Source organism: Oceanobacillus indicireducens (assembly GCF_014647195.1).
Lineage (GTDB): Bacteria > Bacillota > Bacilli > Bacillales > Amphibacillaceae > Oceanobacillus > Oceanobacillus indicireducens.
Genome location: NZ_BMOS01000015.1, coordinates 15397 through 73067, shown reverse-complemented (window position 1 = coordinate 73067; position 57671 = coordinate 15397). Strand labels below are relative to the sequence as shown.

General features: G+C 37.2%; 54 protein-coding genes and 3 pseudogenes (1 of these 57 running past the window's edge). 20 read left to right on the top strand and 37 right to left on the bottom strand.

The window, feature by feature from the left end:
* From IEX94_RS11740 to IEX94_RS20020, 6 genes are all read right to left on the bottom strand, one after another.
* Nucleotides 1–831, bottom strand: partial view of a Xaa-Pro dipeptidyl-peptidase gene (locus tag IEX94_RS11740; RefSeq protein ID WP_188857656.1) — the beginning only. The gene continues 1206 nt to the left of window position 1, outside the view; 831 of the gene's 2037 nt are visible here — the first part of the coding sequence; it begins with the start codon at nt 829–831; its stop codon lies beyond the left edge, outside the window.
* 602 nt (nt 832–1433) lie between these two features.
* On the bottom strand, nt 1434–2012 hold the full coding sequence (gene sipW, locus IEX94_RS11735; protein WP_308425596.1) for a signal peptidase I SipW: 579 nt from the start codon (nt 2010–2012) through the stop codon (nt 1434–1436).
* Nucleotides 2013–2057: 45 nt separating this feature from the next.
* Nucleotides 2058–2465, bottom strand: coding sequence for a hypothetical protein (locus IEX94_RS11730; RefSeq protein WP_156857880.1), 408 nt, complete (start codon nt 2463–2465; stop codon nt 2058–2060).
* A gap of 104 nt (nt 2466–2569) precedes the next feature.
* Nucleotides 2570–4777: a M6 family metalloprotease domain-containing protein gene (locus tag IEX94_RS11725; RefSeq protein WP_156857879.1), complete on the bottom strand. Its 2208-nt coding sequence runs from the start codon at nt 4775–4777 to the stop codon at nt 2570–2572.
* Between the two features lie 77 nt (nt 4778–4854).
* A complete protein-coding gene (locus IEX94_RS11720; RefSeq protein WP_188857628.1) occupies nt 4855–5442 on the bottom strand; it encodes a CalY family protein in 588 nt (195 codons plus the stop codon).
* A 44-nt stretch (nt 5443–5486) separates the two neighbouring features.
* Nucleotides 5487–5609: a hypothetical protein gene (locus tag IEX94_RS20020; protein ID WP_268239591.1), complete on the bottom strand. Its 123-nt coding sequence runs from the start codon at nt 5607–5609 to the stop codon at nt 5487–5489.
* Between the two features lie 675 nt (nt 5610–6284).
* Here IEX94_RS20020 and IEX94_RS11715 point away from each other — a divergent pair.
* Nucleotides 6285–6857, top strand: coding sequence for a sigma-70 family RNA polymerase sigma factor (locus IEX94_RS11715; protein ID WP_188857626.1), 573 nt, complete (start codon nt 6285–6287; stop codon nt 6855–6857).
* 304 nt (nt 6858–7161) lie between these two features.
* Here the strand turns inward: IEX94_RS11715 and IEX94_RS11710 are convergent, their stop codons facing one another.
* Nucleotides 7162–7320, bottom strand: a complete 159-nt coding sequence (locus IEX94_RS11710; RefSeq protein WP_229782692.1) for a hypothetical protein — start codon at nt 7318–7320, stop codon at nt 7162–7164.
* A gap of 8 nt (nt 7321–7328) precedes the next feature.
* Complete coding sequence (locus tag IEX94_RS11705; protein ID WP_188857624.1) at nt 7329–7649, bottom strand: PTS fructose transporter subunit IIB; 321 nt, start codon at nt 7647–7649, stop codon at nt 7329–7331.
* Nucleotides 7650–7880: 231 nt separating this feature from the next.
* Between IEX94_RS11705 and IEX94_RS11700 the strand changes: the two are divergent.
* The 6 genes and pseudogenes from IEX94_RS11700 to IEX94_RS11675 all read left to right on the top strand — a co-directional run.
* Nucleotides 7881–8078 (top strand): annotated as a pseudogene (locus IEX94_RS11700) (IS30 family transposase); the annotation flags it as partial.
* Between the two features lie 304 nt (nt 8079–8382).
* Nucleotides 8383–9138, top strand: coding sequence for a DeoR/GlpR family DNA-binding transcription regulator (locus IEX94_RS11695; RefSeq protein ID WP_188857619.1), 756 nt, complete (start codon nt 8383–8385; stop codon nt 9136–9138).
* Nucleotides 9139–9319: 181 nt separating this feature from the next.
* Nucleotides 9320–9616, top strand: coding sequence for a PTS sugar transporter subunit IIB (locus tag IEX94_RS11690; protein WP_188857616.1), 297 nt, complete (start codon nt 9320–9322; stop codon nt 9614–9616).
* A gap of 2 nt (nt 9617–9618) precedes the next feature.
* Nucleotides 9619–9930, top strand: a complete 312-nt coding sequence (locus IEX94_RS11685) for a PTS sugar transporter subunit IIA (RefSeq protein ID WP_188857614.1) — start codon at nt 9619–9621, stop codon at nt 9928–9930.
* A 226-nt stretch (nt 9931–10156) separates the two neighbouring features.
* Complete coding sequence (locus IEX94_RS11680; protein ID WP_188857612.1) at nt 10157–11176, top strand: Gfo/Idh/MocA family oxidoreductase; 1020 nt, start codon at nt 10157–10159, stop codon at nt 11174–11176.
* Nucleotides 11177–11209: 33 nt separating this feature from the next.
* Nucleotides 11210–12802 (top strand): solute:sodium symporter family transporter, encoded by a 1593-nt coding sequence (locus IEX94_RS11675; RefSeq protein ID WP_188857610.1) that lies wholly within the window; start codon nt 11210–11212, stop codon nt 12800–12802.
* A 101-nt stretch (nt 12803–12903) separates the two neighbouring features.
* Here IEX94_RS11675 and IEX94_RS11670 read toward each other — a convergent pair whose 3' ends face one another.
* Nucleotides 12904–13113: an MFS transporter gene (locus IEX94_RS11670; RefSeq protein ID WP_194461808.1), complete on the bottom strand. Its 210-nt coding sequence runs from the start codon at nt 13111–13113 to the stop codon at nt 12904–12906.
* Nucleotides 13114–13273: 160 nt separating this feature from the next.
* On the opposite strand from IEX94_RS11670, the gene IEX94_RS11665 reads away from it, so the two are divergent.
* From IEX94_RS11665 to iolG, 9 genes are all read left to right on the top strand, one after another.
* Nucleotides 13274–14083: a DeoR/GlpR family DNA-binding transcription regulator gene (locus IEX94_RS11665; protein WP_229782691.1), complete on the top strand. Its 810-nt coding sequence runs from the start codon at nt 13274–13276 to the stop codon at nt 14081–14083.
* Nucleotides 14084–14085: 2 nt separating this feature from the next.
* A complete protein-coding gene (locus IEX94_RS11660; protein ID WP_188857652.1) occupies nt 14086–14475 on the top strand; it encodes a tautomerase family protein in 390 nt (129 codons plus the stop codon).
* An 83-nt stretch (nt 14476–14558) separates the two neighbouring features.
* Nucleotides 14559–16016, top strand: a complete 1458-nt coding sequence (locus tag IEX94_RS11655; RefSeq protein WP_373290830.1) for a CoA-acylating methylmalonate-semialdehyde dehydrogenase — start codon at nt 14559–14561, stop codon at nt 16014–16016.
* A gap of 89 nt (nt 16017–16105) precedes the next feature.
* On the top strand, nt 16106–16924 hold the full coding sequence (iolB, locus tag IEX94_RS11650) for a 5-deoxy-glucuronate isomerase (protein ID WP_188857604.1): 819 nt from the start codon (nt 16106–16108) through the stop codon (nt 16922–16924).
* 105 nt (nt 16925–17029) lie between these two features.
* The gene (gene iolC / locus IEX94_RS11645) at nt 17030–18010 is read left to right on the top strand and encodes a 5-dehydro-2-deoxygluconokinase (RefSeq protein ID WP_188857648.1); all 981 of its coding nucleotides are present in this window, start codon (nt 17030–17032) and stop codon (nt 18008–18010) included.
* Between the two features lie 47 nt (nt 18011–18057).
* The gene (iolD, locus tag IEX94_RS11640) at nt 18058–19974 is read left to right on the top strand and encodes a 3D-(3,5/4)-trihydroxycyclohexane-1,2-dione acylhydrolase (decyclizing) (protein WP_188857602.1); all 1917 of its coding nucleotides are present in this window, start codon (nt 18058–18060) and stop codon (nt 19972–19974) included.
* A 22-nt stretch (nt 19975–19996) separates the two neighbouring features.
* On the top strand, nt 19997–20884 hold the full coding sequence (iolE, locus tag IEX94_RS11635) for a myo-inosose-2 dehydratase (RefSeq protein ID WP_188857646.1): 888 nt from the start codon (nt 19997–19999) through the stop codon (nt 20882–20884).
* 108 nt (nt 20885–20992) lie between these two features.
* A complete protein-coding gene (gene fba, locus IEX94_RS11630) occupies nt 20993–21850 on the top strand; it encodes a class II fructose-1,6-bisphosphate aldolase (RefSeq protein WP_188857599.1) in 858 nt (285 codons plus the stop codon).
* A 61-nt stretch (nt 21851–21911) separates the two neighbouring features.
* Nucleotides 21912–22922 carry an inositol 2-dehydrogenase gene (gene iolG, locus IEX94_RS11625; protein WP_188857597.1) on the top strand — a complete coding sequence of 337 codons (1011 nt, stop codon included), beginning with the start codon at nt 21912–21914 and terminating at the stop codon, nt 22920–22922.
* Between the two features lie 137 nt (nt 22923–23059).
* Here the strand turns inward: iolG and IEX94_RS20280 are convergent.
* Nucleotides 23060–23251 (bottom strand): annotated as a pseudogene (locus IEX94_RS20280) (aldose 1-epimerase family protein); the annotation flags it as partial.
* Nucleotides 23252–23440: 189 nt separating this feature from the next.
* Nucleotides 23441–23698: a hypothetical protein gene (locus IEX94_RS11615; RefSeq protein WP_188857593.1), complete on the bottom strand. Its 258-nt coding sequence runs from the start codon at nt 23696–23698 to the stop codon at nt 23441–23443.
* A 31-nt stretch (nt 23699–23729) separates the two neighbouring features.
* Between IEX94_RS11615 and IEX94_RS11610 the strand changes: the two are divergent.
* Nucleotides 23730–24053: pseudogene (locus IEX94_RS11610) on the top strand (transposase domain-containing protein); the annotation flags it as partial.
* A 105-nt stretch (nt 24054–24158) separates the two neighbouring features.
* Here IEX94_RS11610 and IEX94_RS11605 read toward each other — a convergent pair.
* The 26 genes from IEX94_RS11605 to IEX94_RS11480 all read right to left on the bottom strand — a co-directional run bounded on the left by IEX94_RS11605 (nt 24159) and on the right by IEX94_RS11480 (nt 55466).
* The gene (locus IEX94_RS11605; protein ID WP_188857591.1) at nt 24159–24842 is read right to left on the bottom strand and encodes an MgtC/SapB family protein; all 684 of its coding nucleotides are present in this window, start codon (nt 24840–24842) and stop codon (nt 24159–24161) included.
* A gap of 98 nt (nt 24843–24940) precedes the next feature.
* Nucleotides 24941–26068, bottom strand: a complete 1128-nt coding sequence (locus tag IEX94_RS11600) for an ABC transporter ATP-binding protein (RefSeq protein ID WP_188857588.1) — start codon at nt 26066–26068, stop codon at nt 24941–24943.
* Nucleotides 26068–27894, bottom strand: a complete 1827-nt coding sequence (locus IEX94_RS11595; protein WP_188857585.1) for an ABC transporter permease — start codon at nt 27892–27894, stop codon at nt 26068–26070. Before IEX94_RS11595 ends, IEX94_RS11600 begins: the two co-directional genes overlap by 1 nt.
* Nucleotides 27895–28022: 128 nt before the next feature.
* Nucleotides 28023–28910 carry a sugar phosphate isomerase/epimerase family protein gene (locus tag IEX94_RS11590; protein WP_188857582.1) on the bottom strand — a complete coding sequence of 296 codons (888 nt, stop codon included), beginning with the start codon at nt 28908–28910 and terminating at the stop codon, nt 28023–28025.
* Between the two features lie 125 nt (nt 28911–29035).
* Nucleotides 29036–30205 carry an ABC transporter substrate-binding protein gene (locus IEX94_RS11585; RefSeq protein ID WP_188857579.1) on the bottom strand — a complete coding sequence of 390 codons (1170 nt, stop codon included), beginning with the start codon at nt 30203–30205 and terminating at the stop codon, nt 29036–29038.
* Nucleotides 30206–30320: 115 nt separating this feature from the next.
* Nucleotides 30321–31133 carry a Cof-type HAD-IIB family hydrolase gene (locus tag IEX94_RS11580; protein WP_188857577.1) on the bottom strand — a complete coding sequence of 271 codons (813 nt, stop codon included), beginning with the start codon at nt 31131–31133 and terminating at the stop codon, nt 30321–30323.
* A gap of 15 nt (nt 31134–31148) precedes the next feature.
* Complete coding sequence (locus IEX94_RS11575; RefSeq protein ID WP_188857575.1) at nt 31149–32192, bottom strand: LacI family DNA-binding transcriptional regulator; 1044 nt, start codon at nt 32190–32192, stop codon at nt 31149–31151.
* Nucleotides 32193–32329: 137 nt separating this feature from the next.
* A complete protein-coding gene (locus IEX94_RS11570) occupies nt 32330–32587 on the bottom strand; it encodes a hypothetical protein (RefSeq protein WP_188857573.1) in 258 nt (85 codons plus the stop codon).
* 161 nt (nt 32588–32748) lie between these two features.
* Nucleotides 32749–32937: a helix-turn-helix domain-containing protein gene (locus IEX94_RS20015; RefSeq protein WP_188857571.1), complete on the bottom strand. Its 189-nt coding sequence runs from the start codon at nt 32935–32937 to the stop codon at nt 32749–32751.
* A 610-nt stretch (nt 32938–33547) separates the two neighbouring features.
* Nucleotides 33548–34873: a family 4 glycosyl hydrolase gene (locus IEX94_RS11560; RefSeq protein ID WP_188857568.1), complete on the bottom strand. Its 1326-nt coding sequence runs from the start codon at nt 34871–34873 to the stop codon at nt 33548–33550.
* A gap of 119 nt (nt 34874–34992) precedes the next feature.
* Nucleotides 34993–36558, bottom strand: coding sequence for an alpha-glucoside-specific PTS transporter subunit IIBC (locus tag IEX94_RS11555; protein ID WP_188857566.1), 1566 nt, complete (start codon nt 36556–36558; stop codon nt 34993–34995).
* A gap of 42 nt (nt 36559–36600) precedes the next feature.
* Nucleotides 36601–37356: a MurR/RpiR family transcriptional regulator gene (locus tag IEX94_RS11550; protein WP_188857564.1), complete on the bottom strand. Its 756-nt coding sequence runs from the start codon at nt 37354–37356 to the stop codon at nt 36601–36603.
* Nucleotides 37357–38252: 896 nt separating this feature from the next.
* Nucleotides 38253–39059, bottom strand: coding sequence for an inositol monophosphatase family protein (locus IEX94_RS11545; RefSeq protein WP_188857562.1), 807 nt, complete (start codon nt 39057–39059; stop codon nt 38253–38255).
* Nucleotides 39060–39108: 49 nt separating this feature from the next.
* Complete coding sequence (locus IEX94_RS11540) at nt 39109–39918, bottom strand: Cof-type HAD-IIB family hydrolase (RefSeq protein ID WP_188857559.1); 810 nt, start codon at nt 39916–39918, stop codon at nt 39109–39111.
* Nucleotides 39919–40087: 169 nt separating this feature from the next.
* Nucleotides 40088–40894 carry a histidinol-phosphatase gene (locus tag IEX94_RS11535; protein WP_188857641.1) on the bottom strand — a complete coding sequence of 269 codons (807 nt, stop codon included), beginning with the start codon at nt 40892–40894 and terminating at the stop codon, nt 40088–40090.
* Nucleotides 40895–40918: 24 nt separating this feature from the next.
* Entirely contained in the window at nt 40919–41920 is a 1002-nt protein-coding gene (locus IEX94_RS11530) for an extracellular solute-binding protein (RefSeq protein ID WP_188857556.1), read from the bottom strand.
* Nucleotides 41921–41948: 28 nt separating this feature from the next.
* Entirely contained in the window at nt 41949–43028 is a 1080-nt protein-coding gene (locus tag IEX94_RS11525; RefSeq protein WP_188857553.1) for an ABC transporter ATP-binding protein, read from the bottom strand.
* A gap of 19 nt (nt 43029–43047) precedes the next feature.
* Nucleotides 43048–44751, bottom strand: a complete 1704-nt coding sequence (locus tag IEX94_RS11520; protein WP_188857551.1) for an ABC transporter permease — start codon at nt 44749–44751, stop codon at nt 43048–43050.
* A 68-nt stretch (nt 44752–44819) separates the two neighbouring features.
* Entirely contained in the window at nt 44820–45857 is a 1038-nt protein-coding gene (locus IEX94_RS11515; RefSeq protein ID WP_188857548.1) for an ABC transporter substrate-binding protein, read from the bottom strand.
* 546 nt (nt 45858–46403) lie between these two features.
* Nucleotides 46404–47663, bottom strand: coding sequence for a PTS ascorbate transporter subunit IIC (gene ulaA / locus IEX94_RS11510; protein WP_188857545.1), 1260 nt, complete (start codon nt 47661–47663; stop codon nt 46404–46406).
* On the bottom strand, nt 47660–47956 hold the full coding sequence (locus tag IEX94_RS11505; RefSeq protein WP_188857543.1) for a PTS sugar transporter subunit IIB: 297 nt from the start codon (nt 47954–47956) through the stop codon (nt 47660–47662). The genes ulaA and IEX94_RS11505 overlap by 4 nt, the downstream gene beginning before the upstream one ends.
* Complete coding sequence (locus tag IEX94_RS11500) at nt 47953–50046, bottom strand: BglG family transcription antiterminator (protein ID WP_188857541.1); 2094 nt, start codon at nt 50044–50046, stop codon at nt 47953–47955. Before IEX94_RS11500 ends, IEX94_RS11505 begins: the two co-directional genes overlap by 4 nt.
* 861 nt (nt 50047–50907) lie before the next feature.
* Complete coding sequence (gene dsdA / locus IEX94_RS11495) at nt 50908–52272, bottom strand: D-serine ammonia-lyase (RefSeq protein WP_188857538.1); 1365 nt, start codon at nt 52270–52272, stop codon at nt 50908–50910.
* Nucleotides 52273–52412: 140 nt separating this feature from the next.
* Nucleotides 52413–53522, bottom strand: coding sequence for an o-succinylbenzoate synthase (gene menC, locus IEX94_RS11490; protein WP_188857535.1), 1110 nt, complete (start codon nt 53520–53522; stop codon nt 52413–52415).
* Complete coding sequence (locus tag IEX94_RS11485) at nt 53519–54334, bottom strand: GNAT family N-acetyltransferase (protein WP_188857532.1); 816 nt, start codon at nt 54332–54334, stop codon at nt 53519–53521. Before IEX94_RS11485 ends, menC begins: the two co-directional genes overlap by 4 nt.
* Entirely contained in the window at nt 54327–55466 is a 1140-nt protein-coding gene (locus IEX94_RS11480; protein WP_188857529.1) for an amidohydrolase, read from the bottom strand. The genes IEX94_RS11485 and IEX94_RS11480 overlap by 8 nt, the downstream gene beginning before the upstream one ends.
* A 330-nt stretch (nt 55467–55796) precedes the next feature.
* On the opposite strand from IEX94_RS11480, the gene IEX94_RS11475 reads away from it, so the two are divergent.
* From IEX94_RS11475 to IEX94_RS20415, 3 genes are all read left to right on the top strand, one after another.
* On the top strand, nt 55797–56639 hold the full coding sequence (locus tag IEX94_RS11475; protein ID WP_188857526.1) for a MurR/RpiR family transcriptional regulator: 843 nt from the start codon (nt 55797–55799) through the stop codon (nt 56637–56639).
* 88 nt (nt 56640–56727) lie between these two features.
* Complete coding sequence (locus tag IEX94_RS11470) at nt 56728–57027, top strand: DUF997 family protein (RefSeq protein ID WP_188857524.1); 300 nt, start codon at nt 56728–56730, stop codon at nt 57025–57027.
* A 32-nt stretch (nt 57028–57059) separates the two neighbouring features.
* On the top strand, nt 57060–57671 hold a 612-nt coding region (locus IEX94_RS20415), incomplete at its 3' end, for a sodium:solute symporter family transporter (protein ID WP_505817626.1).

Genomic DNA, 57671 nt, shown 5'->3' with positions numbered 1-57671 from the left:
ATTCATCAGATCAAGGCAAACCTCAGGATTGTTACGAGTTAGGACCGCTCTCGCAAGTGAATCTGCATCCTCCCCTTGGTAGCCTCCTGGAGCAACAACCGCACCGTTTGAACGGTAGTAGTCATACCAACTACTAATAGCACCAATTGGAACAATCGTTTCTAATCCTTCAACCCCTGTTGTAGCTACCCCATTCGGTAAGGTCCCATTGTAGGAAACTCCTGTCATACCGACTTTCCCCGTCGACCAATCAGCAGTTATTTCTTCGCCGTCTGCATCAAAAGCTGAAGCACGTCCATTCAACCAATCGATTACCGCTCTAGTCGCTAGCACTTCCTGCATATCCCCTGATGTTGGGCAACCATTGGACATACCGCTACCAATACTTTCAGCAAGAATGACAGCATATCCTCTTGGCAAGAAATAGTCATCATAATACCCCGGCAAATCTGCGGCGTAAGGCTTACCACCAATAGGGTTAGGATTAATCGGGGTCAACTCTACATCTACATTGTGAAAATCAATTGGATTCAGACCTGCACGATAAGGACTTATTTCATAAATAACAGGAACTTTTAATCCTTCTTCCGTTTCCTTTGGTCGAATAACGTCAGCCCTAATCCGATCATTTTCTCCGTCCCCATCACTATCAACCTCTGTTTCGATAAACACTCTCTCAACAATAGCTTCTTCTTTGGAAAAAACCGGTTGAGTCATACCTTCTTCTACTACAATCATCGGGGGTTCAACAGTTGACTCCTCTGCTATATTAGCACCGAGAATCATTGGAAGAATTAAAACTAATAAAAAAAATGGTATGAGTTTTTTCATATCTTCAACTCCAATCCGATAGATATAACTCCATCCACCTAATCTAGTCTTAAATACTAACTTGCCAATCTTGGAAATGATCGTTTGAAACAGTTGAGAAAGCGCCATCATTCAATAGTGAAGAGGACTCCGTGAGATTTAACCATAATACTTAAAATGACACGTGGGACGACCAGCCAAATAACGGATAACTCTTTTTACAACAAAAAAGTCTACTCACCTCCCATTCGTTTAGTAAAGGCTCATAGATGTCAATTATTTTCCGTTCTGTAGTTTTTCTTACTCAATTCTGTCCCAACTAAAAGTCTATCCCCCTTTCAAATATATCAAGATGTATTTCCATATTGTTGGAATCTTGTATATAATCTAACATTTATTGACTCCTTTGTCGACTAATTGTTTGGATTATTCATACTAAATGAACAAAAACTACTATCTATATGCATGAGTTTACTTCCCGGATAAGGGGATGAACCTATACTAAAATTGATAAAAGAATAGCAATTAGTAAAATCCCTCAGTTAAAAGGATCGTCATCAAACACAAAAGTTTATGGACGAGCATGCAACATAAAGAAGGGCAATAGTAAGTGCACTACTCCCCTAGTCTGTTACTTTTGGATCTGTTAATGTTTCTTTTCTTGTTTTATCCAACATCCGTACAGTTTGCCAAATCGTTATAAACGCATAAAGCATCAATAACAATCCAGGAAGAATTAACAGAAGTGCTGCACCTTCTTTCGTATTCGCAAAGCTAACAACATAACCGGCATAAGGAACGGTGACTCCTGTATATTCTCCGATAATATTTTCAGCGAGGACAGGCTCACGATCGACACCATCATTGGCATCTCCTTTTGTTATATACGTTTGACCCTCACTACCGACTTCCTCTATCCGGTGGGTTACCAACACTTCTTCTTCCGTAAGAAAAGTGACAATATCGCCTTCTTGAAACCGAGTCGTATCGCCTCCAGTTTTAACAAATATGATCGATCCGGTTTTTATTCCAGGTTCCATCGACCCTGATAAAACGGAATTAATTTGATAGCCCAAAATTGTTGAATTTCCTTCCGACATCTTTGAATTTACCACTAAGACCATCGTTAAAATTAACACAGCAGTTAATAACATGGATACCATAAAATTTAAGTATTTATACCACTTTTTCTGCTTCAACATCATCACCTCAGGTATGCAGATTCGAATCTTTTTAAGCTTCCGACTTTAGTTTGATGGGTCATCATCAATTACTTCTTCATTTATTCCATTAACATCTTTTTCTTCAATTTCCCCGTCCTCATCTAGCTCTTCTTGTATCTCATTCACTGCGTTTTCCAATGTCTCCTCTTCTGCCGCTATTTCTTCCTTATTTTCGTTGTCCATAGCCTCCTCCTCTGTTTCTGCCATTTCATCTGTAGCCGCTTCTTCATTATCATTTACATCATCAGAATCTCTTTTCTCTTGGACTGTGATCTCAGCTGCAAATGTTGTTTCAACTGTCTGCTCTTGATAAAAATAAGCATAGGTCGGTAAGTTAATATGATAAACACAGATAAATAATAGATAAATAATAATAAAGACTTTTAACACAATGTTTATCAATTTTACATCCTTTTTAAAAATATGAAACATCTTATTCACTCACCTTCATTTGCTAACCCTTTGAAAAAATGAGGCTGGGACATAACATCACGCTTCTCGATGAGCAGTTATGCCCGAGCCCGACTGGTATCTCTCTATCTTACAAGATATTCTGTATAATCTATTAACGCCTGATATGCTTTTTCTGACAGCAAACCATTATCTGCAAATTGATTCAGAAGAACAAGGAACCCTTCTGCATGTTTTGCAACTTTGTCATTTTTCCCCTCATCTTCAAATTGTTCAAGTGAAGTTAAATGTATTTTTAAAGTACGGGCTGCAGATTCATCAACATCACCGTTCTCATTAAACAGATCAAATAATTTGTTGATACTTGCAGCACTAATGTCGCTTAGTAAGTAGTCGACATCAGTTACTGTTTGCTCAGAATCTGTTTCAGAAGTCGCGGTAACCGTAAGTGTTGATGGAATTTCAACCCCCTCAGGCACTTGGACGTATACTGGAAATTGAATTGTTTCACCAGCTTCGACTTCTATCACATTTTGTTCAATTTTCGTATCCCAGCCAGCATCTGTGTCTGCTTGGATTCGGAAAAGATCGGTTGTTTCTCCAGTATTTGTCACGTTAAAGTAGTGAGTTGCAATCTTACCAGGTACAGCACGCTCCGCTTCCCCAATTTCCGCAGTCACACCGCGTTCAAAGTCGCCAGCTCCATCGAGATGACGTACCGAGACACGATAGGACATGACGCCATCTTCATCATACTTCTTATCTAAGATATAGAAATGCAGGCGGTTATGCTCATCCACGTACTCACTGTTTATCCCATCACCTGTTCCAGCCTTAAATAAAGCATCTGCTAACTGACGATAGTCTCCGAGAGAATACATAGCTTCTGTACCATCCGGTCGAATGAAGTCGACTTGCTCAATATCTTCATCATTAGCATCGATTACCCAGATGTTTGGTGCAGATTCTTCATTCTTAGTTTTGGCCATCAATACTCCTGAATCCGGTGTAAAGGAATCGTAGCCAACACGATCAACTACTTCAATCGTGTAGTTGTCATACCATTTAGCACCACGCTGCATATCTGCTCGCCAGTCGTCACGCAGAGAGTTCGGTGGCGTTAAGTCCTCCATCTCGATATTGATGCCATGGATGCCAGTCCGGCCAAATTCCTCTCCTATCGGTACAGCACGTGCAATAATGTCTGTAAAAATTGGACCAGTTTCAGCAAGCTCATCACGCTCTACGTTTAGATACTGATCTTCATCTAAAATGCCTTGTTTGATCTTATTACGCAGCATATGGTGGGAAGGTGCAGAGCCACCAAGTGTTGGCATAACCATCCAACGCGTATGTGGACCACCCGGACCATTAAAGCTTCCACGACTCATAAGCTCCCATGGACCTGAATAAGTGCGTGAAACTGGATCTCCATAAGGATTATTATAGTTATCCAGTAATTCCATGATGTGCCCGAATTCATGTGCGAACGTACCCATTCCATCATTTTCCCCTTGTACGGAAATCCCGTTCCTTATATTTGCATGGGACCAGATGGACTTTGCCGCAAACCATGAAGTCCAAGGTACATAACGGGTATAAGCCCAATTTTGCGAAATTTCCAGGTCAGCAGGAGGACCAAATTCGCCAGTAACAGCATCTCTGTCCATGAACATCATTTCTCCGAATTCCTGCCATACACCGGATTGATCGTAGGCTGCGTGAAGAATAAATATAAAATCATATTCTTCACCTGATGCATCAAGGTCTGCCTGAGCAAGATCTAATGCATCACGCTGTATATTTCGCGACTGATACCCTGGTGGCATTGAGTTTCCATAGGATAAACCATATTGAAACTCCCGCCCGTCCACACGATAAGGTCCAAAAGCATCTAGATCAACCCCCCATTTACCATAAGAGTTTTCTTTCCAATACTCATCAATGGTCCGATAATTATTTAACGGCTGTGGAGTGTTTAAGAAATCCTCATAAAATTGACCTAACTCTTCTCGAGGAATGTCTCCAATTCCGATTGGATTTCCAGCAAGATCCGAACCTTCTGGTAAACTCGCAACAAAATCTTGGTCAGCAAAATCTACAAGTACTAAGGCTCCCTTTATTAAACGCTCCGGTTCCCCTGATGCTTCATTCCAGTTAATACCAGGAACTGACTTGTAGTCATCCCATACCATATCTTCTGGTAAAGTCCATGAATTGGTATCTACTGGATCGGGAAATGAATCCAGTCCAGAGGGTGCAGCTAACACGTTTGGCGTGTTTAACAAAAGCAAGGCAGCGGTCACAATGAATGACTTTTTGACTAATTTCAACTTGCTCTCCCCAATCTTTAACAAAATAAAATTAACAAGACATTTTCAGCAAACAATACATTTCATAGATTGCTAGATTATTTTTGGCTTCCTGGGTTTTGAGTCGCAACGAACGTCCATTTTAAATCTAAGGAATCACCCTGGAACTCGTTTTGATCTTCACCATTATCAACAAAATTAAATTTAACTACGAAATCATCCAATGAATTAACCGGCAGTCCTTTTTCACCGAGAGCAGGATAAAAAATATGTTGGTTAATAGCATCTGGTGTCATTTCTTTTAATTCTGCTAAAGTAGTTCGATAAATAACCTCGTCCAATTTATCCACATTGTATAAAAATTCAACTTCGATATGTTTTGCAAAATCTTCGGTATTGTTATTATGTGCGTCATGCACCGTATAGTCCGTTTCCAGTGTAACCTTTTCAATATCTAGACTACCGTTGTTTACTAGTTCAAAACTGCGAATTATTGAATCACCAGGCGCTAAGTTTTCAACCTCAACAATTGTTGATGGATTTACTGATAGATCCAATGTACCCGCGGCAAATGTATTGTTTGTTACTTCCGTTGAACTGAAATAAGCAAAAGTCCCTCCAGCAATGAGTGTAATCCCCAATACAGCGGACATCGCCGCCATCCCTAACTTTTTCTTGATATCCATTTGTACTCCTCCTAAAATTTTCTATCATTTCCCCATCTATTATGTTAAGTAGCTCTTGCTGCAGTACCATACGTCTCTTCAGCAACAGAAAAAGCTATTGCTTTCCAAATATCACTAATAAACGATAAAAGCGGCCAAATGACAAGATGACGTATGTATTTTGACACAAAAAAAACACTATTCACCCCCAATCTTCTCGTTTTAGGTTCATAGATGTATTTTTATAACATTTGCTGAATAAAATTATAGCAGATTTTACAGAATAGTATACAGTTTTCGAAAAATTGATTCTAATTTACTAGTTTCGACAACTAGCATAAGGAATAAAGAAGGTTTTCCATATAGTTATTAGTGCCTGGTCATTTTTATTAACTTTTGTCAAATTTTATCAAAAACTAGATACTTGTCCTTGTCTACTTTCGCCCGACTTGATAGACTTACCTATCCATAGTTTTTACTGCCAAGCCTGTAGCTGTAAAGGAATCTCACCAGTTATTGGACATGCCGGGCACGCAAGAAAAAAGCTTTCTTTTTCCATACTCTCAACGTTCCAATCTATCAAATCTACTTAACAATTATCTCTAGCAATAGATGTATAATAAAATTTCTCCAACAACAGGCTCGACAATATTCGCTAACAATACCGAATAATGTCGAACGATTTTTAGAGGAAAAACTTCAATTCCCCTTTACTTTCCGCTAATAATTTCCTATATTGTAAATAACGGGATATGCTTATAGTCCTAAAAAAATTAACACCCCACTTCCTTTAGACTCACTTCACCCCTTTTTGCTGTTAATAGTCGATTATAAGTATAAATACATATAAGGGAGATAATATCATGTCAAAAAAGCAGCAATTTACGTTTGAGGAAATCTTTGAACAAAATGAACGCCGCATACACTATCATCTCCACAAGTTAAACATCCGAGACCCCCACCATGAATTTTTCCAAGAAGGTTTAATTGGAATGTGGAAAGCTTATGAAAAGTATCAACCAAATAAAGGTCCGCTAGGTACGTATTTCAATTTCATGATTCGCAATCGCCTGATTGATTCGATTCGAAAAGAAAGTCGGAGAATGGAAAAAGAGGTGCTTGCCTCTAAAGACGAAGAAGGAGCATTCGATACAGAAATATTCCATAAGGCAAACAATGCAACCCACGAGGAATCAAGTTTAGACGAACATTTAAAACATAACTCCGATCTTTGGAAACACATCAGAGACTTATTAACGGAGAACCAATGGAAATGGCTAAAGTATTATGTAATTGAGGATCTGACAATAAAAGAAATTGCAAAACAAGAAGAGGCCTCTATTGAAGCAGTGAAAGGCTGGGCGAAAGAGGCGAGGAGGAAACTGAGGAAGGACACGGATTTGGAGAAATTGATTAAAAATAATTTGGAGCCGTAAAAACGTTATAGAGAGAGCCCAGATTCATAGAATGGAACACATTCGATGAAGGGAAGCAATTGAATCTAATGCTTCCCTTGATTTCTTTTACATGCTTACCGTCAAAATGAGGATAAGTTTTGCAGTCAATTTCCGGGCAATCAGTTACGGCATTAACAATAAACACCCGATAATAGCCCAAAACTTCAAAAGATGTACAAAATACCTCAATAGAACGGTACCAATCACCGTATAGGGGATTGGAAAATTGCATTCATACAAATATACCCAATAAAGTTTTAAAAGCAGTGGTTTTTATTCAAAATTATTTAAAATCAAAGGTTCCTTCATTCTCTGCAACATCAATGCCACCAAATATTTGACCTAATGCAATACATATCTCCGCTGCAACGATAAGCGGAATCATATAAGATATCCCAGTCAACAAATGTTTTTTAATTACAAAACCAACCTTTTTCACCATTTCCCCTGCTATTTAGTTGCAGCATTTAATTCCATTTCTATATTCTTCACAAGTGCTTTTGGCGACTTCATTGCAATATGCGTAGGAATCCAAATTACTTTTTTGTCTTTAAATCTTTCCCTCCCTGATATGCTGATATCCGTTGCTATAATCACAACATCTGCATCTGTAATTTCTTTAGTTGTTAATTCATCTTCAGTTCCAATTTTTCTCTGCGTTTCAATTATCACGATATATCCAGCTTCCTGTGCGGCTTTCACCAGCTTTTCTTTTGCTAAATAAGTGTGTGCTATCCCTGCTGTATAAGCCGCTACTTCGACAAATTTCATACATATGCCTCCTTGAAATAAACCACTTTTTATTAACTGCCTGAAACATTTCCTAATTTCCTTTTTGTAAGGCTCGAATAATCTCCTCTGCACTGTCTGCATTTTTCACCTGATGACAAACTTCTTCATTTGCCAATGAACCTGCAATTTTAGCTGGCTCATTGTATAATTAAGTGCAACAGCTAAAAAATAGAAAGCCATCGTGTTCCACGTATAGTTTAGGTTGACTAATATGCATTTTGGGAGCGTGGAACGAATGAACGTCACAATGGAATGATACGAAGATTCATTAAGAAAGGGCAGCCAATCCATACGTATGCGGATGACCAAATTGCTGATGTGGAAGATTGGATGAACACGCTCACCCGGAATATTAGACTATCAAATACCGGCCGAAACGTTCTTGAATTTGTTGATTATGTGACCTAATCCACACAATCAACAAATTCAAGAAAACCCCTATATAGTGGAATCACAAAGGTGTTGCACCTAATATTACAATTTAAGTACGAATAGTTTACTTAAATTAGTAGCAAATAAAGGTAAACTGTTTAATATTTCCATCACGGCATACTTGTATTAGATATTGTAAAATAGGAATTATTAATAGAACAGACAAATGTGTAAAGTGATTAATGGTTTCTATAATAAAAAAGAAATGTTTTAAATCAAATGAATAATTTTTTAGCTGATGTATAATATAGCAATATTTTCTTAAAAGGAGCGCTTATTTATGATGAAAGCACAGCGAATAAATGCAATATTAGAATATGTAAAAGAAAAAGAATCTGTATCACTTGATGAACTTGTTGAGCGGTTTGGTATGTCTAAAAATACAATTCGCCGGGATGTTCAAGAGCTGGTTGATGATGGAAAAATGGTGAAGGTTTACGGCGGAGTGTCGATTTCTCAGCCCCTAACCGTTCCTTATCAAGACCGTAAAGTCAAACAATTCCACGAAAAGCAGAAGCTTGCAAAATTAGCGGCGGAATTTATTAAGGATGGAGATATTATTTTTATTGATTCCGGGACTACTACCGTGGAACTGCTGGATTTTATCAAGTATAAAAATCTTACCATCGTCACCAACAATCTTGATTTTACTTTAGATGCCAGCGCTTATCCGAATTTAAATATTTATTCAACTGGCGGTGTTTTCGAACGCTCTACCAGATCCTATGTCGGAACAGAGAGTGCAGAAGTTATTCAAAAATATAATTTTAATAAAGCTTTCATGGCTTCAACAGGTCTCTCACTGGATAAAGGAATAACCAATTCCTCCCCATTAGAAACGCAGGTAAAAGCAAAAGTGATAAAAAAAAGCGAGCAGGTATTTATTCTTGTAGATTATACAAAATTTGATAAGTATGCACTAACGACTTATTGTGATTTTGATGACATTGATTATTTGATAACGGATCAGGAACCTCCGCAAGCATATATCAAACATAGTAAACAGAATCAATATGAAGTGATTTTTCCAAGGTAATTTTATACGGGTCTGTATATAAAATGGATATGCAGAAGAATTGCATTTTTGGGGTAAACTCTTTAATACAAAATAAAACCTCACACCGTGAAAAAACGCACAATCATCACGAAGTTTCTCTGTTTATATTCCATGTGCTCGAAGCAGTGTGATGAATATAACTAACAAAGAGGTGTAACGAATGGAAAAAGTGATTGTAGTATGTGAAGCAGGAATAACAACAAGTTTACTGGTAAGAAAATTAAATGACCTTGCTCAAGAAAAAGAACAAGATATCGATATTCAATCAAAAAGTCTGGAAGAAGGCTTGGACTATATTAAAGAACATGATGTAGATGTTGTGCTATTAGGACCACAAATTCATCAGAGTGCTAAAAACTATGAAGTGTCAACTAATGCAAAAGTTGCTAAAATTTCAGTTGAAGACTACAACACCATGAATGTTTACAGCATTTTTGAGCAGATAAGCGAGGCGTAACAATGACAATTGATGTAGAAGTTTTTATGCCTTTGATTACAGAAGCTTCTCAAGCTAAAACGCTAGCCTATCGGGCATTAGGTCTTGCAAAAGAACAAGATGTGCAAGGATATGAAGCAGGCATCGCTGATGCTAAAAAGCATTTAATAGCTGCTCATAAAAAACAGACAGAGCTTTTGCAATTGAACAGCCGTGAACAGCAGACAGATATTAATATTTATGTTATTCATGCGATGGATCATGTGACAAATGCTCAAATGATCTGTGATATGGCTCAAGAATTAGCAGAGCTTCATTTGGAAAATAAATCATAGTAAACGATTATCCTGTAATTGGTATGTGCCATTGCAGGATTTTTTATGGAAAATGACCTGCAGTGAATCTAACCACACAGATACCAAGCAAATTCATTACAAAAGGTAACAATGAATTAACCATTATTTAATAAAGACTTGACTAAATATTATTTTTTATAATAGTATATAACATAGCAATAATATTACTTAACATATCTATAAGTTTAATAAAGGAGAACATCTAATGAAAACGCTTAAAATTGGTGTTGCAGGATTAGGAAGACTCGGCTTGATTCATGCAGAAAATATCTACAATCTAAAAGGAGTCGAGTTGACAGCGGTTTCTAATTTAGACGAGGAAATAAATGAACAGGTAAAAGAAAAATATAAAGTCCCAAATGTTTACACAAATTATGTGGAAATGCTGGAACAAACGGATTTAGATGCTGTTTGTATCGTTACACCTTCCGGATTCCATACAGAGCATATTCGACTAGCATTAAAAAAGAATTTGCATATTTTTTGTGAAAAGCCAATTGGTTTAGAAGTAGAAGATATCAAACAAACGATAGATGAAATTGAGCAAAGTGACCGCATTTTTCATTTAGGATTCATGAGAAGATTTGATGATGATTATTTATATGCGAAAGAAATGATAGATAGCGGACAAATTGGAGATATCTCGTTGATTCGCTCCTATAGTATTGATCCGATTCAAGGGTTAGACAGCTTTGTCAACTTTGCTAAGAAGAGTCCAAGCGGCGGATTATTCCTTGATATGAGTGTTCATGATATTGATGTGATCAGATGGCTGACAAAATCTGAGATTTCAACCGTTTGGGCAACAGGAACGAATAAAGCTGCACCGGAATTGAACGAGCTAAATGAATTGGAATTAGGAACAGTTACTATGAAATTGGACAATGATGTAACCGCTTTGCTGGTTGCTGGACGTACAGCTTCACATGGTTACCATGTAGAAACAGAAATTATTGGAACCAAAGGCATGCTGCGAATTGCTGCATCTCCTGAAAAAAACAAAGTAGCCGTATTTAATGAGCATGGCGTAGTCCGCCCGTCCTCTCAGCATTTTCCTGAACGGTTTGCGGAAGCTTATGTAAATGAATTGAAGAACTTTGTCCGCTGCATTCGAGAAAATCAACAGCCTGAAATAACTGCTATTGATGGTTTAAGAGGAACAGAGGTAGCACTAGCATGCCAAGAATCATTTGATGAAAATAAATTAGTAGATATTCAATATTAAGGAATAGGGTACATCGTTTAGGGGGAGAGCACATTGAATTTATTTAGTATTATCAGTTTTGTTGTTGTACTGCTATTGATCTATCTCTATGCTTTTTATCGGACAAGAAGTATTGATAACAAAGATTCAGAGGGTTACTTTTTAGGCGGGCGTTCTCTTGTCGGAACAACTGTTGGTATGACGATTATTATGACCAACCTATCAACAGAGCAATTAGTAGGGCAAAACGGTCAGGCCTATGTAGCCGGTATGGAAGTAATGGCTTGGGAAGTAACTGCTTCCGTTGCTATTGTTATGCTAGCATGGGTGTTCTTACCGAAATATTTTAAATATGGTGTAAATACCATTTCTGATTTTATTGAAATCCGCTATGATACATTTACAAAAAGGATTGTATCTGTTCTCTTTATATTCACCTATGTTATCAGCTTTATGCCTGTTGTTTTATATTCTGGAGCGTTGATTTTCAATGATCTATTCGGAATTGAGCAACACTTGGGCGTCAGCAGAATAACAGCTGTTATTATTATCTCGACAGTTATTGGTTTAGTTGGTGTTACTTATTTATTCGTCGGGGGACTTTCTCTGATTGCGCATAGTGATTCATTATATGGTATTGGTCTATTTCTTGGCGGGATGACGATTACTATTTTAGGGTTTATCGCGTTAGGCGAGAACAGCTTCTTTACTGGTTTAGACCGATTTTTAACCAATTCGCCTGAAAAACTGAATGCTTGGGGAGCATTGGACTCGCCCATTGTACCTTGGCCGACATTATTCTTAGGAATGCTCTTTAATAACTTATATTTTTGGTGTACAAACCAAATGATTGTTCAAAAAGCCCTGGCCGCAAAAAACTTAAAAGAAGCACAAAAAGGTGCCATGTTTGTTGGATTTTTTAAAATATCTGGTATGTTTTTCTTAGTAATTCCCGGGGTTATTGCCTACAATATGTTTGGTGAAGGCATACAAATGGATCTTGCTTACCCTTCATTACTAGCAGAGGTGCTGCCTGATTGGGCTACCGGCCTATTTGGAGCAGTAATATTTGGAGCAATTATCAGCTCTTTTGTTGGGGCACTAAGTGCCACTGTTACTTTATTCAGCTTAGACTTCTATAAACCGGTCATTAATAAACAAGCTACAAACCGTCAAATTGCGAAAGCGGGAAGAGTTTTGACTATTGTTATTGGCGTTATCGTTGTTTTGATTGCACCATTGATTTCTCTATTTCCACAAGGGTTATATGCAGTAATTCAAGAATTTAATGGTCTCTATAGTATGCCGCTATTAGCTATTATTCTAGTTGGTTTTTACTCTAAAAAGACATCAGCTACAGGTGCAAAAGTTACATTGATTTTCCATATTGTTGTGTACGCATTGTCTAAAGTAGTTATTCCAGATATCCATTATCTATATGTTTGGAGCGTCCTCTTCTTGTTAGATTTAGCTATTCTATATTTCTATAGCGTAAAGAATCCGTCTCAAGAAGGATTTCAATTCGACAAATACCAAAACAAAGTAGACATCACGCCTTGGAAACATGTTAGATGGGTTGGTATTTTAATCTTACTCATTGTAGTAGCATCTTATGTTGTCTTTTCTCCACTTGTATTGGCTAGATAAAACAAAGAAAGCAAACATCCCTCTTTATTGAGCTTGTTTGTTTTCTTTTATATTTTGATTATTTCTATAATACTATAACGCTTCTTTTTTATCCGACTTTCCTAAACCAAAATGTTTTCCAACTCTTCAAATATCTTTCCTTTGGTCTCCGGTACAAACTTCCAGATAAAGAATATAGCAACCACGCTGAGCGCCCCATAAATCGCAAAAGTCATTCCTCCTAATACATCATGGATTGGCGGAAAGCTGGTAGATATACCTAAGTTAGACATCCAGTGCAATGCAGTAACAATCGTTACAGCATGCCCCATTCTTCCAACACCTATCAATTCTATATCCCCAAAAGAAAACGCATCCAAAAAATACTGTCACACCAACAAAACAACAAAATACTCAAATAAATTATAAACTCTTGGTTATTTGTTGTTAACTTCTTGGATCTCTTGTGTTATACTCGATGTAAGAAAAGAGGTGATCAACATCAAATCGAAGCGTATCGCTGCATTACAAGAATATATTACGCTCAAACAAAGAGCTTCTTATGATGAACTCGCCGCTAAATTTGCAGTTTCTAAAAATACTATCCGTAACGATGTCCAAGAGTTATGTAAGACTGGTGACATTGTTAAAGTTCATGGCGGAGCAGCTATTAATCAGCCTGCTGAAGAAAAACAGCCAAACAAAGTCACCAATCCTTTAACCTCCTTCACTTACCGGCAGACAAAGAATAAATCAAGTAAACAACGTATTGCGGAACAGGCTGCTAATTATATTCAAGATGGTGACATTATTTTTATAGATACGGGAACAACCGTATTAGAGCTCATTGAATATATACAGGACAAACAAATTACAATTGTAACCAACAATATTGATTTCATCCTAAGAACAATGCCTTATGAAAACCTTACCGTTTATAGTCTGGGAGGCGCACTTACTCGAAGAACACAGTCATTTACAACGATACAGGCGCAAAAAATTCTAAAGAATTATAATATCAACAAAGCGTTTTTAGCTGCTACCGCGATTTCTATCAAAAATGGTGTAACAAACTCTATTCCTATGGAAAGCGAATTGAAATCTTATATAGCGGAACAAATCGAGCAGAAGTTTTTGTTAGTTGATCATCAAAAATTCGATAAAGTCGCTTTAACTACTTATTGCAATCTGAACCAGCTGGATTATCTGATTACAGATCAGCAGCCTGGTCAATCGTATATCGACTATTGTAAGAATTATAGTGTCGAGCTTGTTATTGCAAATCAAAACGAAGGAGTGTAGAGATACCCTTAATAAAAGTTGATTTAATCAAGGGTAGAGATCTTGAAGAAATTAAACAAATTTTGGATGTAGCCCATCAGGTTGTTTTGGAAGCATTTCAAGTTCCTGAAGGCGACCGTTATCAAGTCGTGACACAGCATGAACCCTATGAAATGATTATGAAGGATACTGGGCTCGGCTTTGAAAGAAGCGATGATGTTATTCTATTCACCGCCATCATCACCCAACGGACGAATAAGATGAAAAAAGATTTCTATCGCCTTTTAACAGAAAGGTTAGAGCAGCAATGTCAGATTGAGTCAAAGGATGTCATGATTACCTTTGTCACGAATGGTGCCGGGGAATGGAGTTTTCGATTTGGAAAAGCACAGTTTTTAACCGGTGACCTCTAGCATTTTTTATGAGTTATCTATTTTTTCTATTTTTTTCAGAGTATAAAATATAAATCTACTACATTAAAGGAGGACATATCCTAATGTCTAAAAAACTAAAGAACTTTATCAATGGTGAATGGGTCGAAAGTAAAACAGATAAGTATGAAGATGTTTATAATCCAGCAACAAAAGAAGTTTTAGCACAAGTGCCAATCTCTACCTCCGAAGATTTTGAAGATGCTGTACAGGCAGCTCAGGTCGCTCAAGAAAAATGGAAAAGAGTATCCGTAGCAAAGCGCGCCCGCATTCTATTTAAATATCAAAATCTATTGGAAGAACATAAAGAAGAATTAGCAAAATTAATCACACAGGAAAACGGAAAAAGCGTTGGCGAAGCATTAGGCGAAGTTGGACGCGGAATTGAAAACGTAGAATTCGCTGCTGGTGCACCGACATTAATGATGGGTGATTCTCTTGCAACGATCGCAACCGATGTAGAAGCTACAAACTATCGTTACCCTGTAGGGGTTGTCGGCGGAATTGCTCCATTTAACTTCCCAATGATGGTTCCATGCTGGATGTTCCCAATGGCAATCGCTCTAGGTAACTCCTTTATCTTAAAACCATCTGAAAAAACACCTATTCTTGCAGCTAGACTTGCGGAATTACTAGATGAAGCTGGTCTTCCTAAAGGTGTATTCAGCATTGTTAACGGTGCACATGATGTGGTGAACAGCATTTTAGACCACCCTACTGTAAAAGCAGTATCCTTTGTAGGCTCTAAGCCTGTTGGAGAATATGTGTACAAACGCGGAAGTGAGAACTTAAAACGCGTTCAAGCATTAACTGGTGCGAAAAACCACTCTACTGTATTGGCAGATGCTGACTTAGACTTAGCTACAAAAGAAGTAATCAGCGCAGCATTCGGTTCAGCTGGAGAACGCTGCATGGCTTGTGCGGTTGTAACTGTAGAAGATTCCGTTGCAGATGAATTTATCGCAAAATTAAAAGAAGCATCTGACAACATCAAAATGGGTAATGGCCTGGATGAGGGTGTCTTCTTAGGACCAGTTATCCGCGACGAAGCAAAACAACGTACATTGGGCTACATCGAAAAAGGTATTGAAGAAGGGGCTACATTAGTTCGTGATGGTCGCAATGAACAATTAGAAGACGGTTACTTTGTTGGACCAACTATATTTGATGGTGTAACTCAAGATATGTCCATTTGGAAAGATGAAATTTTTGCTCCAGTATTATCTATTGTACGTGTAAAAAACTTAAAAGAGGCTGTTGAATTTGCTAACCAATCTGAATTCGCTAACGGTGCTTGCCTCTTTACTACAAGCGCATTGTCCGTACGCTACTTCCGTGAGAACATCGATGCAGGTATGTTAGGAATTAACTTAGGTGTGCCGGCGCCAATGGCATTCTTCCCATTCTCTGGATGGAAGTCTTCTTTCTATGGCACATTGCATGCAAACGGAAAAGACAGTGTAGACTTCTATACTCGTAAGAAAGTAGTAACAGCTCGTTATCTTGAACCTGATTTTTCATAATCAGGGAATACCAACTTTACAATAATAAATTGGGGAGGAGACCTTTTAACCCACTGAACCGTCTCATCCCATATTGAAAGGAGTCCGTTATGAGTCATTTACTAAGAAAACCCGAAAATAATAAACTGGCAGACGGGGTAACGCTTGTTCATGAAGTAACAGAGAAAAATTCCAATCTTCATTATGTCGGTTTTAAAGTGGTGGATTTGGAACCAAATTCCAGCTATAACGAAATGCTGACAAACTTAGAGCTTTGTGTTGTCGCATTAACAGGAAAGATTACCGTAACAGATGGCTATCAAAGCTTCTCTGATATTGGTACCCGGGAAAGTGTATTTGAACGTAAACCGACAGACAGTGTTTATGTTTCCCATAATAAAAAAATTACCATTACAGCAAATACAAAAGCTCGTGTGGCATTATGCTTTGCTCCATCCGATAAAGAGCTGCCGACCAAGTTAATCAAAGCAGCGGATAACGGCGTAGAACATCGCGGAAAGTACAATAACAAACGGCAAGTACACAATATTCTACCGGACTCTGACCCTTCTGCAAACAGCTTGCTTGTTGTAGAAGTATTTACAGAAACAGCTAACTGGTCCAGCTATCCACCGCATAAGCATGACCAGGACAATCTTCCAAATGAGTCCTTCTTAGAAGAAAGCTATTATCATGAAATGGACCCTCCACAAGGGTTTGTTTTCCAGCGTGTCTATACAGAGGATCGCTCTTTAGATGAGACCATGGCTGTGGAAAACGCAAATGTTGTTCTTGTTCCTAAAGGCTATCATCCAGTAGGTGTACCAGACGGCTATGCCTCTTACTATTTAAATGTCATGGCTGGACCGGAACGCATCTGGAAATTCCATAATGAAAAAGATCATGAATGGATTATTGATAGAGACTAACAGTTTTTTGATTCGCCCCCCTCTCCTCTATTCTTATAGAAAGAGGCGAGGGCGATTCTCCTATAAAAATAAACAGTATATGTAATGAAAAAAGGAGCGAAACGCATGGCACTTACATTTAATCAAGATAGAGAATACGATATTATTGCGATCGGCCGCGCTGCGATTGACTTGAATGCAAACGAATACAACCGTCCGATGGAAGAAACAATGACTTTCACAAAATACGTTGGCGGTTCTCCGGCAAATATCGCTATTGGCAGTTCAAAATTAGGACTGAAAGCTGGATTTATCGGCAAAATCTCAAAAGATCAACACGGAAACTTTATCAAACAGTATATGGAGGAAAAAGGAATTGACACCTCTAATATAGTTTATGACACAGAAGGGCATAAATCCGGACTCACGTTCACAGAAATTTTAAGCCCGGAAGAATGCAGCATTTTAATGTATCGTGATGAAGTAGCGGATCTTTATTTAGATTCTACAGAAGTAAGTGAAGATTATATCAAAAAGGCAAAAATGCTTCTTGTTTCTGGTACTGCGCTTGCACAAAGTCCTTCTCGTGAAGCTGTATTGCAGGCAATTCAATATGCTAAAAAGAACGATGTCAAAGTCATATTTGAATTAGACTACCGTCCATACACATGGAAATCAGCTGAAGAAACAGCAGTATATTACTCTCTTGTTGCAGAGCTTTCTGATGTTGTTATCGGTACGCGTGACGAATACGATGTGATGGAAAACCTGGATTCAGAAGGCGACAACGAAAAAACAGTCCAGCACTTATTCCAGCATAATATCGAGCTTGTTGTCATCAAGCATGGTGTCGACGGCTCTTATGCCTATGAGCCAGACGGTACCGTTCACCGCGGCCAGGCATACAAAACAAAAGTATTAAAAACATTTGGTGCAGGTGATTCCTATGCATCTGCATTCCTTTATGCACTTGTTACAGAAAAAGACTATGAAACAGCGTTGAAATTCGGCAGTGCATCTGCTTCCATCGTTGTCAGCAAGCACAGTTCTTCCGAAGCGATGCCGACTGTAGAAGAAATTGAACAGCTTATTCGCAAGCGTTCTTAAAAGAATGTTCAAACCTTAAATATGAAAAGAAAGGTAGGTTGAATAAAATGGGTGAAAAAATCCGTTTAACTACTGCACAAGCATTGGTAAAGTTTTTAAATCAGCAATATATTTCTGTAGACGGCGTAGAAACGCCTTTTGTGGAAGGTGTTTTCCATATTTATGGACATGGAAATGTTTTAGGCTTAGGAGAAGCGCTTGAAAATAATCCTGGTCATCTAAAAAGCTATCAAGGAAAAAATGAGCAAGGAATGGCTCATGCAGCAACAGCTTTTGCCAGACAAAATCTCCGTCAAAAGATTTTTGCTGTGTCCGCATCTGCAGGACCGGGATCAGCAAATATGGTAACAGCAGCTGGAACTGCTTTTGCAAATAACATCCCGGTGCTATTCTTACCGGCAGATACATTTGCCACAAGACAGCCCGACCCTGTTTTACAGCAACTAGAGCATGAACACAGTACAGATTTAACAACGAACGAAGCATTCAAAGCTGTTTCAAGATATTGGGACCGTATTGATCGTCCGGAGCAGCTGATGAGTGCATTGATCCGAGCATTTGAAGTATTAACGAACCCAGCAACAACTGGACCTGCAACGATTTGCTTACCTCAGGATGTAGAAGCAATGGCATATGATTATCCAGCCAGCTTTTTCAATAAACGCGTTCACTATATAGACCGCAAATTACCGAGTCAGCGCGAATTAGACGGGGCAATTGCGGCCATTACACAAAGTAAACGTCCGGTTCTATTAGTCGGCGGCGGTGCTAAATATTCAGAGGCAAGAGAGGAATTGGTAGAGCTTTCTAAAAAAGCAAATATTCCAATCGTAGAAACACATGCCGGAAAGTCAACCGTTGAGTTTACTCATCCAAATAACCTCGGCGGAAACGGTATTTTGGGTACTTCCGCTGCGAACAAAGCAGTTATGAACGCCGACTTAATTATCGGAATCGGCACAAGATATACAGACTTTACAACATCATCCAGAACGTTGTTTGATTTTGACAATACAACATTTTTAAATATCAACGTAAACCGCGGACAGGCATATAAATTTGACGGTTTTCAAGTTGTAGCTGATGCCAAAGCAGCACTACAATTGATCAATAAAGGTATTGGGGACTATCAATCAAGTTATGGAGAAGAAACAACCTCATTGAAACAGGAATGGGAGAAAGAACGCAATCGCTTAGCTGCAACGAAATTTAATCGCAATGATTTCACACCAGAAATCGCGGATCATTTCAACCAAGAAATTTTAAATGATTATGCAGATGCGCTTCAAACAGAATTAACACAAACCGAAGCCTTAATTAAAATCAATAATGTTATCGATAGTGACGCTATTGTAATCTCTTCAGCAGGATCCCTGCCAGGAGATATGCAGCGTATCTGGAATGCCAATGTGGCTAATACGTTCCATTTAGAGTACGGCTATTCTTGTATGGGGTACGAAATCGCAGGAGCTCTTGGAGTTAAATTAGCGAAGCCTGAACAGGAATCGTATGCAGTTGTTGGTGATGGAAGCTTCTTAATGCTTCATTCTGAAATTGTAACAGCTCTTCAATACGATAAAAAAATCAACCTGCTGTTATTCGATAATTCCGGGTTTGGATGTATCAATAACTTACAAATGGATCACGGAAATGGAAGCACAGGAACAGAATTCCGCAATGTAAATAATGAAATCATGAATATTAATTACCGAAAAGTCGGGGAAGGATACGGCTTAAAAACCTATTCTGTCAATAACCTGGAAGATTTAACGGCAGCTGTGGAAGACGCTAAAAAACAAACAGTATCCACGTTGATTGAAATAAAAGTTCTGCCAAAAACAATGACAGACGGCTACGATGGCAGCTGGTGGAATGTTGGTGTAGCAGAAGTTTCCGAAAAAGAAAGTGTACAAAAAGCTGCCGCAGAAAGACAACAAATTCTCGATAATGCAAGACAATATTAATGGAAGCTGGATGTGATGAATGATGGGAAAACAGGATATCCATTGGGGAATAGCACCAATCGGCTGGCGAAATGACGATATGCCGGAAATCGGAAAAGACAATACCTTATCGCATCTATTGAGCGATATCGTTGTTGCTGGCTTCGAAGGCACAGAAGTCGGCGGTTTCTTCCCTGATGCGAAAACATTAAAAAAAGAAATAAAGCTCCGCAACTTAAAAATTGCTGGACAATGGTTCTCCAGCTTTATTATTCAAGATGGCGTTGAGAAAACATCAGAAGCATTCCATAAGCACTGCGCTTATTTAAAAGAAGTGGATGCTGCGGTTGCTGTTGTTTCCGAACAAACCTACAGTATTCAAGGCTTACCTAAAAATATTTTTGCTGATAAGCCCACTTTTTCAGATGAAGAATGGGAACAGCTTACCGAAGGCTTAAACGTACTTGGCGAAATCGCGGACAGCTATAGTCTTAAGCTTGTATATCATCACCATCTCGGAACCGGAGTACAGACGTTAGCAGAAGTCGACCGCTTGATGAAAAATACCGACCCAGGCTTGGTTCACTTACTTTATGATACAGGACACATCTACGCCTCTGATAAAGAATACATGCCGTTATTAGAGAAGCATATGGACCGAATCAAGCATGTGCATTTTAAAGATATTCGGAATAATATCATGAAAACGAGTGAAGAAGACGGCCTATCCTTCCGCTCTGCCTTTCTTTCCGGAATGTTTACGGTACCTGGCGATGGCAGTATCGACTTTAAAAAAGTATATGACAAGCTGCTGGAAAATAACTATCAGGGCTGGATCGTGATTGAAGCAGAGCAGGACCCGAAAATTGCTCATCCGCTTGAATATGCCTTAAAGGCCCGCAAGTATATTGATAACAATGTATTGAACTAAAGAATCACTGCCTTTACGAGGATGTTCACTTTAAAAGCAGTATTTTAGAGTGAACATCTTCATGAAATGTACGTCATTTTTAATTATAAAAATTATGGAGGTGAAAGAATGACATTTGTATCATTAAAAGAGCTGTTGCCTGAAGCAAAGAAAAACCATTATGCTGTCGGCCAATTTAACATCAATACGTTCCAATGGGCAGAGGCAGCATTGCGCGCAGCAGAAAAAGAAAAATCTCCTGTTATTTTAGCCTCCACTGATCGTATCGTGGACTACCTTGGCGGATTTAAATTGATTGCTGCCACCACCAAGAAAATGGTGGAAGAAATGGAAATTACCGTACCTGTCGTTCTACACCTCGACCATGGATTATCCGTAGAACGTTGTAAAGAAGCTGTTGATGCAGGTTACAGCTCTGTAATGTATGATGGCTCGAAGCTGTCACTGGAAGAAAATATTGCTAATACCAAAGAAGTCGTCTACTATGCAAACGAACAGCATGTCTCTGTGGAAGCAGAAATCGGTTCTGTTGGCGGTACAGAGGATGGCATCACTTCCGGCATTAAATATGCGGACCCGAACGAATGTTATCGGCTTGTAGAAGAAACCGGAGTGGACCTGCTTGCAGCTGCGCTTGGATCCGTTCACGGCGTTTACCAGGGTGAACCAAAGCTGGCATTTGATTTAATGCAGGAGATTTCTGATAACCTGAATGAAGTTCCACTGGCTTTGCACGGAGGATCTGGTATTCCTGCCCACCAAATTGTAAAAGCAATTGAATACGGTCATGCCAAAATCAATGTAAATACCGAATGTAATCAGGCATGGACAAAAGCAGTACGTGAATACCTGGAGCAGCACCCTGATTCACATAAAATCTCGGAAATCATGACAACAGGGATGAACGCAATCGAAAAGGTAGTAAGAAAAAAATTGCATTTATTTGGTTCTTCCAATAAAGCATAAATCCACATTATAAGAACAACTGGCGCTTCACATAGACAGTTATAGACTTGGAGGAATTATAATGACAAAATTAGTTGTAGGAATCATCGGTGCCGGACGTATCGGACAGCTGCATGCTAAAAATATTCTGCTATCTGATAATTATCAGCTAAAAGCAATTTCTGATGTGTACACCGATCATTTGAAGGATATCGATTATTTAAAAGCTGTTCCTGTTATCACACAGAATGCGGATGATATTCTCAATGATCCGGAGATCGATGCCGTCTTTATCTGCTCAAGCACGGATACCCATATTGATTTTATTACAAAAGCAGCAAAGAACAACAAGCATATATTCTGCGAGAAGCCAATCAGCTTTGATATTGAAAAAACAAAGGAAACTTTGGAAGTGATCAAAGAAACAGGTGTAAAATTCCAAGTAGGTTTTAATCGCCGCTTCGATACACATTTCAGAAAAGCACATGATGTTGTCCGCAATGGTGACATTGGTACACCGCAAGTTATTAAAATCACTTCCCGTGATCCGGAAGCTCCACCAGAAGAATATGTGAAACGCTCCGGCGGTCTATTTATCGATATGGCAATCCATGATTTCGATATGATTCGTTACTTATCCGGGCAAGATGTAAAAAACATCACCGTAAAAGCGTCTTCTCTGATAGATGATCGTTTTTCACGCAATGATGATGTAGATACAGCCATTATCACCCTTACCTTTGCAGATGATTCACTGGGAGTGATCGATAACAGCCGCCAGGCAGTATATGGCTATGACCAGCGTATCGAAGTATTCGGCAATAACGGCATGGTCCAAGTAGAAAATCAGAAGCCAACCAATGTAAAAGTAAGCACAAATGCTGCGGTTACAGAGGATAAACCGATGTATTTCTTCCTTGAGCGTTATAATGAAGGATACATCGCTGAAATCCATGATTTTGCCCAATCTATTTTAGAAGATAAACCAATCGTGGCAAAATTCGAGGATGGTTTACAGGCTGAGCTGTTAGCAAAAGCGGCTAAGCTTTCCTGGCAGGAGAATCGGACGGTTGAATTGAGTGAGCTTCGCTAAATTGAAATAATGCTATTCTCATAGATAATATTTATTCCAACTATGAGAATTAAAAAAGCGTATGAACTTGGTTTTGCACAAGATCACACGCTTTTTTAGTGGGATTTTTATAAAACAGATACAGTTTAAGTAATTATTTAAACGTCATCGTATAATCCTGGATAAACATCTTTTAAACGTCCTTCTAAAGCTACTTCAAATGAAACATGCTCTGCTGAATGTGAGCTGAGTTCAAATTCAGCATCTCTTAATAATCCATGCTGAGACATGTCGTATGTTTTTCCGTCTAATTGATATTGGTCTCTTGTTAACCGTCCGGCAATCGGGAATAATACCGGTGAAACACGTCCCCACTTCTATTTGACAAATGACAATCAAGCTTCATTCCATATAAACGCCATCTTTGTCAAAACCAAACCTTTTTTTTAGATGAGGTAATTTATACTTCAAATTTTGTTATGAGATATGGTAGCAGCTTGCCGATTTGGACGTTCCCTTTATTATCTTTCATTTTTAATTCATATTACTATCTGCTTTTTTACTTCTGCAATCAATGAAGGATAGTTAACATTTGAATAATAAGTAACATCTATCTCATATAATTTCCCTAAAGCAAATTTCTCGTACCCTCTCGTCTTACAGCGATGAATAAATTCATTATAATTCAGCAAATTATCAGCTTCATTATTCTTAATAGTTGTTTTGTCTTTGTAGTATTCTTTTACAATATGGTCTAAGTGACGATTTGTAAACCCGTAAGCAAACAACGCATACAAAAATGAAGCACCTCCTGCTAAGATAAAAATATCAATTAACCTGGCCGATGGACTGCGTGCCTTTCTCTATGATGTTCGCATTGAAATGGATAATAATCAAGCCGAAAATGCGATTCGTCCAAGTGTGATCGGTCGAAAAAATTGGACGTTTTCCGTGAGCGAAGCTGGTGCCGAGGCTAATGCAATTTGTTTGAGCATGGCGGAAACAGCAAAAGCCAACGGTGTGGATTTCTATCAATATTTAGTGAAATTACGAACGAAACTACCAAACCTGGATATCCATCGAACGCTAGAAACTTTAAATCAGTACATGCCTTGGTCGAAGACAATCCAAGCAACATGTGCAAAAAAATAAAATAACCGTAAATATGTTTAAAACATCTCAGATTCACGGTTATTTGGCATTTCTATTTTTAATTTTAGTTGCTTCTATTATAAAATTCCTTAGTTCGGGCTTACTTTATACAGTCTCTACCTCAATTTTATTCACATTTGATATGTCATGAATAAGAGAATAAATATCATTAGGACTAATATTTTTTAAAATATCCAATCTTAATTGTAATAAACTTTCTCCGTCATCTAAGTCCTTAATTTTAACTTTTTTGACTATTACATTTTGTAAACCAAGTTGCCTAATTACTTCGTGGAATACTGCATTTTCACTAGTTGAAATACTTACCCTAATACTCTGAGTCTTATATCTGACTGGTCCCAATTTCTTTATTAGGTATGGCAATATATCGACACCAAATAAAATGATAACAGCTCCAACGATAGATTCCCAGTAAAAACCTGCACCTACACTGATACCTAATCCTGCTGCTCCCCAAATTATCGCAGCTGTTGTAATTCCAGATATGATGTTATCTCCTCTTTTTAAAATCACACCTGCACCAATAAAACCAATCCCACTTACTATCTGTGCTGCCAGTCGCATTGGATCTGTACGCATAAAATGTGAAGATTGACCATATTCAATAGCAGCTTCAATTGAAATAACTGTTAATAAACTACTTGATACACAGATAACTATACACGTTTTTATACCAAGTGGTTTATTTTTAAGTTCTCGTTCTAATCCAATAATTAATCCTAACAATGCTGCCAGAACTAATCTAAGCAAGCTTGATTGTATATCCATTCACTTCTCTCCTAAAAAACTTAATAACAAGATAACAATGGCTATAGATGGAGAAGAACTTTTATTTTTTATCAGCCATATCGCACCCCTAAAATGTATTAAGCAAATTGAGCTTTTTTTGTTTGCTCCTCTACTTCTTTAGCAATAAGTTTACCAGTCTTGTTGTCATAAACATTTATCTTATTGAAAGAAAATGTAATCCATACCTTGCTATCAAGAGGATAATTAACTTCACCTATTTCTTTCGCTGTTAATAACTGATCTCCGATTCTTAATTGTATCAATGTTTCAGAACCAGCAGGTAACACGGAATATACTTGAGCTTCCACCCCATTCCCAATTGGTTCTGAATATATTTTGATATCTTCTGGTTTAACCGATAAAGTAATATTATCAGACACGTTCTCGTCTCCATCCGCAAAGAAGTCTCCCAATATAGAATTAATTATTAATTGATTATTTTTATAACTACATGTTTCTTCAATTAAATTAATAGTTGGATTCCCAATAAATTTTGCTACCCGTAAATCGTTAGGAGCCCGATATAATTTTTGCGGAGTATCGCTCTGTACTATTTCCCCATCAAAAAATACTGAAATTCTAGTAGATAGCGTAAGTGCTTCTTCCTGATCATGCGTAACATACACAATGGTTGTTTTTAAATCCCGATGCAATCTTTTTAATTCTGTACGCATTTCGATTCGTAACTTTGCATCCAAATTCGATAATGGTTCATCCAGTAATAAAACTTTGGGTTCGGTAACAATTGCACGTGCTATCGCAACGCGCTGCTGCTGTCCACCAGATAATTCAGAAGGATATCGATTCATCAAATTTTTTATTTGCATACGTTGTAATGAATCTTCTACTTTCAATCTAATTTCTGCTTTCTTCATCTTTTTTTGCTCTAGTCCGAATGATACATTCTCAAAAACGGTCATATGAGGCCATAATGCATAACTTTGAAAAACTAAATTCAATCCTCTTTTAGAAGGAGGTGTATAGAACTTATCTTCTCCATTTACAATATTTTTCCCTCCAATCGTTAATAAACCTATTTCAGGATCTTCGAGACCAGAAATAATTCTTAATGTGGTAGTTTTTCCACACCCAGACGGCCCTAATAATGTCATAAATTCTCCATCTTCAATTTTCAGGTTTACATTTTTTAGCACATGATTCTTATCAAAATATTTATTAACATTAGCTAATTCTATTCCACTCATTATTTACCTCCTCCTATACCTTTTGAAATATCAGTCTTACCAAAAATGGTTGTTACCAAATAAACGACAACGATAATAAAGATAATGATAGCAACACTGGCATTGGCTATTTGCGGATACCCTTGTTCTTGTAATCCAAATGTAGCAGCAGTCAATGTATTAGTGGAAGGCGTTACCAGCATAATGATTAGATCTAGCTCCTTCATAGCACTAATAAATACGATAATAAAACCTGTGAATAATCCACTCTTACTTAGTGGCAGCATAATTCTAAAAAATCGTTTAAACCATGATGCTCCTGATACTTTTGCCGCTTCTTCCAATTCTCCGCCAATTTGTATCATCGTGCTCGTTCCAGCTCTTGTAGCAAATGGCAATTCCTTGACAACTGTAATTAATATAAGAATTGTCAATGTTCCATATAATACAGGTAAGAAAAGAATTTTTGTCGTAGACATGGATAAATATATTGCAGAAAGAGCAATTCCAGGTATTAAATAGGGCAAAAATGATAATTGATCAATCAATTTAGATGAAAACATCTTTCTGCTTCGCGTCACAATATATCCTATAATCAATCCTGCCATTGCAGCTAATACTGAGGCTGTAAGTGCAATAATTACAGAGTTTTTCAAAGCAGATAAGATCGTACTATTTTTAAAGACACCGCTATAACCATTAGCAATATCCGGATTAGAATCACCAATCCAATAATGTAGTGTCATATTACTTAAACTATAATCTCCATCTTTCAACATCAATGTTTGCCACAATAATAAAACAACCGGTAAAACGCTTACAATAAATACAAAGCCAACTGCACCTGTCATAGCAAATTTTTTCCACTTACCTAATGTAATAAGTTTTGCTTTTGAGTCTTTTCCTCCAATTGTTTCATAATTCTTTTTACTAATCATCTTCTGATTAAAGTAGATAATCAAGGCTGCAAGTACTATTAGAATAATACTTAGAATATACCCTTCCGTGGGTCGGCCACTTCCTATACTGCTGTAAATCATTGTCGACATTGTATAATATCGAACTGGCAGTCCAAGAAATGCAGGTACACCAAAAGAGCCGAGACTTTTTGAAATAATTAATATAAATGCTGATAGAATAGCTGGTAAAACTAAAGGAAAAGTAATTCGTTTCATAGTTTGAAGCTTACTTGCTCCAAGTATATTAGCAGACTCCTCCAAGCTACTGCTGATTGTTGAAAGTGCTGCGCCAACTAATAAATATGAAAATACATAATAGTGAGATGTTAAAGTCAATACAATAGGTACAAATCCATACGATAACCAGTCAGGAGGACCAACACTAAACAAATATTGAATAAGGCCTGGGCTCCCGCCAACTCGATCATTTTTAAATATGATTAACCATACAAAAGCTTTAAACCAAGAAGGAAACATGTAAGGAAGAATCATCATAAATCCCAATGTTTTCTTGAATGGGATATCCGTTCTGGTTACCAACCAAGCCAAAACTGCTCCTAAAGTCAGAGCTAATACAGAAACAGAAGCTCCTATTGCTAATGTATTTGCCATAGGCTGGTACAGTAAAGAGGATGAAATTTCCCCTGTTATTGTTGTAATCCAATGATATAAAGTAAATTCTCCTGGTACAGCGCTAGGAATAAAATCTCTTGCACTCCATTGAAACGTATTAATCGCAATCTTTATTAAAGGATATACAATTGCAATTGAAAGTAAAGCAATGATTAAAAAACTTATAATATAAACTGGGTTAGTAAAGAAATTTCTTAATAAATTTTTTATTTTATTAGAACTCTTCCTTCCATTTTGCTCTGAGTTTTCACTCATTAGATAACCTCCTATAATGTTGAGACTTTCTATTTGAGAGCTTTTCGTATTACGAAAATGGCTACATTGATTGCTATGATAATATTTCTGACTTGCCAAAGACGTCTTCCCTAAACCCTCTATTTAGATTAAGTAATTACAGCTTCTCTCAATCTTTTAATTGTATTTGAAATCTGTTTTTGCACTGTTACTTCCTGGTCCCATCTTGACAGAGTGAGTTCTAAATTATAAGTATTATTGTAACCAGTTTTTCTTAAAGCAGAAATATAGGTTTCTAAAGGTAAACTTTCCTTTTGAGTCAAGGGAAAATGAGTAATGCCTTTTTCATTTAACCCATGAATATGTGTGTGGTAAACTTTTTCTATAAAATTTGAATCAGGAAGTTGATTGATTGTCTCATTTGGTAAATCAGATATATTGGCTTCTTTTAATAGATTGGAATAATAATGTCCCATGTCCCAGCAAATTCCTAAATGGCGATTATTGATTTGATTTACCATCTTCATTACACCATCTATTGAATCTCCCGGGTCAACCTTACTGGATTTTGCCCGGTTATTTTCTAACGCAATATATAATGGAATTCCTTCTCTTTCAATAAGATTAATCCAATTCCCAAACTCTTCAACAGTTTGTTCACTTAACTCTGCTCTATCCTCATTATCAGATATTGCCTGATATGCGTGTATAGGCATTACCAATTTTTCTTGATATTTTTCAAAATGTGCTAAAATATAATCCATAGATGGATACAGTTCACGAAAATTATGATAAGTTAAAGGTCCGGAAATATCACCATGTATTGTAATTTCCATACCAAGATCCCAAATTAATTGGATTGCATTTTGATAATTTTCTTCGTCCTCTCTTCTCAATATGCGAATTTCAATAGATTCTATACCTTCTTCTTTTAAATTATTCAGAAATTTTTTTAGGCTATCATGATTTCCTAGTAGTATATTTTGGTGAAACTCGTCAGTTAAAGCTGGGTTTTCTATTGAAAATCCTAAAGTCATATACTTCACTCCATTTCTTAGAATGTATTGCCGTAATTCATTATCATTAATAATTAGATAGTCTATATGGCATCAATCATGGATCGGTAAGCGCAGCATAATTAGTACTGAACTTACCGAATTTTTTATAATGTTTGGATTAGAAAGTCCCTAAGTTCATTTACATTTTGATAATAATAGTCAACATCTTCTTCCCAAAGATCTAATTGTTCTAATCCTGGTACATCAAAATCTTGCTCGATATCCTCTCTAGTAGAGAAAGTACCTGGATTATTAAATGGTGTAAAGCCTGCTCCTGTTCCATCATCTCCACCTGCTATCCACTGAATAAAAAGCTTAGCAGAATTTACATTAGGAGTACCGTCAATAATAAAAGCTGATGTTGTACCCGGAACGGATACTTTCGGTGTAATATCGTGAACCATCTGTATTGGTAAACCATCACTTTCTACATCACGCAGTTTAACCGACGACGCAATAACTATAGGTGGCTCAGAGCTTGTGGAACTGGCTACCGCATCTACAGAATCTCCCATTGAACTCATTAAGACCACATCATTATCTAATAACCGTTTAACAAATTCATAACCAGCATTCTCTGTTCCATTTAACTCAAGCTTTTCGCCAAAAGTCTCTTCATAATCAGCTTCCATTTCATCCGAATGTTGAATCATTGTTAAAAATAGATCCTGGATATCGGCAGCCTCTAATGGATTTTTCATGGTAACTCTGCCTTGCCATTCCGGAGTGGTCAAATCCCACCATGATTCAATAGGAGGATTATCATTTGCATCCGAGTTATACATAACTGTAATAACCTCCGTAATAATTGGAAGTCCCTTATATTGGTCATAAGGACTGATTAAATTATCAGCAATATGATTCGGGTGATAACTGTGAAGCATATGGTTATCTAATAATTCATTTTTCCAAAAACCATTCGAATCTTTACCTACTACCACGTCAGCCCCTTGAACATCTCCTTCATTTTCAAGCCTTATTTTCTCCAACATATCTACTGAACTAACCTTTGTAACCGATACGTTGATATCTGGGTATTCTTCTTTAAAACTATTTACTGTTTGTTCAGTTGCAGAAGATTGAGCATATACGACTAATTCTCCCTCTTCTTTTGCTTTTTCGTATAAATCATCCATTGATTCTTCAGCATCTAAATTTGCGTTTTCTTTCCAAGCCCCTTGAGCATTTGAACTCTCATTATCCCCACCACAAGCTCCCAATACAGTCAACAAAAACACGCCTATCATTACTAAAAAAATATTTTTACTCTTCATTCATAAACCTCCTCTTTTTCTTTTTAGATATGGTTGGCTTGAAACAGCTTAAATTATTTTTGTCAAAGGGATTTAATATTTCCCAGCTATCCTTTCTCTTCAATAAAGGTAGCGCTTACATTTTTTCAACAGGTAAAATATGATTGTGAATAATATCAGCTATAGCATGTTTATTATGATGTACACAGCTAAAAAAGTGATTTTTCACTAACAATTTATGACTATTTTCTACAAAAAATCCTTTATCAGCTATTTCCAACATAGGCAAATCATTTAAATTATCGCCCACACAAATGGTATTAACTTTTTCTATTCCAATCATGAAACGAAGTCTCTTTAGAGCAGCTCCTTTAGATATCCCAATTGGCAGAATTTCAAGATAATTTCTTTCGGAGTATACTAATTCACATGAATGTTCTACTTCTATTACCTTTGTTTCAAATTTCTTTAAAATTTCTGGTTCAGCTATTAGCATTATTTTTATAATATGATTTTTTAACTGTCTCTCGGAAAAAAGCTGACAAGTAACTTTTTCTTTTTCCTCATATTTTTCAACAATATGATTTCTTTTAATTGTATAGACTTCATCACCCTGGTAGATTAAAACAGCTACATTATCAAATTTACTTAAGGAATTAATCGTTCTTAGGACGTTCCCTGGTGAAGTTAAATGTTTTTCAACTATCCTTTTTTTATTAATAGGATCATAAATAATTGCACCGTTATATAATATTACTGGTATATTAATTCCAAGTTGTTCTATATATGGAATAGCAGCTTTTTCCATTCGCCCGGTAGCTATAGTAAATATGCCACCATTCTCTTTGAAAGTAGAAATGGCTTCCAGATTTTCAGCGCTTATTTGCTGTTTAGAATCTAATAATGTCCCATCTAAATCTGAAACCAATAAGTTTTTTGCATTGCTCATAACATTCCTCCCTCCTCAGCATGTTTTCCGTTCTATTAAATTAGTTTCTAAAATAATAGAATCTTTATTCTCTTCCTCATTAATTATTCGTAACAATAGTTCAGCTGCTAATTGCCCCATTTGTTTTCTTGGCTGAGCAATAGTAGTTAACTGAAAAGAATACAGTTCTGACATTTCTAAGTTATCAAAACCAATAACAGCCATTTGCTCAGGTACATTTATTTGTTCCATTTTAAGCCATTCTAAAGCACCTATTCCTATTAAATCATTGCTGGCAAATACTGCTGTTATGTCAGGACTTTCACGATATAACGCCTCCATGGCAAAGCTTCCGGATTCAATAGTTCGCCCCGCAGTCTTTTGGTTTCTTGCGCTGACTTTTAGTTGATGTTTTTTCATTGTGTCTAAATAACCGCGAAGTCGTTCATTGCTTGTAAATGAATCTGAGGCCATTCCTAAAAAACCGATATTGGTATGTCCCTTAGAAATAAGATGGTTTATTGCTTTGCAAGCTCCCCCATAATGGTCCACATCTATAAATGGAATGTCTAACAGTGCTGGAGTTCTTCTACGGAGCAATACCCTGGGTATTTCTAATTTTTCTAATGTAGAAATAGATTCTTGATCCAAAATATTTGGTGTAAGAATAACTCCATCCACCTTACGATCAAGTATACTTTCCAAGAATTGCTTTTCCTTAAGCGAATCTCGACTTGTATTTCCGTATATCACTTGATACCCGTTATTGGACAAAGTTTGTTCCACACCAACTGCAATGCTCGAAAAAAATGGATCAGCGATATCTGGAACCATTAATCCAATAGTGTATGTTTTTTTATGAATTAAACTTCTAGCCACACTATTAGGACGGTAGTTTAATTTTTCTACTGCTTGTAATACATTTTCACGAGTAGTTTGATTAACATCATGATGATTATTTAAAGCTCGAGAAACTGTAGAAACAGAAATATTTAAGTATTTTGCAAGATCTTTTATGGTAGTTATTGTAAGCACCCTTTCTGGGAACGTTCCCGGTAACGTTATCGGTAATATTACCACTGAGAACTTTAGTTGTCAATAGTATTTTTTGAAGATTATATATTTTTAACTTGCACCTTAATTGCAATATTAAAATGCAACACTGTATGTGAAACCACTATATAAGGTTTTTTATGTCAATTTGTTGATTGTGTGGCCTAGTCCACACAATCAACAAATTGCGCAAAATAAACATCTATTCCCATTTCTTTTCCTTGTGCGCTAAGTTTACTAAATTCGGATCCGTTATCAGCTGTGATGCTTATAAATGTCTGTTGAACGTTTGGGTATTCCTGAAATATACCTTCTAAAGCTTCCCTTACTGCTGGTGCGTTCTTACCTGGTATGCGTTCGACAATGATTATATAGGGTTTTCGTGCAAGGAACGGAATCGAATGTATTTTGTTTTTTTGCATAGCCCACCACCGCGTCGGGTGACCAGTTGTCTTTCAATATTTTCTCCTCAGCGAATAACATAAATTCCCATGAAGCCATCAAGATAGTCGGAGCACCACCGTTTCTTCTGTTCTCCTCATAAACACGTGCACCAGCGTCAGGAAAGTATTTCTGGTAGGGTTTACGATTGGTATCGATTTGTTCGACTGTGCCCCGTTTTAATTCTCGGGATACTGTAATCGCGTCCAATTTTCTCTCCAATTTCTCTAAAAGACAAACCTTGCCCCCTGTATGCAGCTATTTGTCCTCTTTCAATATCAGTTAAATGTGTAAAGCTTCGTTTTTTCGTGTTAGAATGAGAGTGAGTCATCGTGATTTACCTCTGTATGTTTATGGTTTTGGACAACTTTAACTATACGTGGTTTCACGATGGCTTTCTATTTTTTAGCTGCTGCATTTCATTTTACAATGAAGTCTAAATCAAGGAAGAGGATAAATATTTATAATTTAATGCCTATCTTTTGTATTATGGAGACAATATTCCGTTTAGTCACCGGTATTATAATCCCTTTATAAAGGGAAACCTTCATACAAACTTGATAAATTTAAGGGTGAGATAAAAAAAGCGCATGAACTTGATTTGCACAAGTTCACACGTTTTTTATTACGTGAATATTTTTATATACAACAGATAAAGTTTAAGTAATTATTTAAACGTCATCGTATAATCCTTCTGGAATACCTCACCGGCTTCTAACCGATTGACTCCAAACTTCTCTTTAAAATCTTCCGTCGTATCATGCAATCCGCAATACCGCACCAAGGCTCGATACGATCGATATAACTGTATATCTGTTTCTGGGCTAGTATTTGTTCTTATTCTTAAAGGAGAATCAGAAGTTCTCGGCGAGAGAATATTTACCGATTGCTTCTGGTTTACTTTAAATATATTTCTAAACTATTATTTTTGATAAGTTAACCTATTGAAGTTCAGGCCAATAATCTTTATTTGCTACCATCATGTCATCAAGGACTTGTTTAGCTGCTCGCGCAGATGGTACGGTTTGATTTAAGGTAAATGCTTGTAAGGCTTTGTCATAGGAATGCTCAAAAAATGCATCTACAAGCAGTTTTTCTGCTGCAACTTGTGCTTCCATCATTCCTTTATGAAAGTCATTGATGGGATGTAAAGCAAGCTGTTCTACACCAGTTGCGCCGATATATGCAGGAACTTCTACAACCGCATCTTCTCTCAAATTTGGGATCGATCCTTTATTAGGTGTGATAACCATAAAACGTTTCGGTTCATCATTTAAAATAGCCACAGCTATATCTACAATATAGTTACCATGTTCACCAAAATTAAAATGCAGAATATCTTCTGTTTCTCCATTTCTGATTTGTTCTGCCATTTTGCGTGTATTTGCTTCACGGCCCTCCATTACCATATTGGCTCTAGTGAAGTTTTTATCATCATTTTCAACCATGACATCAGAGAACCAGTAATACTCTAAATAATTATTAGGCAGTGCTTCAGGGAAATACTTTACCATGGCTGACATCAATTGATATGTCTTCGCCCAGTATTGATCTCCTTCATTAAATTCGGCGACGTCCATATTGACTTGGCGCAGCTTGTCAATAATCTCAGGCATAACATCCCGTTTTAAAGACGTATCATAAATTTTGCTATACCAGCCATAATGATTTAGGCCATAATAAGTTGGGATCCAGTTTTTCCTGTTGTAGCCAAAGTTAGATGCAATGGTCTCTTCCAGAGATATGGTCATATCACAAACGTTTATCATATTGGCATCAGGATATTTTCTCCGTATCGCTTCGGAAATGATAGATTCTGGGTTCGTGTAGTTAAGGATCCAGGCATTTGGAGCATATTGTTGTACATATCCTACTATCTCCAATATTCCGCTAATTGAGCGTAAACCGTATGCAAAACCGCCCAGTCCGCATGTTTCCTGGCCTACCAAATCGTATTTTAACGGGATTTTTTCGTCCAGCTCCCGCATAGCAAGACCGCCGACACGGATTTGAGAGAAAACAAAGTCCACATTTGTGAATGCTTCTTCTGGTTTTTCTGTTACAATCAACTTCATATCTTGTCTGTCCTTATCAATCAATAACTGATTGATGATCAACTTCATATCTTCATTTCTTTTTTGGTCGATATCATATAACCGTATCTCTGTAATAGGAAATTTACTGCTATTACTTAGTAGCGCAGAAATAATACCTGGGGTGTAGGTACTCCCGCCGCCGGCAATGGTTATGATTAAATTATCCTTCATTCTTACTCCTCCAGTACATGATTAAACTTTTTAATTTAGAAATTGTTTCATCGAAATATCAGATAGAAATCTCTTCTTTGGCAATGTTTTGTTTTTCATATTTTAAAAAGCATTTATCGTTATTCTGTTTCTTTTCCGAGATAATTATCTACATCCTCTTTGAGATTCTGCACAGATAGTCCGATGATCACTTGAATAGCATTCCCGTTTTTAACCACACCTGATGCTCCAAGACTTCTAAAGTGCTCATCAGAAGCTATTTTTTCAGGATCTGTGACTAGCACCCTTAATCGGGTAGCACAATTTGTTACATGCTCGATATTTTCATTTCCACCTAGAAGGTCAACATATTCGCCAGCTAGATTCTTTTCTGTGGATTCTGCTGATTTCTTCTCTTTATAGTCCTCTTTCCCATAAAGTTTGACTTCTTCGTCCATACGTCCTGGTGTTTTAATATTGAATTTCAAAATCATAAAACGGAATACAAAGAAGTAGATAAAGAAAAAGACGACACCAATGGCGATTTGAATCAAATAGGTCATCCAGTGATTGTTAAATAACGGTATCCAGTTCATGGACATGAATTCCAGTAATCCGCCGCCGAAATTTCCTGTGACGCCAAATATATACATCGTTGTAGCCAGAAAAGCATCTAGAACAGCTTTTACAGCAAATAGCAATGGTGCAACAAAAATATACGTAAATTCAAGCGGTTCGGTAATCCCTGCCAAAACAGCCGTTATGGTTGCGGGTATTAATAACCCCGCGACAACTTTTCTTTTCCCTTTTTGCGCTGTTACATAGATAGCTAAAGCGGCAGCTGGCAAGCCAAATATATTGGAATTACCCTGCATGGCGAATCCGCCTTCTGGGAATAATTCTTTCAACGAAGCAGTAGATTGAGCGAAATCACCCATATTTGCTGCCCAGTTGGCATAGGTCCCGCCATCAATAATGGCTGGGCCAAATTGAAATGGTCCATAAATAAAATGGTGTAACCCTGTCGGTAATAAAATTTTTTCTAAAAAGATATAGAGCCATACACCGAAGTTACCCGCGTTAGCCAAAAAGCCTTGAAGGGATGCAATCCCTATTTGAATATAAGGCCAAAGCCAAGCAGTCAAGAAAGCAACTGGCAACATGGCAAAGAAACCGATAATCACTACAAATGCAGACCCTTGAAAAATACCAAGATAGTCTGGAAGTTTCGTATCATAGTATTTATTGTGCAAATATACCGCAATAGCGGATATAATAATTGCTCCAAGAATACTGGTATCTAATGTTTTAATCCCTGCAATCTCAGCTAAGCCGCTGACACCGCCTGGCTCTTGGCTGAAATCAACATTAAAAAACCCAGGAAAGCTTGTTAACATGGCGTTGATGAAATAATTAAAAGTCAGAAAAATGATAATTGTTTCCATCAACGCTCTGCCATTTGCTTTAGCAGCCAATGCTACCGGAATGCCCATTGCAAAAATGAGGGGCATTTGATTAAACACTGTCCAGGCACCTTCTTCAATGATGAACCAAATCTTAGACCATACAGTGCCTTCTTCTGCAAGACTGCCCATAATAAGAGGGTCATTAAAAAGTGTGGAAAAGCCTATGACGATTCCTGAAAATGCGAAAAATAAAACCGGAACAAACATAGCGCTTCCAAACCGTTGAAATTTCTGCATCATCTGTATTTCCCCCTAACCTAAAGTAATAACAGATAAAAGTCGTTACTTTTTCTGTTCCAAGTAATCTAAATATGACCGGAATAGCGCCTCAACCATAACGAAAAAAGTAGAAAATGTTGTAATTTCTAAAGCAAGATGGCTTTTTTGCGGATGAGCAAACGCATACATTCTTAAATCAGTTAATTGAGCAAGCCTGTTATTCTTTAGATCCGTAATCGACATCAATGGAATCTTTTTAGCAGCAATTCGCTGTGCAAAAGGAAGCATGGTAGTCGTATTACCTGAAAGTGAAATAATAATTATTAAATCATTCTCGGTTAAATCGTCCATTAAAACATGAAAGTTCATCTCGTCATCAATCACATGGACATATTTATTGAGTATCCAAAAATACCTTTTCAGTTCATTTGCACACAATTTTTGTTCTGTTCCTGTCCCGTATACAAATAAACGATTAGACGATTCGATTGCTTTGCATATTTCCTCAAAGTTCCAATGCTGCAGCTGCTCAATATTCATTTGAATATCGGTGATGAGGCTTTTTTTATAAGACTTTTCCGGCGTCTCCTTTTTTTCCTGCCACTTTATTGCATATTTCATTTCACTAAAACCGGCGAATCCAATCTTCTTAACAAATCTGGATACTGTTGATTTTGACGAATGACACGCATCAGCCAATTCCCTGATGGTCATCTTCTCCACAGCTCCACGATGCTTCAGAATATAGGAAGCTATCGACTTATCTGTGGCATTAAACGTTTCGTAATATTGGTTAACTGCTTCTTCTATTAAATCCATCCTTATCACCCCTGTAAATATTCCTTTACAAGGAGTATAATTTACAAATCTGTATAAAAGCAATCACCCCACTATCTATAAAATTTTTCATACCGGTAATGAAAAGGTTTTCATCTGATTTTTATTTTAAATGTATATTTCAAGAACAACAACAGGTTGAAGCGATTATGGATGCTTTCACTCATACTGACACATGGATTCATTTTCTGAGATATGTCCCAAGAAGGAATATCTACAACTTAATCAGAAGTAAAATCTTGATGAGAGGAACACTTACTAATATTTTTATTATGGCAACTTTTTAATAGAAATGAATGTTATTAAACAATACCCATCCTCTTGACCCATAATCAATTTCATGACAAAATAACCAAAATTATTATTATTTAATAATAATCTTTCTATTCAATGCAGTACATTTATAACTTTACTTATAGTTGTATATAGTGAAGTAAAAAGCGAGATGAGAAGTCCCTCCTCTTACCTCATCGTATTTTTTCATTATATATTCTGTGGATGCAGGCAAAAATACCTTCTAATTCTATTAATAGAATTAGAAGGTATTTTTAATTATAGAAACTTTTAATTTGATAGGTGAGAATATCAAAAGCTTCTTTTCTCAATATATATAAGTTGCATTCTTCGTTCGTATGCTATTCTCGGGAGTCGTGCGAATTCATACGGTTATCGTGTGCAATTCCAGAGCGGTGTGCGAGTTTGTAGGATTATCGTGCGCTAACCTACCCCCTAGAGCGTGCAAATCTGCTTAGGGCTACTTGCGTTAATCTCACCAAAAAGAACAGCGTATTTAAAAATGTATAATACTTAAATTCAACATATATAGCATTATTATATATCCTATAGAAATAAATTACTTAAATTAGCTGAAGCCAATTCTATTTAAAACCATGTATAGAAGCAAATGTCTCCTTCCACTCCTTATCAATCTTTCCATTCGTGCAGGTAAAATGAGGAAATTCATATTGAACTTCATTACCATCCAATTGATAAACGCTTCCCCCTGCTTCCTCAACAATCAATTTGCCAGCAGCAACATCCCAAATATTTACTCCCCATTCCCAGAATGCATCCAAACGTCCAGTAGCAACATAAGCACAATGTAAGGCTGCTGAACCAAAAGTACGGACATTCCGAGTCAACGGAGCAATTTTCACATATCCCTCTAAGACATGATTACGGTCACTTTCATATTTTGCTGGAACTCCTGTTGAAACGAGGCTCTCAGCTAAAGAACTCTGCTCGCTTACATGGATTGCTTCTCCATTTAATGTCGCTCCTTTTCCACGTTCTGCAATAAATAATTCATTTGCAACGGGGTCATAAATAATGCCAAGAGCAGCTTCCCCTTTACAATATAAAGCTACTGAAATCGTATATCCTGGCAGTCCATGTACATAATTCGTCGTTCCATCGATTGGATCAATTATCCATAGATTAGGATGCGTTTCTAGCATTTCAAGCATTTTATCGTGACCTATCTCTTCTACTGTTTCTTCTCCAAAAACAGCATGCTCTGGGAAATCCCTCTTTATTTCCTCGGTTATATATTTTTCTGTTTTCTTATCCATTTCCGTAACTAAATCCATATCGCTGCTTTTTGTTTCAACGGTAAATCTTGAATTCACCTTTTCTACCAGATTTCTCCCTGCTACTATTACGATTTCACATACCTCTTCAAACATGACATCACCTTCTCTTCAGAATTTGGAATGTATCAATAATCTACTTTTATCACTTTAAATCAACAGAATGACTTATATCTTCAATAATGCTTTGAAGAGCGTGATGCTCATGATGAACTGTTTCCCGAAAATTCTGCTGCTTCAATAAGTCAATGGCATTTTCAACCACATAGGCTGTATCAGCTGTTTGTAACATGGCCAAATCATTTTCATGATCTCCTACACAAATCGTATGTAAGTCCGTTCGATTTAAATGTTTAAGCAGCTCTTTAACCGCATTTCCTTTTGAAACATGCTTCGGCAAGATTTCTAAATAGTTTTTTTCTGAATAAATCATATCACACGAAACTCCACTATTTAGTACTAGCTTTTCACACTTTTTTAAAGCAACAGGGGCATCTGAAATGAGCAACACTTTTGTTACGTAGCTTGTATCAAATGCAGCATCTATTTCCCTAACCTGAATTCTATCTTTTTTCTGATGTGCTTTAATCAATTCGTTGTAATCTGGAACATAGGCTTTTTTATTTTGGTAGTAATTAATACCAATATATTCACTTTCGCTGAATGCTTGTAATTGCTTAAATAAAGGTGTGAAGTTGGTAATCTTTTGCTCATATATACGCTGCTGATTCTGATAATCGTAAATAACCGCTCCATTATACAGAATGACGGGGAGTGTAACCCCCAATTCTTGCACATAAGGACCAACAGAATCTTCCACACGTCCTGTTGCAATGGTAAACAATCCGCCATCCTTTATAAATTGCTGAATAGATGTTTTATTCTCTATGCTAATATTCTGCTTTCCATTAAGTAATGTTCCATCTAAATCAGAGATTAATAGATGCTTTTTCATCCCATCGCTTCCCTCCGTAAATCTACTTTGTAAAACCTTTACTATCATCAAATGAATCAAATTTTAACTTTTTTGTGTGCGCAGCTATACAAGGTATCTGTTATTATTTTAGAAAAATATGCATTTGTTAAAAGAGAAGTGAATGCAGGTTTCTCTCATACTCCACACATTAAAGTGACACTGTACATCTTTTCTTGTTTATAAAATAGACTATTTCCTTAAAGCCAATTTGTTTTAAGGTTTCCTGTACTTCTAAGTAATTATCCCCCACCCTGGAAGGTACATGGGAATCTGAACCAAAAGATATATCCACACCGTGATAGCATGCTCTTTCTAATATTTCATGAGAAGGATACCATCCGCCGCAATCTTTATTTTTACCGGACGTATTCACTTCAATGGCAACACCTTTATTAGCAATGACTTTTAATGTTTCTTCTACTACTGGTGTTCTGACTTCATGAAAATTTAATAAATATCCTTTCATCGCATCAATATGTCCCAAGACTTGAAACATACCGCTTTTGGCAGATTGCTGAATCAAATGGTAATAGGATTCTTTTTCCTCCAGACGCTCTTCCTCTGATAAATAATCCCATCTGCCTTTTTGAAAAATACTTTTATCATGAACATGATGGACAGATCCAATGATATAATCAAATGGGTATTTTTGATAAATGTTACTATACATATTTGCATATTCAGGAAAATAATCGCTCTCCATTCCAAGTAACACGTGAATTTTATTCTTATATTTTTCTTTCAGTGTCAACACTTCACTTACATATTCATCCAGCTCACTCTTGGCCATTGCAATTCCCGGATACAGCTGATCTTCGTCCGAATAAAAGAAAGGAGAGTGATCCGAGATCCCAATATAATGCAAATCACGATCTATTGCCACTTGAATGTAATCCTCTATTTTCCCTTCTGCATGTCCGCATCTATCATGATGAGTATGTAAATCAAAAATAATATTTGCCACAATGTATCTTCTCCTTTACTCTCTATATTTGATGACTTCTTTAAAATCGGAAATTAAACCATACCGATTCTCTACTGCTTTTTCCTCATCAACAGGTATAATCAATAATTCATCCAACGATACGGACTGTGGCGGATTTACTGCATTCACATTGGTCAGCATATGATAATTTCCTATTCTTTGACCTATTTCCTGTGCTTCTTTTGTTAATGACCAATCAATAAACTCCTGTGCAGCTTCTTCGTTTTGAGCATTTGTCGTCATAGCGATTGCTTCGACTTCATACGTTGTCGGCTCTGTCGGATAAATAATATTTAACTCAGTAAATCCTTCATTCTTCAGGCGCATGGCATCGTGTGCAAACATAATCGTTGCAGCACTTTCCTTATAACCAATAAATCTTCCGGTTGAATCTTCTGCCAAAGTATAATCGGTCACATTCTGATTGATATTTTGCACCACACTCTTTGTTCGCAAATTTCCATATAATTCATCAAAGAGAGCAATCGTAAGGTACCCTGCTTCTGTTGATTCTGGATTCGGCAATGTCAGCCAGTTCTTATACTCTACCCGTTGCAGATCACTCCACCTCTGCGGATTACTGACTCCTTGTTCCACATGCCATTGACGGTTGATCACAATGGCCAGGACACCTACACTGATTCCAGTCCAATACCCTTCTTCATCCTTATATATTTCATCGATTTCTTCTCTGTATTCCGAAATATATGGTTCCAAGAGTCCTTGCTGTTTCGCATCTTCCATTAAAAAAGACGATCCACCATACCAAATATCAAATTCTTCTTCTCCATTCTCCAAAGATTGAAGAATTTCGAGATTACTTTTTCTTTGAAAAGAAATATGGATACCAGTATCTCGTTCAAACTGCTCTGCAATTCGAATCATGTAGGCTGTATCCATTCCGGTATATACCTGTAATACTTTCTTTTGCCCAGCCTTGTTGCAACCAGAAAGAAGGAGAAGAACTACGAACAACAGCATTGTTATTTTTCGCATAGCATCTCTCCTTTCCTTCTATTTAACCTTATGCTGGTACAACATGCAACGAACGTTGTGAAAATGTCAGATTTACACTATCGCCGTCATAATAAACTTCTTTCCCGCCCGGATCTGCAACAACTGCATGCAATTGAATACCATTAAAATCTAACTCGTATTCTTGTATCTGTCCCATAAACACACTTTTAAGAACCTTCGCAGATTCTGTCCCTTCCTTATCTAGATTGATTGCTTCTGGACGAACGACCACTGAAACAGATTGCCCTTCATGAAATGTATCCGCATTCTGCTGTAAAACTTCGATAGTAGTTTGTTTCGTTTTTACAAAGAGACGATCCGATTCTTTCTTATCTACAACCCCTTCTAAGAAGTTAGCTGTCCCAATAAAATCGGAAACAAATTTTGTTTTTGGCTTTTGATAAATTTCCATCGGCGGTCCAACTTGTTCAATACGCCCTTCATTCATAACAACAATACGGTCACTCAAACTCATCGCTTCACTTTGATCATGTGTTACATAAATTGCTGTAATACCAAGTTTTTTCTGGATACGGCGAATTTCATCACGCATGGTAATCCGAAGTTTGGCATCTAAATTGGATAACGGTTCATCGAAAAGCAGTACTCCAGGCTCCATTACCAATGCCCGGGCAAGCGCAACACGCTGCTGCTGACCGCCAGACAATTGGTTTGGCATTCTGTTTTTATTTACATGTAAGTTCATAATATCCATTACAGGTGTCACTCGTTTTTCAATTTCACTTTTACTTAACTTTTTCAGTTTTAGTCCATAGCAAATGTTGTCATATACGGACATATGCGGAAACAATGCATAAGATTGGAATACCATTGTACAGTCTCTTTTATTTGCAGGGATGTTTTGAACATTATCCTCTCCAAACATGATTACGCCGTTCGATAGTTCTTCAAATCCGGCAATCATACGCAATGTAGTTGTCTTTCCACATCCGGAAGGACCTAATAGTGTTGCAAATTCTCCTTTTTCAATATGCAAACTGACATCATTAACTGCTGTCATTGTCTTGCCTTCATCATCGGTAAAATGTTTCGTTACATTCTCTAACTTTACGGATTTTGCTGACATGTGTTATCCCTCCAAGTATTTAAGTCGTCACAGAATCTTTTGAAGCAATTTCTGCACCTGTTTGTTGATCTTTTCTTAACTTCCATTTACCAGTAAATAAAGAAGTTAAGCCATTTAAAATTAACATCGCGACAATCATTAAGATAATCAATAATGTACAATATGCACTTGCAACGCCAATTCTTCCTGACTCTACTTGCGCTAAGATAGAAGCAGTAATCAGGTTATATTTGGCCGAAACCAGGAAGATTACAGCGCTCATCGCTGTCATACTTTTTACGAAAGTGTATACGATTGAACTGAAAAATGCCGGTCGAATCAAAGGCAGCACGATGGAAAAGAAGGTCTTGGAACCGCTCGCCCCCAGATTTGTTGCCGCTTCTTCTATCGAAGGATCTATCTGTTGAAGCGAAGTAATCCCGGACCGAATTCCCACTGGCATCGCACGAACAATGAATGCAGCGATAATAATCAATGCTGTCCCAGTAATTGCTAACGGCGCCTGATTAAACGCCAAGATATAAGAGATACCGATTACAGTACCTGGAATAGCCATAGAAAGCATGCTAATCCCTTCCATTAATTTTTTTCCTGCAAATCTTTTACGAACAATCAAGAATGCAAGAATCATTGCAAATAGTCCTCCAATTGGCGTCGCAATAATGGATAGTCGTAAAGTGTCTCTAACTGCTTTTTGACCGATAGAAAACACATAATTATAATGATCTAATGTAAAGCTATAATTTACACCCCATAGCTGGATAAACGATCCAATAGGAACTAAGATATAGAATAAAATAACAGTTCCCGATAAACCGAAACAAATGGCAATCATCACTCGGCGAAACATACCTTGGGAAATCATTTTTCGAACTCCAGTTGGTTTTCCAGTAACTGTGACATAATTCTTCTTCCCAATCCAAAAATTCTGGAGTACATATAAAATAACTGTTACACTAAGTAAAACCATTGCAAGAGCTGCTCCAGCCTGCATATTATAGCTTCCAACTGCCTGCATATAAATCTCTCTCGCCACCGTATTATAATCTCCCCCAATGGTCATTGGGTTCCCGAAATCAGCCATCGACTGAATAAATACAAGTAAAAAAGCATTTCCAATCCCCGGAACAGATAATGGCAAGGTTACTTTCTTAAATGTCTGCCATTTCGTAGAACCAAGATTATCACTTGCTTCTTCCAGAGAAGGGCTAATGGATTGCAACAATCCTGCTAAAACTAAGAATGCTACCGGGAAATAGGTTAGGGTTTGGACAAGAATCAAACCATGTAATCCATAAATATTTGCTCCTTCTATACCAAGCAATGTCTCAGAAATAAATCCTCCTCTTCCAAAAAGAAGAATTGCTGATAAAGCAATAACAAACGGAGGAGAAATTACTGGTAAAATTGCAATTCCGTTAAATAATTTCTTAAATGGAACCTTAATATAAGCTAATGTATAAGCAAAGAAATAAGCAATTGCTGTTGATAAAATAGAAACGATGACTGCTAAAACCAATGAATTCGTTAAAGCACTGGTTAATTGTCCGCCGGCAAATACCCTTTTATACCCTTGCCAATCTACTTCACCATTGGATATAAAACTGGATAAAAAGATTTGGAAAAGTGGATAGACAATAAATACAATGAGCGTCAGCATAACCAATACAACAAGCAATAACAACATTGGTTGTTTGACTAATCTGCGTATGTTCTCCTTCATAAAAAGCTTTCACTCCTTTTATGTTGAAAAGGGAGCTGACAGCTCCCCATTCTCAACGTTTTCTATCTCTAGTTATTTACTTCATTATCCCAGCGGTCAAGAATTTCTTGACGACGTTCTCCAGCCTCTTTCGGGTCTGAATCTAATAGATTGATCTCATCTAAATCTGGAGCTCCTTCAGGCGGAGTTGCAGAGGGATGTGTAAGACTCTGGAAATTATCTGATTCTTGACCAACTTCTTGTGCTTCTGGTCCTACAGCCCAATCAACAAATTCTTGAGCCAGTTCTTCATTTGGAGCTCCTTCAATAATACCGACTCCTCCAATTTCAAATCCTGTACCATCCTCTGGGAATGAAAGGACGATGTCATCAAATCCTTCTACTTGATACTTAACAATATCATGTGCAAACAAAATTCCTGCTCCTACTTCATTCATACCAACCATTCTTCCCGGTGCTGAACCGCTAGTCGTGTATTGTTGCACTTGCGGATGAAGTTCCTCCAAATACTCAAAACCTTCTTCATCTCCACCTTTTGCACGAAGAATCGAATATAATGCTGTATAAGCTGTACCTGATGAACTTGGATGTGCCATAACTATTTGGTTCTCATACACAGGGTCTAGCAAGTCATCCCAACTTGTTGGAGCTTCTAAACCATTATCATCCAAGAAATTCTGATTTGTAGCGAAACCAATCGCCCCTACATAAATCCCAGTCCAAAAATTATCGGGATCTCTATATTCCTCTGGGATATCTGCTGCTTCGGGGGAATTATACGCATGTAACAGGTCTTCTGTTTTAGCAGCTTCAAATGTGTCTGCTGGTCCGCCATACCAAATATCTGCCTGCGGATTATCTTTTTCCGCGCGGACCTTTGCTAAGATTTCTCCAGCTGACATACGAACCATATCGACATCGATTCCTGTATCCTGTTGGAACTTGTCAATTGCAGCAATTGCATGATCTTCCTGAAATGCAACATAAACGGTTAACGTTCCACTTGGACTATCTCCGCCGTCTGCTCCATTTGAATTATTCGATCCGCACGCGGCTAGCAGAAAAACAGCTAATAATATAAATAATAATTTTATAGATTTTTTCAATGTAACTACCTCCTTTTTTCTTATGTCTTAAGTTTACGTGTATGCGCTTCCACATTCAATGCCAAATGAATTCCTTTTGAAGCGGCATAAAATTAGCAGGAGAGTATAAATCATCGTTTTATAAACTGATTTCAGATAATTACTAATTAACTTCAGCCACTGATAGAGGATGGCTAGCGGCCAAGCGCAATAATAGCTTTCTGAGCAAGTACTTTAACAACTTGTATAAAAAGACTTATTAAACCTTTAAGTCTACGGGTGTAAACTTGGTGAAGGATTCCCGCCCACGACAACGATATCACCTGGTTTTATCATTACTTTCTTAAATTATGTATATAACTCCATATGTGCGCGTTTACACTATCAATAGTAATTTATTTCCTTTTGAAACTGCAGTAAATTGGTATTGAATACTTACTATAAACTATATAATTTAAAATAAATTTTTTAAGATGTACAAAATAAAAAAACCTCTTTATTATGCAGTATAGAAGTTTTTCAACATTCCTTTCTGTTTAAATAAAGAGGACATAACAAATTCAGTTATTACTGCACCAACCACCCAATCAAAATTCCAATAATCTGTAAATCTGTATCTCCAAATGTTGTACGTGTATAACCTAAATCCTGTAGATAACTTAATAACGGAATCGGTAGAATCGTAATAACCATCCCATGAACAATACTCATACAAATAAGCGCCTTGATTCCTCGTAACTTATAAGCAATAACTCCCGCAGCGCCACCCGAAAAAAAATGTGGAATAACGCCCGGAATAATAATGGTATACTGCACCGCAGCCATACCAAACATCACACCAAGTCCACCTAAAAAGCTGAGCGTAAACCCAACCATCGCAGCTAATGGAGCGTAATTGAATAATACCGGCGCATCTAATGCGGGGATAGACCCCTTGATCCATCTGCTTGATACCCCTTCAAATGCTGGCAGAATTTCAGCAATCATCATTCGTACTCCTGTTAATATACAGTACATTCCAGCTGTAAACCACAAAGATTGCACAATAACAAAAATGATAAAATTTTGATCATTAAACAAGTATTGAATAGCATCTCTTTGGGCAAAAATAGCCGCAATAAAAAAGAGCAGAAATGAAAATATACTAATAATCAACACATGATCATACATAAAAGGCTCCAGTTTTCGGATGAATTTCGGAAAATCTCCTTTTTCTTCTTTTCTTTTAAAAAAACTTGTGCTTAAAATACCTGTCATAAAGTAGCCAACACTGTTAAAATGACCAATCGCAATCGATTCATCGTCTGTGACACGTTTGACAAACTGCTGAACCAGCGCAGGCATACAGGACATCATCAGCGCTAACACGATACCGCCAAAAACATACACCCACCAGCCGTATTTAGAAGCATGTAGAACAGCCACAATAACTGCTGACATAAAAAGTACTTGATGTCCTGACAAGAAGACATACTTTAATCTCGTAAACCGGGCTATTAATAAATGCCCGACCATTCCAATCGAGATGGTTATCGCGATTTCTCTTCCGTAATTAATCTGTACTAATGCCGTTATCGCTTCATTATGCGGAATCATGCCAATCATATTAAAGCTGTCTTGAATCATCACTGCTAAATTGGAAAGGGAAACATTGGCAGCAGAAGCCCCTATCTGCAACAATGTTACCCCTACCATTACTTTCACGGTTCCGCTGAGGACCCGAAAAAAACCTGCTCTGGCAAGTAATAGACCTATACATGTAATAGCACCCAACAAAATAGCAGGTTCTCCGATAAACCCCCTTGTAAAACTTTCAAATATATTCATACACGCTCTCGCCACCGCTTCACAGTATTTGCATTTTCTAAGCTTTCTTTTACTAAAGCTCTATCTGCAATAAAGGAGAGCCCAAGGATTTCTGTTTCTTTTACCCGCAAATGCTGTACAACCTGCTTTGCCCCGATAATCAAATCTGCTTTCATAAAGGAGGCAGCACTTACATCCGATTGTTCAACAATGACATCGTCTAACTCCCATTCTTGAAAATGCTGTTTTACTTGTAATTTCAAAACAAGACTTGTCCCTAAGCCACCTGAACAAACAACTAATACCTTTTTCATCTGCTCCCCTCCTCATACTCCAACATCCAATTCCATATTACATCTATATTTTGCTCATGTCGCAATTTGCTTAACAAATCCTTAGAATTCACTACGTCCAGCATCATCTCCACAGCAGTAACATGCTGAATCTTATCTTTGGCAGCAAGCAAAATGATCCACCATACCTTCTCCCCACCTCCACCGAAAGCAATCGGCTCTTCTAATGTCATAAACGCAAAACCAGTCTTCTTTATCGATGCACTGTTCAAATGAGGGAAAGCAACACCCGGAGCTACGATAAAATGATGATCCTGTTCATTAATCACTTGAGCCAATTCCTGTTCATATGTAGGTTCAATGACACCTTGATTCACTAAAGACCGGCTCAATATGGACAGCGATTCTCTCCAGTCCTGAACCCGATTTTTTAAATGGATGCATGCAGGTGATGTCAGCGAAGTAACTTCAGATCCAGCGGCTCCCTGATTTCCGCTGAAATAGCGGTATAAATCATTAAATAATTCTCCCTCATTCAGTACAATGGTATGTTTTTTTACAGATTGATAAATTGTCATTACCGTTTCTACAACCGGCAGCTCTGTGCTTGCCTGGTAAGTTCCTCTTCCAATGATTCTTTCTAGATTTTGCTGATCTGTTAATGACAATAATGGATTCACCTTCACATAATTAACTTGAAGCTTTTGTGTAAACGGAACAGTCGTAACAATTAGGTCAACATCTTTTTCCGTAAGCTGATATGCTTCCTTCACAGAAAATTGCCCTGTTATATATACTTGTGGAAATAGCCTTCTCATGGTGCGTTCGAGCAATCGTGATGTTCCTAAACCGGAGCTGCAGACTATCGCAATCCGTTTACTCGGGAGCTGTGGCTCCTGCTCCATTCCGGCACATAAATGAACAACAATAAAGCCAATTTCATGTCTATGGAGATTTGTTAAGCCCCAATGTGGATTCTCCTCAATAAAATTCTTCACTTGTTCAATATATTTATGATACTCTTTTTCCAAGTTATCAAAATAAGGGTTATCAATATGAATATTATACTTCACCCGATACATCGCTGATTGCAAATGCGTAGAAAGGCCAATAATAATATTCTCCCGGTTGCTTAAACGGAAGCGATTCTCCTGTTCAAAAGTTGCTACTATCTCCCCGGATAAAGACTGATATTTAATCCAGTGATCTCCTTCTCCGCTTAAACGCCTCGCTCCAAGCAGATGCATAGAGATATAAGCTAATTCATTTGAAAGCCTATCAGGATTGTCTTTTAACCCCATTAATTTCATAAAACCTTGTTTGACTGTTTTATACTTTTCATTCTCTAAAATCTTCAACTCATCATCTTTATCAAAATCAACTATGTATTCTTCTAATTGAATCCTTTTCCATTGGACAGCACAATTTAGAAATAGCTCATATTTACTTGCATCAATAAACGCGAGCCCACTCAGCTCCTCTACTTGCTCAATCCAAAATATGATACTATCCACATCAACATCTGCTATCATATTCTCTAAATAATTTTCATTAAGTGAAGCGGGTATCGCTCTTGTTACATATAGCTCCAGGATTTCTTCCTCTGTCCACTGTTCCTTTAATAGATCCAAGAATAACACCCGCTTATTATTTTCCGCCCCTACTAAAGTAATTTGTTTATTTTCCCTCAATAGTCGTAATTTATAATCCGCCAGTTCGTCTTTTAAATGATTATAATCATTTTGAAATGTATTTAAACTAATCTCATAATCTTCAAGAAGCTCATCCACTCGTATAAACGGGTTTAGCAATAAAAGCTTTTGCATATCCAATCTGCGCTGTGCTGCACTTAAATAATCCTTTTGCTTAGACATCGCTTCCTGAAGTGCCTGCTTCTGCTTTTCCCCTAATAGAAGTCGTGCTCCATACTTGCGATGTCTTTCTAAACTAAATCCAGCACCAATGTCCATTAACCATGTTTCAATCTCAAGTAAGTCCTGCCGAATCGTCCTGGGAGAAAGCTGATATGGTTTGTTCAAATCAGATAAGGAAACAAAAGCTTCTTCTTCCATTAATTGTTCTAAAATCTTTTTTTGTCTAGATGAAAGCATCTCATTCCCTCCACTCAATATAATTAATCGCTTTCTTAACCTAAATTGAAATATTCAGAAATAAAAAGCATTAACTCGTACCACTATGTATTCTTTAAATACAAGGATGTAATCTTTGTCATTTTTCTTGATAGTATACCATCTTTCGACAAGTAAATCTTCTATATAAGGAATAATCCATAAAATCCAGACAATAGTGCAGAATAGTTATTCTAAAGATGTAATGAATTGAACCCATAGTCAACAAGTTTTTTACCGTAAAGCACCCCTGTATGTACCATTAAAGTTGGATCAGCTTATTCTTAAGATAGCATTAAGTTCATGCCGGTAATTTATACTATATTATTAAAAAGTCTTGAAAGCTACAAATAACCTTGTACCCTCCAAGACTCTCCTTTTCACTGTCTTACACCATATAAAAATCTAATACATAAGTAGACTTAAAGTCTCTATAATCATCCATCCGGGTATAGAATTACTAAATGCCTCGATAGCAAGGGTGATGGCTGTGAATAAAAAAAGTCTGACAGAATGAACTTATATCATGTCATTTACTTCCCATAGCCTATCGATTGGGAGAAGAACCAAAGTTTATTATAATCATCAAAAGCAGCATACAAAAATACAAGCAATAACCTTCGTGCATTTTTACTGGAAGAAACAATATTTTAGAAATTCAAGGCACATTTTCCAATATATATATGTTGAATTTAAGTTTTCAAGAATATCGACTGTGAAACTAAGCTCTTTGAAATACTGAATGTCTTGCTCATCACTTTGATTTTTTCACACCAAAGGTTGCAACTTCTAGCACGTATTAATATATGCCATGCCACTCCCTAAGATAAATAAACGGTAAAATTAATCTTTTATCAATTTCTTCCCATTTTTGTAGTCTTCGTCCATTATCTCTTTTGGAACCATACTCCCTCCAGTCGCCCAAGCTACATGTATAGCATTATTCATTTTATTTACTAATCCCTGTTTTTCTAGGTACTTCCTTCCGTTTTCTGCCTGCATCAGCAGACCGGGTCCATAGATACCAGCAGAAGCAGAAGGTTCAAGAGAAATTCCCTCCGAATCTTTTATAACGCTTAATAAAGAATATAAATGATTATCACTTACTGTATAACAACCACTAATTAAATTGTTTAATATTTTACCAACAAAGCCAGAAGGCCTGCCAACAGCAAGTCCATCCGCTATTGTAATATTATCAATACCAAAATCCTGAACGGATATGTTGTCATGTTCCCCAGTAAGTAATCCAATGAGCATACATGGTGAATGAGTTGGTTCTGCAAAAAAGCAATGAACATGATCTTTAAATATCAGTTTTAAGCCGAAAGCAACTCCACCTGGTCCGCCACCGACACCACAGGGAAGATAAACAAACAACGGATTATCTTCATCGATTACAATACTTAACTCTTCTAATTGTTTTTTCATACGATAGGCTGCAACAGCATATCCCAAAAATAAGTCAATTGAATTCTCATCATCTACAAAATAACTTTTCTCATCCAACTTCTCCTGTTCTCTCCCACTTTCAACAGCTTTTCCATAATCAGCTTCATGCTCAACTACAGTTACACCAATGTCTTGTAGCATTTTCTTTTTCCATGTTTTTGCTTCGCTGGACATATGAACTGTAACATTAAACCCCAGCTTTGCACTGATAATTCCAATGCTTAAACCAAGATTCCCTGTTGATCCTACAATAACGGTATAAGTAGAAAAGAAGTCTTTAAACGCTTGACTTTCAATCTTACTATAGTCATCTTCTAAACTAAGCATATTATTTTCAATCAACAAGTCTTCCGCATACTTTAAAACTTCATAAATTCCACCCCGCGCTTTAATGGAACCTGATACCGGTAACATATTATCACATTTTAAAAGCAAATCTCCATCAATACTTTGATTAAAGATTTTTCCTAATGATGCCTGCATGTTATTTATTCTAATGAGAGGGGATTCAATGATTCCATCAAGCTCCTTCGTTTCCGGGAAAACCTTTGCAATATACGGGGCAAATCGCTTTAGTCTCTCCTCCGCTTCTCTTACATCCTCTTCCTTCAAGGTGATTTCCTTCATTGCTTTTTCAAAAGGTAAGTAACTGTTAGATTTCCAAAATACTTCTTTAGTAGAAATAATCCGGGTCATTATGGGAAAGAGTTCCATCCATTCTTCTTTTGTCTTACCCGCTATTAGATTATTATTCATTTACGGAACACTACCTTTCAAGATATTAAAAATAGAAATAGATAGACTCGGAAAATAGTTCAATCTATTTCTTAATAACATTTACAAGCATGCTTATTTCAGTAGATGCATATCATATTTGTCTAACATAAAATTCAGTTTTACCTATAATGCTTCTTCTTTATAGTAAACTCCTCTACTACTTCCTGATTCACTTTAAAACCAATCCCCACGGTCTTTGGAACCTCAATAAAACCATTCGAAGCAACAACTTCGGGTACGATAATATCTCTCTTCCAATAGTGATTCGATCCAGCTGTATCTCCTGGCAACGTAAAGTTCGGTAAGGTTGTTAAAGCAATATTATGTGCTCTTCCAATCCCGGATTCCAGCATTCCACCACACCAAACCGGGATACCTTTTTTTTCACAATAATCGTGGATTTTCTTTGCCTCGGTTAAACCACCAACCCTGCCAATTTTAATATTAATGATTTTCGTGCTGCCTAACTCTACCGCTTTACGGGCATCCTCCAACGAATGAATACTTTCGTCCAGACAAATTGGTGTTTTCAACTCATTTTGTAAATGGGCATGATCAATAATATCATCAGACGCTAAAGGTTGTTCAATCATCATTAAATCAAATTTATCCAGTTGTTTTAACAGATCTATATCTTCCAAACTATATGCTGAATTCGCATCGGCCATGATTGCTATTTTGGGGAATCTATTACGTAATTCATGCAGGACCTCAATATCCCAACCGGGCTTAATTTTTACCTTGATCCTTTTATAACCTTCTCTCACATAGCCATCGACCAAAGTAATAAGGTCATCTATCTTTGACTGAATACCAATACTAATACCAACCTCAATCTGTTCCTTTTTCCCTCCAAGGGCATCCGCTAAAGACTGATTCGTTTGTTGGGCATAAATATCCCATATTGCTCCTTCAATCGTGGACTTCGCCATATTATTTTTACGAATTGAAGTAAAGATTTTTTCACTTACTTCGTCCGGGTGTCTAATCTCTTTATTTATAAGAAGTGGAATTAGAAAGTCCTCAAGTATATGCCAGTTAGTATATAACGTTTCCTCATTGTACCATGGGGAATGGAATGCAACCGACTCCCCCCAGCCAATTGTACCGTTTTCATCTACCGCTTCAAGCAACAAAAAGTCTCGCGATTTAAATGTTCCGAAACTGGTCGTGAAGGGGGACTTTAATTCCATTTGCAAATGACGAATTGTAATATCTGTAATTTTCATCGCTTTGTTCCTCCAAGCTTTAATGTATCTTTTTTCACAAAAATATACTTCGCATGCGTGTCCGCTACTTCAAGACTCACTGCTGCATAATCTTTTTGAAACATACGAACAAACTCTTTCCTCGTCTTAATTCTCCAATCTATTGCTCTCTCAGGACTTTCCTTCTTTAATCGCTGAAAGTCCTTTGGCACAGCAAGGGAGTATGCTTCGGCAAAAAAATTATCAACATTACCAACTTTAAACGCAGGTAGCCCTCTATCATCAAACATAATCGTGTTCAGCGGAGTAAGATTACCGGTATAAACTCTTTTTCGCTCCGTCACATGCGGACTATTTAAATACCAATGAACTTCAAAGCGATCGGAAGGGAGACCTTGATTTAAGCCATCCTGCATATCACCGTAGCAATTTTCCACATACATATAACAAATTCCATGCAGTTTTGTCAGATTAAGATAAGCATTGCGTGTTTCCAAGGGGTCAAATGTCCACTTTATACAATCATACCCCTTTGCAATCGCAATATCTCGCTGTTTTCTTTTCAGCATTTCACCAATTCCCTGTGATCTGTATTCTTTATCAATTCCCAACATATGTGAACATAAATAAACACCCCCTTCTTTAAAACCCGGAAATCCATAGCTGAAACCTACAAGCTTTCCTTCCATATATGCACCAATCATCATTCCACCATTTTTCACGGCTGTTAATGTTTGATGGATTGGAATATTATTCATTCCCCAAACTTGCCTTTCAATAGCCTGAACTTCTTTCAATTCCACAATGGTTGTTAGTTCCCGTAATTCAATCATATCTCTCGCTTCCTTTTACATAGTCTAAAGCTAAAATAAGCGCCTTTGTTATAATATCAGCCCCAGTTGGCAACCGTTCCGTATTCAATGTCATTTTCGGATGATGCAGTCCTGGCGATACGCCGCAACCAATACCGAGCATTGTTGTTTTTAAATTAGGGTTGGAGAAGGTGAAGAAGTGGAAATCTTCACCACCTGGAGTTACGATTTCCTCTGCACATTTGTCTTCCCCCACAGTTTCTATAATTGCTTGTTTCAAGATACCACTAGCTGTCTCATCTACCTCAGCTGCTGCGATATGAGTTTCCACATGATATTCAATGTCCACATCATACATCACTTTCAACGCTCGTATGATTTTATCTAATTCATCTGTTAGAACATCCATTGTTTGATTACTTTGTGCTCGAGCATCTATACTGAAAGTAGCAGTACCTGGAACGATATTAGTCGAGCTTCCTCCTGCCTGGAGATGAGTCATTTTTATTGAAGCTGATTCCGTTGGACTAAGCCAAATACGTTTCAATCCATCGACAAGACCAGCTGCAACCTCTATTGCGTTAATTCCTAGCTCAGGACGAGCCCCGTGAGCTTCCATTCCAGTTATTTTTCCTGAAATTAATTTTGCTGCCCCGTGATGTAAGCCAGGGGAATAAGTTCCGTCATCGAGCTCCACAAGCGGTCTTACATGAATTCCAAATAAAAACTGTAATGGATCAATAATCCCTTTGCCCACTAACGCTTTTGCGCCCTGCGCCTTTTCTTCCGCTGGCTGAAAAATAATTCTTACTGCACCAGGTAATACAGACTCTATCTCTTTTAATAAAACTGCCACACCAAGTGCAACTGTCATGTGGGCATCGTGACCGCAGGAATGGTTCGCTTGAAAAACTCCATCCACTTCTTGCCATAATGCATCCATATCAGTTCGAAAGCCTACTTTTGGTAGCCCCTTACCAATATCAACATAAAGCCCTGTCATATTTTCAAATCTTTTTGGCACTAACCCTTTACCTTTTAAAAAGTTTTCGAGATACGCAGTCGTTTCAACCTCCTTCCAGCTTACTTCTGGATTTTCATGTAAATGATTAAAAACTAATTCCAGTTCTTCAGAAAATTGTTCTCCAATCATTTTTTCAACTCCCTATTAAATCTATATTTTACGAAGAGAAATCATGTTCATATATTTTTTCCCAGGAAATGACTAATCTATATCCCTGCGAAGCATATACTTTAATAATTAAAAATATGAAGTATAAACTTTTTTAAAACATATCACGAATAAAATAATCAGTCAATTGGAATAATTTATATTTTAATAACTTGTGTTTTTTTGAGATTAAATAAAATTATCTGTAAATGGTTATTGACCTTAAAACAAGAAGAATATATAATGGCGTAAAGTATTAACTTTAAATATTAAAAATATTGAAGCAACGGCTTCAAACAAGAGGAGGGTAAAATGCAAGATTTTATTAAAAGGATCAAACATACAAACAACTTGTCACCTAGCCAGGAAAAAGTAGCCCGATATATTATTGACAACCCGGATCAAGTAGTGATTTTAACTGCCAAAAAAATTGGAGAGAATGCAAAATCAAGTGAAACAACAGTTATCCGGCTTTGCTATACTCTAGGGTATTCTGGATACAATGAGCTGCAAACCGAATTTAGGATGTTCTTATTGCGTTCAAGTAAAGAAGAGACTTTACAAGAATTTCAGGATGTATCCTATCATCCAACTTTAGGAAATGGATTTGTCGAGGCAGTGCTTAAGGAAGAGGATAAATACCGGCAGATGAAACAATGGAGTGACCCCCTTATTCAAGAAGTCATTGAAACCATCAATCAAAAAAAATATATCACTGTAATTGGTGTAAGAACCTCATATGCAGCAGCCCATTGGCTTGCACATACACTCAATATTATACGAGGAGATACAATTCTTTATCAAAGTCAAATCGGAGACCCTAATCTGCTCCTCTCTAACATAAATAACGATAGTCTTATTATTGCATTTTCTTTCCCGAGATACACGACAGAAACACTTAACTTTGTAAAAGCAGGAAAAAAAAGAGGGGCAACAGTTATCGGAATTAGTGATCATGAGTTATCACCATTATTCTATATTAGTGATATTTTTTTGAAAGTACTTACACCTAAACCAACACTGACAAAAGGGATGAGCATCCTTTTCTCTTTGTTAAATGTAATCATCAGCGGAGTCATCATGACAAGAGAATCAGAAGTTGATGAACGTATGGAAGCATACAACCAGTCAGGAGTGGATTTGCAACTTTTTTAAAAATAAAAGCCAAAGGAATAAAATCTAAAAGTTATCATGTCAGGATCTTTTCACTTAATCTTAATCACTCGGTAACGGAGGGTAAAAAATGGAGAAACATAATTATGCAGACTGGGAAGAAGATCCGCGCTTTAAGCAATGTAACCGAGAGTTTATTGCTACTTTAATATTGTTTGCCTTTAATGTTGTCCTTGTTATCGGCCTATCCATGGCACTTGGACATGGAGTAAGCGGTGAAGATATGACAATGGTCTTTGGGCTACCCGCCTGGTTTTTCTGGGGAGGGTTCGGGGCATCCGGTATATTTTGTATAGCATCCATCATCATGGTTATCTTCTTCTTTAAAGACATGTCATTAGATGCTGATGATGACAGTTATCAAGAGTAAAAATAATAGGTTTAAGGAAGAGGTGAAGTATAGTGAGTTGGGAAGTTCTGACGCCAATTATTATTTATATCTTCGTAACATTCCTTATTGGTATTTTTGCGAACCATCTTTTAAAAAAACGGAACGCCGAATTTAAGGAAGACTATTACGTCGGTGGTCGTAGTTTGGGCCCACTTCTTTTAACTTTTACAATTTTAGCTTCCGCAGCAAGTTCCGGAACATTTATAGGAGGTCCTGGAGTCGCATATGATGTTGGTTTTGCCTGGGTGTTGGTACTGGTAACCCAAGTTGGTATGGGAGTATATATCTTAGGGGTATTAGGGAAAAAGTTTGCAATTATTGCAAGAAAAATTAACGCCGTCACACTATCGGACTTTTTGCAAGCCAGATACAACAGCAAGCTTGTTGTTATCGGTAGTGCAATAGGTATTGTTATCTTCATGACAGCATATATGGTTGCACAATTTGTAGGTGGTGCCATTATTTTAGAATCGGTAACAGGGCTTCGTTATGAGGCAGGATTAATCCTTTTTGGTGTTATTCTTGTTATCTACACTACTATAGGCGGGTTTATGGCAGTTGCTTTAACAGACGCCATTCAAGGATTAATGATGATTCTCGGTGGTCGCCGTATCATTAAAAAA

What these genes read in the sequence shown, in the direction of transcription:
- sipW (WP_308425596.1), bottom strand. Translation starts at nt 2,012, where the DNA reads ATGTTGAAGCAGAAAAAGTGGTATAAATACTTAAATTTTATGGTATCC.
- IEX94_RS11730 (WP_156857880.1), bottom strand. Translation starts at nt 2,465, where the DNA reads ATGTTTCATATTTTTAAAAAGGATGTAAAATTGATAAACATTGTGTTA.
- IEX94_RS11720 (WP_188857628.1), bottom strand. Translation starts at nt 5,442, where the DNA reads ATGGATATCAAGAAAAAGTTAGGGATGGCGGCGATGTCCGCTGTATTG.
- IEX94_RS11715 (WP_188857626.1), top strand. Translation starts at nt 6,285, where the DNA reads ATGTCAAAAAAGCAGCAATTTACGTTTGAGGAAATCTTTGAACAAAAT.
- IEX94_RS11710 (WP_229782692.1), bottom strand. Translation starts at nt 7,320, where the DNA reads ATGGTGAAAAAGGTTGGTTTTGTAATTAAAAAACATTTGTTGACTGGG.
- IEX94_RS11705 (WP_188857624.1), bottom strand. Translation starts at nt 7,649, where the DNA reads ATGAAATTTGTCGAAGTAGCGGCTTATACAGCAGGGATAGCACACACT.
- IEX94_RS11695 (WP_188857619.1), top strand. Translation starts at nt 8,383, where the DNA reads ATGATGAAAGCACAGCGAATAAATGCAATATTAGAATATGTAAAAGAA.
- IEX94_RS11690 (WP_188857616.1), top strand. Translation starts at nt 9,320, where the DNA reads ATGGAAAAAGTGATTGTAGTATGTGAAGCAGGAATAACAACAAGTTTA.
- IEX94_RS11685 (WP_188857614.1), top strand. Translation starts at nt 9,619, where the DNA reads ATGACAATTGATGTAGAAGTTTTTATGCCTTTGATTACAGAAGCTTCT.
- IEX94_RS11680 (WP_188857612.1), top strand. Translation starts at nt 10,157, where the DNA reads ATGAAAACGCTTAAAATTGGTGTTGCAGGATTAGGAAGACTCGGCTTG.
- IEX94_RS11670 (WP_194461808.1), bottom strand. Translation starts at nt 13,113, where the DNA reads ATGGGGCATGCTGTAACGATTGTTACTGCATTGCACTGGATGTCTAAC.
- IEX94_RS11655 (WP_373290830.1), top strand. Translation starts at nt 14,559, where the DNA reads ATGTCTAAAAAACTAAAGAACTTTATCAATGGTGAATGGGTCGAAAGT.
- iolB (WP_188857604.1), top strand. Translation starts at nt 16,106, where the DNA reads ATGAGTCATTTACTAAGAAAACCCGAAAATAATAAACTGGCAGACGGG.
- iolC (WP_188857648.1), top strand. Translation starts at nt 17,030, where the DNA reads ATGGCACTTACATTTAATCAAGATAGAGAATACGATATTATTGCGATC.
- iolD (WP_188857602.1), top strand. Translation starts at nt 18,058, where the DNA reads ATGGGTGAAAAAATCCGTTTAACTACTGCACAAGCATTGGTAAAGTTT.
- iolE (WP_188857646.1), top strand. Translation starts at nt 19,997, where the DNA reads ATGGGAAAACAGGATATCCATTGGGGAATAGCACCAATCGGCTGGCGA.
- fba (WP_188857599.1), top strand. Translation starts at nt 20,993, where the DNA reads ATGACATTTGTATCATTAAAAGAGCTGTTGCCTGAAGCAAAGAAAAAC.
- iolG (WP_188857597.1), top strand. Translation starts at nt 21,912, where the DNA reads ATGACAAAATTAGTTGTAGGAATCATCGGTGCCGGACGTATCGGACAG.
- IEX94_RS11605 (WP_188857591.1), bottom strand. Translation starts at nt 24,842, where the DNA reads ATGGATATACAATCAAGCTTGCTTAGATTAGTTCTGGCAGCATTGTTA.
- IEX94_RS11600 (WP_188857588.1), bottom strand. Translation starts at nt 26,068, where the DNA reads ATGAGTGGAATAGAATTAGCTAATGTTAATAAATATTTTGATAAGAAT.
- IEX94_RS11595 (WP_188857585.1), bottom strand. Translation starts at nt 27,894, where the DNA reads ATGAGTGAAAACTCAGAGCAAAATGGAAGGAAGAGTTCTAATAAAATA.
- IEX94_RS11590 (WP_188857582.1), bottom strand. Translation starts at nt 28,910, where the DNA reads ATGACTTTAGGATTTTCAATAGAAAACCCAGCTTTAACTGACGAGTTT.
- IEX94_RS11585 (WP_188857579.1), bottom strand. Translation starts at nt 30,205, where the DNA reads ATGAAGAGTAAAAATATTTTTTTAGTAATGATAGGCGTGTTTTTGTTG.
- IEX94_RS11580 (WP_188857577.1), bottom strand. Translation starts at nt 31,133, where the DNA reads ATGAGCAATGCAAAAAACTTATTGGTTTCAGATTTAGATGGGACATTA.
- IEX94_RS11570 (WP_188857573.1), bottom strand. Translation starts at nt 32,587, where the DNA reads ATGCAAAAAAACAAAATACATTCGATTCCGTTCCTTGCACGAAAACCC.
- IEX94_RS20015 (WP_188857571.1), bottom strand. Translation starts at nt 32,937, where the DNA reads ATGACTCACTCTCATTCTAACACGAAAAAACGAAGCTTTACACATTTA.
- IEX94_RS11560 (WP_188857568.1), bottom strand. Translation starts at nt 34,873, where the DNA reads ATGAAGGATAATTTAATCATAACCATTGCCGGCGGCGGGAGTACCTAC.
- IEX94_RS11555 (WP_188857566.1), bottom strand. Translation starts at nt 36,558, where the DNA reads ATGATGCAGAAATTTCAACGGTTTGGAAGCGCTATGTTTGTTCCGGTT.
- IEX94_RS11550 (WP_188857564.1), bottom strand. Translation starts at nt 37,356, where the DNA reads ATGGATTTAATAGAAGAAGCAGTTAACCAATATTACGAAACGTTTAAT.
- IEX94_RS11545 (WP_188857562.1), bottom strand. Translation starts at nt 39,059, where the DNA reads ATGTTTGAAGAGGTATGTGAAATCGTAATAGTAGCAGGGAGAAATCTG.
- IEX94_RS11540 (WP_188857559.1), bottom strand. Translation starts at nt 39,918, where the DNA reads ATGAAAAAGCATCTATTAATCTCTGATTTAGATGGAACATTACTTAAT.
- IEX94_RS11530 (WP_188857556.1), bottom strand. Translation starts at nt 41,920, where the DNA reads ATGCGAAAAATAACAATGCTGTTGTTCGTAGTTCTTCTCCTTCTTTCT.
- IEX94_RS11525 (WP_188857553.1), bottom strand. Translation starts at nt 43,028, where the DNA reads ATGTCAGCAAAATCCGTAAAGTTAGAGAATGTAACGAAACATTTTACC.
- IEX94_RS11520 (WP_188857551.1), bottom strand. Translation starts at nt 44,751, where the DNA reads ATGAAGGAGAACATACGCAGATTAGTCAAACAACCAATGTTGTTATTG.
- ulaA (WP_188857545.1), bottom strand. Translation starts at nt 47,663, where the DNA reads ATGAATATATTTGAAAGTTTTACAAGGGGGTTTATCGGAGAACCTGCT.
- IEX94_RS11505 (WP_188857543.1), bottom strand. Translation starts at nt 47,956, where the DNA reads ATGAAAAAGGTATTAGTTGTTTGTTCAGGTGGCTTAGGGACAAGTCTT.
- IEX94_RS11500 (WP_188857541.1), bottom strand. Translation starts at nt 50,046, where the DNA reads ATGCTTTCATCTAGACAAAAAAAGATTTTAGAACAATTAATGGAAGAA.
- dsdA (WP_188857538.1), bottom strand. Translation starts at nt 52,272, where the DNA reads ATGAATAATAATCTAATAGCGGGTAAGACAAAAGAAGAATGGATGGAA.
- menC (WP_188857535.1), bottom strand. Translation starts at nt 53,522, where the DNA reads ATGAAAATTACAGATATTACAATTCGTCATTTGCAAATGGAATTAAAG.
- IEX94_RS11485 (WP_188857532.1), bottom strand. Translation starts at nt 54,334, where the DNA reads ATGATTGAATTACGGGAACTAACAACCATTGTGGAATTGAAAGAAGTT.
- IEX94_RS11480 (WP_188857529.1), bottom strand. Translation starts at nt 55,466, where the DNA reads ATGATTGGAGAACAATTTTCTGAAGAACTGGAATTAGTTTTTAATCAT.
- IEX94_RS11475 (WP_188857526.1), top strand. Translation starts at nt 55,797, where the DNA reads ATGCAAGATTTTATTAAAAGGATCAAACATACAAACAACTTGTCACCT.
- IEX94_RS11470 (WP_188857524.1), top strand. Translation starts at nt 56,728, where the DNA reads ATGGAGAAACATAATTATGCAGACTGGGAAGAAGATCCGCGCTTTAAG.